The sequence below is a fragment of the Leptothrix discophora genome (genome assembly GCF_030705305.1).
Lineage (GTDB): Bacteria > Pseudomonadota > Gammaproteobacteria > Burkholderiales > Burkholderiaceae_C > Sphaerotilus > Sphaerotilus discophorus.
The window spans coordinates 1-56919 of the sequence record NZ_JAUZEE010000004.1 but is presented as its reverse complement, the minus strand read 5'-3'; the positions used below and the strand labels follow the sequence as shown (position 1 = coordinate 56919).

Annotated in this window: 47 protein-coding genes (1 of these 47 only partly in view); 18 read left to right on the top strand and 29 right to left on the bottom strand. The window is 68.6% G+C overall.

What is annotated here, in order from left to right; genetic code table 11:
- Together Q8X39_RS09095 and Q8X39_RS09090 are read right to left on the bottom strand one after the other, a co-directional pair.
- Positions 1–422, bottom strand: partial view of an NAD(P)H-dependent oxidoreductase gene (locus Q8X39_RS09095; protein ID WP_305749352.1) — the 5' portion only. It extends 190 nt beyond the left edge of the window; 422 of the gene's 612 nt are visible here — the first part of the coding sequence; it begins with the start codon at positions 420–422; its stop codon lies off the left edge, out of view.
- Positions 423–709: 287 nt separating this feature from the next.
- Positions 710–1741, bottom strand: a complete 1032-nt coding sequence (locus Q8X39_RS09090; protein ID WP_305749351.1) for an aromatic ring-hydroxylating dioxygenase subunit alpha — start codon at positions 1739–1741, stop codon at positions 710–712.
- Between the two features lie 353 nt (positions 1742–2094).
- Between Q8X39_RS09090 and Q8X39_RS09085 the strand changes: the two genes are divergently transcribed.
- Together Q8X39_RS09085 and Q8X39_RS09080 are read left to right on the top strand one after the other, a co-directional pair.
- A complete protein-coding gene (locus Q8X39_RS09085; protein ID WP_305749350.1) occupies positions 2095–3939 on the top strand; it encodes a type I secretion system permease/ATPase in 1845 nt (614 codons plus the stop codon).
- A 22-nt stretch (positions 3940–3961) separates the two neighbouring features.
- Positions 3962–5335, top strand: coding sequence for an HlyD family type I secretion periplasmic adaptor subunit (locus tag Q8X39_RS09080; RefSeq protein ID WP_305749349.1), 1374 nt, complete (start codon positions 3962–3964; stop codon positions 5333–5335).
- A 162-nt stretch (positions 5336–5497) separates the two neighbouring features.
- Here Q8X39_RS09080 and Q8X39_RS09075 read toward each other — a convergent pair whose 3' ends face one another.
- Both Q8X39_RS09075 and Q8X39_RS09070 read right to left on the bottom strand, forming a co-directional pair.
- Positions 5498–5713 carry a cold-shock protein gene (locus Q8X39_RS09075; protein WP_305749348.1) on the bottom strand — a complete coding sequence of 72 codons (216 nt, stop codon included), beginning with the start codon at positions 5711–5713 and terminating at the stop codon, positions 5498–5500.
- Between the two features lie 272 nt (positions 5714–5985).
- A complete protein-coding gene (locus Q8X39_RS09070; RefSeq protein WP_305749347.1) occupies positions 5986–6471 on the bottom strand; it encodes a nucleoside deaminase in 486 nt (161 codons plus the stop codon).
- A 56-nt stretch (positions 6472–6527) separates the two neighbouring features.
- Between Q8X39_RS09070 and Q8X39_RS09065 the strand changes: the two genes are divergently transcribed.
- The gene (locus Q8X39_RS09065; protein WP_305749346.1) at positions 6528–7769 is read left to right on the top strand and encodes a glycosyltransferase; all 1242 of its coding nucleotides are present in this window, start codon (positions 6528–6530) and stop codon (positions 7767–7769) included.
- Between the two features lie 20 nt (positions 7770–7789).
- On the opposite strand, the gene Q8X39_RS09060 is transcribed toward Q8X39_RS09065, so the two are convergent.
- The 7 genes from Q8X39_RS09060 to Q8X39_RS09030 form a co-directional block, all read right to left on the bottom strand.
- Positions 7790–8566 carry an ABC transporter permease gene (locus tag Q8X39_RS09060; protein WP_407067998.1) on the bottom strand — a complete coding sequence of 259 codons (777 nt, stop codon included), beginning with the start codon at positions 8564–8566 and terminating at the stop codon, positions 7790–7792.
- A gap of 2 nt (positions 8567–8568) precedes the next feature.
- Complete coding sequence (locus tag Q8X39_RS09055) at positions 8569–9381, bottom strand: ABC transporter ATP-binding protein (RefSeq protein ID WP_305749344.1); 813 nt, start codon at positions 9379–9381, stop codon at positions 8569–8571.
- Positions 9378–10370, bottom strand: coding sequence for an ABC transporter substrate-binding protein (locus Q8X39_RS09050; protein ID WP_305749589.1), 993 nt, complete (start codon positions 10368–10370; stop codon positions 9378–9380). Before Q8X39_RS09050 ends, Q8X39_RS09055 begins: the two co-directional genes overlap by 4 nt.
- Positions 10371–10616: 246 nt before the next feature.
- On the bottom strand, positions 10617–11900 hold the full coding sequence (locus Q8X39_RS09045) for a M20/M25/M40 family metallo-hydrolase (protein ID WP_305749343.1): 1284 nt from the start codon (positions 11898–11900) through the stop codon (positions 10617–10619).
- Between the two features lie 32 nt (positions 11901–11932).
- On the bottom strand, positions 11933–13720 hold the full coding sequence (gene uraD, locus Q8X39_RS09040; RefSeq protein ID WP_305749342.1) for a 2-oxo-4-hydroxy-4-carboxy-5-ureidoimidazoline decarboxylase: 1788 nt from the start codon (positions 13718–13720) through the stop codon (positions 11933–11935).
- A 13-nt stretch (positions 13721–13733) separates the two neighbouring features.
- Positions 13734–14690, bottom strand: coding sequence for an allantoinase PuuE (gene puuE, locus Q8X39_RS09035; protein WP_305749341.1), 957 nt, complete (start codon positions 14688–14690; stop codon positions 13734–13736).
- A gap of 40 nt (positions 14691–14730) precedes the next feature.
- Positions 14731–15570 (bottom strand): GntR family transcriptional regulator, encoded by an 840-nt coding sequence (locus tag Q8X39_RS09030; RefSeq protein ID WP_305749340.1) that lies wholly within the window; start codon positions 15568–15570, stop codon positions 14731–14733.
- 129 nt (positions 15571–15699) lie between these two features.
- Here Q8X39_RS09030 and uraH point away from each other — a divergent pair, with 129 nt between their 5' ends.
- Complete coding sequence (gene uraH, locus Q8X39_RS09025) at positions 15700–16056, top strand: hydroxyisourate hydrolase (RefSeq protein ID WP_305749339.1); 357 nt, start codon at positions 15700–15702, stop codon at positions 16054–16056.
- Between the two features lie 15 nt (positions 16057–16071).
- Here the strand turns inward: uraH and Q8X39_RS09020 are convergent, their stop codons facing one another.
- The gene (locus Q8X39_RS09020; protein WP_305749338.1) at positions 16072–18222 is read right to left on the bottom strand and encodes a putative bifunctional diguanylate cyclase/phosphodiesterase; all 2151 of its coding nucleotides are present in this window, start codon (positions 18220–18222) and stop codon (positions 16072–16074) included.
- A gap of 228 nt (positions 18223–18450) precedes the next feature.
- Between Q8X39_RS09020 and Q8X39_RS09015 the strand changes: the two genes are divergently transcribed.
- Genes Q8X39_RS09015 through Q8X39_RS09005 form a run of 3 tightly spaced genes read left to right on the top strand, consistent with a single transcriptional unit; the run spans position 18451 to position 21537 of the window.
- Positions 18451–20070: a DNA-3-methyladenine glycosylase 2 family protein gene (locus Q8X39_RS09015; RefSeq protein WP_407067993.1), complete on the top strand. Its 1620-nt coding sequence runs from the start codon at positions 18451–18453 to the stop codon at positions 20068–20070.
- Positions 20057–20629 carry a methylated-DNA--[protein]-cysteine S-methyltransferase gene (locus Q8X39_RS09010; RefSeq protein ID WP_305749336.1) on the top strand — a complete coding sequence of 191 codons (573 nt, stop codon included), beginning with the start codon at positions 20057–20059 and terminating at the stop codon, positions 20627–20629. The genes Q8X39_RS09015 and Q8X39_RS09010 overlap by 14 nt, the downstream gene beginning before the upstream one ends.
- Positions 20626–21537: a DMT family transporter gene (locus Q8X39_RS09005; protein WP_369538100.1), complete on the top strand. Its 912-nt coding sequence runs from the start codon at positions 20626–20628 to the stop codon at positions 21535–21537. Before Q8X39_RS09010 ends, Q8X39_RS09005 begins: the two co-directional genes overlap by 4 nt.
- A gap of 29 nt (positions 21538–21566) precedes the next feature.
- Here Q8X39_RS09005 and Q8X39_RS09000 read toward each other — a convergent pair whose 3' ends face one another.
- From Q8X39_RS09000 to Q8X39_RS08965, 8 genes are all read right to left on the bottom strand, one after another.
- Positions 21567–22172: a hypothetical protein gene (locus Q8X39_RS09000; RefSeq protein ID WP_305749335.1), complete on the bottom strand. Its 606-nt coding sequence runs from the start codon at positions 22170–22172 to the stop codon at positions 21567–21569.
- A gap of 243 nt (positions 22173–22415) precedes the next feature.
- Complete coding sequence (locus Q8X39_RS08995; protein WP_305749334.1) at positions 22416–23129, bottom strand: hypothetical protein; 714 nt, start codon at positions 23127–23129, stop codon at positions 22416–22418.
- 279 nt (positions 23130–23408) lie between these two features.
- The gene (gene garD / locus Q8X39_RS08990; RefSeq protein ID WP_305749333.1) at positions 23409–24998 is read right to left on the bottom strand and encodes a galactarate dehydratase; all 1590 of its coding nucleotides are present in this window, start codon (positions 24996–24998) and stop codon (positions 23409–23411) included.
- 22 nt (positions 24999–25020) lie between these two features.
- Positions 25021–25998, bottom strand: a complete 978-nt coding sequence (locus Q8X39_RS08985) for an SMP-30/gluconolactonase/LRE family protein (protein ID WP_305749332.1) — start codon at positions 25996–25998, stop codon at positions 25021–25023.
- Positions 25999–26004: 6 nt separating this feature from the next.
- On the bottom strand, positions 26005–27288 hold the full coding sequence (locus Q8X39_RS08980; protein ID WP_305749331.1) for a TRAP transporter large permease: 1284 nt from the start codon (positions 27286–27288) through the stop codon (positions 26005–26007).
- 54 nt (positions 27289–27342) lie between these two features.
- Positions 27343–27831, bottom strand: coding sequence for a TRAP transporter small permease (locus Q8X39_RS08975; RefSeq protein WP_305749587.1), 489 nt, complete (start codon positions 27829–27831; stop codon positions 27343–27345).
- 25 nt (positions 27832–27856) lie between these two features.
- Positions 27857–28846: a TRAP transporter substrate-binding protein gene (locus Q8X39_RS08970; RefSeq protein WP_305749330.1), complete on the bottom strand. Its 990-nt coding sequence runs from the start codon at positions 28844–28846 to the stop codon at positions 27857–27859.
- A gap of 70 nt (positions 28847–28916) precedes the next feature.
- Positions 28917–29735 (bottom strand): NAD-dependent epimerase/dehydratase family protein, encoded by an 819-nt coding sequence (locus Q8X39_RS08965; protein WP_305749329.1) that lies wholly within the window; start codon positions 29733–29735, stop codon positions 28917–28919.
- A gap of 169 nt (positions 29736–29904) precedes the next feature.
- Here Q8X39_RS08965 and Q8X39_RS08960 point away from each other — a divergent pair, with 169 nt between their 5' ends.
- The 3 genes from Q8X39_RS08960 (at position 29905) to Q8X39_RS08950 (ending at position 33222) form a co-directional block, all read left to right on the top strand.
- Positions 29905–30654, top strand: a complete 750-nt coding sequence (locus tag Q8X39_RS08960) for a FadR/GntR family transcriptional regulator (protein ID WP_305749328.1) — start codon at positions 29905–29907, stop codon at positions 30652–30654.
- A gap of 187 nt (positions 30655–30841) precedes the next feature.
- The gene (gene kdgD / locus Q8X39_RS08955; RefSeq protein ID WP_305749327.1) at positions 30842–31753 is read left to right on the top strand and encodes a 5-dehydro-4-deoxyglucarate dehydratase; all 912 of its coding nucleotides are present in this window, start codon (positions 30842–30844) and stop codon (positions 31751–31753) included.
- A 29-nt stretch (positions 31754–31782) separates the two neighbouring features.
- Positions 31783–33222 carry an aldehyde dehydrogenase family protein gene (locus tag Q8X39_RS08950; RefSeq protein ID WP_305749326.1) on the top strand — a complete coding sequence of 480 codons (1440 nt, stop codon included), beginning with the start codon at positions 31783–31785 and terminating at the stop codon, positions 33220–33222.
- Positions 33223–33263: 41 nt separating this feature from the next.
- Here Q8X39_RS08950 and Q8X39_RS08945 read toward each other — a convergent pair whose 3' ends face one another.
- From Q8X39_RS08945 to Q8X39_RS08935, 3 genes are read right to left on the bottom strand one after another with little or no spacing between them, the layout of a single operon-like run.
- The gene (locus Q8X39_RS08945; RefSeq protein WP_305749325.1) at positions 33264–34430 is read right to left on the bottom strand and encodes a beta-barrel domain-containing protein; all 1167 of its coding nucleotides are present in this window, start codon (positions 34428–34430) and stop codon (positions 33264–33266) included.
- Between the two features lie 36 nt (positions 34431–34466).
- Complete coding sequence (locus Q8X39_RS08940; RefSeq protein WP_305749324.1) at positions 34467–36668, bottom strand: ATP-binding cassette domain-containing protein; 2202 nt, start codon at positions 36666–36668, stop codon at positions 34467–34469.
- Positions 36665–38104, bottom strand: coding sequence for a TolC family protein (locus Q8X39_RS08935; RefSeq protein ID WP_305749323.1), 1440 nt, complete (start codon positions 38102–38104; stop codon positions 36665–36667). The genes Q8X39_RS08940 and Q8X39_RS08935 overlap by 4 nt, the downstream gene beginning before the upstream one ends.
- A gap of 354 nt (positions 38105–38458) precedes the next feature.
- Between Q8X39_RS08935 and Q8X39_RS08930 the strand changes: the two genes are divergently transcribed.
- The 5 genes from Q8X39_RS08930 (at position 38459) to Q8X39_RS08910 (ending at position 45255) form a co-directional block, all read left to right on the top strand.
- Positions 38459–41155, top strand: a complete 2697-nt coding sequence (locus Q8X39_RS08930; RefSeq protein ID WP_305749322.1) for a hypothetical protein — start codon at positions 38459–38461, stop codon at positions 41153–41155.
- Between the two features lie 137 nt (positions 41156–41292).
- Positions 41293–41961 carry a response regulator gene (locus Q8X39_RS08925; RefSeq protein WP_305749321.1) on the top strand — a complete coding sequence of 223 codons (669 nt, stop codon included), beginning with the start codon at positions 41293–41295 and terminating at the stop codon, positions 41959–41961.
- Entirely contained in the window at positions 41954–43936 is a 1983-nt protein-coding gene (locus Q8X39_RS08920; protein ID WP_305749320.1) for a sensor histidine kinase, read from the top strand. Before Q8X39_RS08925 ends, Q8X39_RS08920 begins: the two co-directional genes overlap by 8 nt.
- Complete coding sequence (locus Q8X39_RS08915) at positions 43933–44508, top strand: DUF2147 domain-containing protein (RefSeq protein ID WP_305749319.1); 576 nt, start codon at positions 43933–43935, stop codon at positions 44506–44508. The genes Q8X39_RS08920 and Q8X39_RS08915 overlap by 4 nt, the downstream gene beginning before the upstream one ends.
- A gap of 420 nt (positions 44509–44928) precedes the next feature.
- Positions 44929–45255, top strand: a complete 327-nt coding sequence (locus tag Q8X39_RS08910; RefSeq protein ID WP_305749318.1) for a helix-turn-helix transcriptional regulator — start codon at positions 44929–44931, stop codon at positions 45253–45255.
- 250 nt (positions 45256–45505) lie between these two features.
- Here Q8X39_RS08910 and Q8X39_RS08905 read toward each other — a convergent pair whose 3' ends face one another.
- The gene (locus Q8X39_RS08905; protein ID WP_305749317.1) at positions 45506–45913 is read right to left on the bottom strand and encodes a DUF6573 family protein; all 408 of its coding nucleotides are present in this window, start codon (positions 45911–45913) and stop codon (positions 45506–45508) included.
- A gap of 1596 nt (positions 45914–47509) precedes the next feature.
- Here Q8X39_RS08905 and Q8X39_RS08900 point away from each other — a divergent pair.
- The 3 genes from Q8X39_RS08900 (at position 47510) to Q8X39_RS08890 (ending at position 52717) form a co-directional block, all read left to right on the top strand.
- Positions 47510–48307: a hypothetical protein gene (locus Q8X39_RS08900; RefSeq protein WP_305749316.1), complete on the top strand. Its 798-nt coding sequence runs from the start codon at positions 47510–47512 to the stop codon at positions 48305–48307.
- A gap of 205 nt (positions 48308–48512) precedes the next feature.
- On the top strand, positions 48513–50231 hold the full coding sequence (locus tag Q8X39_RS08895; protein WP_305749315.1) for a site-specific DNA-methyltransferase: 1719 nt from the start codon (positions 48513–48515) through the stop codon (positions 50229–50231).
- Positions 50228–52717: a DEAD/DEAH box helicase gene (locus Q8X39_RS08890; RefSeq protein WP_305749314.1), complete on the top strand. Its 2490-nt coding sequence runs from the start codon at positions 50228–50230 to the stop codon at positions 52715–52717. Before Q8X39_RS08895 ends, Q8X39_RS08890 begins: the two co-directional genes overlap by 4 nt.
- An 18-nt stretch (positions 52718–52735) precedes the next feature.
- Here the strand turns inward: Q8X39_RS08890 and Q8X39_RS08885 are convergent, their stop codons facing one another.
- The 5 genes from Q8X39_RS08885 to Q8X39_RS08865 form a co-directional block, all read right to left on the bottom strand.
- A complete protein-coding gene (locus tag Q8X39_RS08885) occupies positions 52736–53059 on the bottom strand; it encodes a hypothetical protein (protein ID WP_305749313.1) in 324 nt (107 codons plus the stop codon).
- A gap of 322 nt (positions 53060–53381) precedes the next feature.
- Entirely contained in the window at positions 53382–54635 is a 1254-nt protein-coding gene (locus tag Q8X39_RS08880; protein WP_305749312.1) for a DNA primase family protein, read from the bottom strand.
- Positions 54632–54853 carry a helix-turn-helix transcriptional regulator gene (locus tag Q8X39_RS08875; RefSeq protein WP_305749311.1) on the bottom strand — a complete coding sequence of 74 codons (222 nt, stop codon included), beginning with the start codon at positions 54851–54853 and terminating at the stop codon, positions 54632–54634. Before Q8X39_RS08875 ends, Q8X39_RS08880 begins: the two co-directional genes overlap by 4 nt.
- A gap of 94 nt (positions 54854–54947) precedes the next feature.
- On the bottom strand, positions 54948–55313 hold the full coding sequence (locus Q8X39_RS08870) for a hypothetical protein (protein WP_305749310.1): 366 nt from the start codon (positions 55311–55313) through the stop codon (positions 54948–54950).
- A gap of 81 nt (positions 55314–55394) precedes the next feature.
- Positions 55395–56919, bottom strand: a 1525-nt coding sequence (locus Q8X39_RS08865) for a site-specific integrase (protein ID WP_305749309.1), incomplete at its 5' end; no start/stop codon positions are given.

Sequence of the window (56919 nt, the reverse complement as noted above, 5' to 3'; positions counted from 1 at the left end):
GAGCCCGAGGTGGTGATGCCGCAGAACCAGCGGATGTTCTTCAGCGCGCCGACGATGGGCCGGTGCCGCGAGCCGCCCAGGCCGAAGCTCACGCCGGGCAGGAAGACCCGGTCCAGCCAGCCCTTGAGCAAGGCCGGCGGGCCGTACATCCAGGTCGGGTAGACGACCACCCAGCCCTCGGCCCACCGCAGCGCGTCGACATGCGGCTGCACCGCGGCGATGTTGCGGTCGGTGTCGGCCAGGTAGCTGCGCTTCTCGTCCGGGCTCAGCACCGGATCGAAGCCGCCCTGGGCATGCAGCGCGTAGAGATCGATCTCGCGCAGCTCATGACCGGCTTCGCGCAGCGCGTCCGCAGCAGCCTGGCGCAGCGCGGCGCTGTAGCTTTGCGGGTCGGGGTGGCACCAGAGCAGCAGGATCTTCACGGCAGGCGTGCGACGTTTCTTGATCAGGCCGATGCGGCACCGACGGTCCTGCGCGGCCACGGCCGCGACGAGGTCGCCAGGTGCTGCACCACGACGAGGTGTGGCTCATTCGATGAGCCACACCGGCTGGTCAAGAGCAATTTCCTGCCACCGGTACCGGTGGCTGAACGCTTCTACTCTTGCGGTGGATCAATGCACGGGCCGTGCCAGCCGTGCCGCGTGGCAGCCGGACGCCGGATGCACCGCCGGCAGGCACGATGCACCGCGACGTGTCCCGGCGGCCCGCCTCAGCGGTGCACCTCGGCTTCGCCGTGGCGCGCCAGCAGTTCCATCAGGTGCTTGCGGATCAGCATGCCGGGCCGGTCGCTGTCCATCGAGAACTCGACGCCGCGCCGGCGCGTGTCGACCAGCGCGTCCGGGTCGGTCGACTCCAGGATGGCCTTGTCCTCGCGCGTGATCTCGGCATCGAAGTCGATCAGCAGCTGCGCCGGGCAGTCTTGCTCGGTGTCGTTGCGGAACAGCCATTGGCACAGCTGGATGTGGCCGTCGTCGATGGGCGTGAAGCAGTTGATGATCACGTGGCGCACGCCGCCGGGGTACTCGATGTCCAGCCGGCGCGAGAAGGGCAGGTAGTAGGCGTTGCGCATGTGGCGCGTCGTGACCGGCTCGGCGACGCCGCTGATGCGCTGGAAGGCCGGCGGGTTGACGGCCTGGATCACCGTCTCGGCCTGGAAGCCGTGCGCGGTCGGCACCAGCTCGTAGCGGCTGGGCGCGGGCTGCGCGGCCACGCCGAAGGTGGCGCGGTGCACGAAGCTGAAGTGCGAGTTGTCGAAGCTGTTCTCGAGCGCCCGCAGCGGGCTGCAGGCCCAGGTCTCGTGGAACTGGAAGATGGTGCGCCAGCCCGGCGCGCCGAACTCGGGGATCTCGGGGATCGGGGCGAGCGGCTCCTCGTCCGGCCCGACCAGCGCGACCCAGGCATAGCCATGCCGTGCCACGCAGCGCCAGGCCGGCGTGCAGTAGTCGGCCGGGATGGCCCGATCGGCCGGGTACTGCGGGATCTCGATCACGCGGCCGGTCCGGTCGTAGCGCCAGCCGTGGTAGCCGCACTGGATCGAGCCGTCCTTGCACCAGCCCAGCGACAGCTTCGCGGTGCGGTGGCAGCAGCGGTCCTTCAGCGCGGCCGGCTGGCCGTGCGCATCGAGGAACAGCACGATCTGCTCGCCCATCAGCGTGAAGGGCCGGGGGCCGTCGGCCAGGTCGGCGAGCGGCATCACGGCGTGCCAGTAGCGGCGGAAGACGGCTTGTTGCGCGGTCAGCATGGGATCTCCTTCTGGTGCGGCGCACCAGGTCGTGAAGGGGAACCGAGCAATTTCCGGCCGCGCGCACGGGGCTGGTGCGGCGGTGAACGCTTCTACTCGACGTGTGGGTCGGCCTCGCAGGTCGCGTGCCAGCGGACCTCGCGGGAGGCATGCCCGCACGCCCCTGTTGTTGTCGCCGCGAGACCGTTCCCCAGGCTCGCAGGGGCGTTGACCTGCACGAACTCCCGTCCAGCGAGACAAAGTGGCCGACCCGGCCGGGGCCGGGCGATCGGGAACGGTTCCGATGGACGCACACTGACGCCCGTGCGTGCCGGACTGGCGCGCAAGACGTCGAAACGCCCGATCCCACACGCATGAAATCCCTGCTCCGCACCATCGCCGGCTTCTCGGCGGCGATCAACCTGATGTGGCTGTTCCCGGCCATCTTCAGCCTGCAGGTCTTCGACCGGGTGCTCAGCAGCGGCAGCCGCGAGACCCTGCTGATGCTGGTGATCGGCGTGAGCATCGCGCTGGCGCTGGCCGGCGTGCTGGACTACCTGCGTGGCCGCCTGCAGGGCGTGCTGGGCAACATCATCAACGACGCCATGGCGCCGGAGATCGCCCGGCTGTCGCTGGCCGTGGCCGCCAGGCGCCAGGGCGCCTTCACCAACGAGGCGCTGCGCGACGTCGGCCGGCTGCGCGCGCTGTTCTCCTCGCAGGGCCTGGTGGCGATCATGGACGCGCCCTGGGCGGTGGTCTTCATCGGCGTCATCGCGGTGGCCAACGTCTGGCTGGGCGTGGCGGCCTTTTTCAGCGCCGCGCTGATGCTGGGCCTGGCCTGGCTCAACGACCGCATGACGCAGTCGGCGATCGAGAAGCTGCAGAAGGAAGCCGGCGCGAGCCAGCGCTTCCTGGATCAAGCCATGGTCAACGCCGAGGTCGCCCAGGCCATGGGCATGGCCGACGCGCTGGTCGGGCGCTGGAACGGCCTGAGTGCCGAACTGGCCGCCACGCAGGACCCGGTGGCACGCCGCTCGGTCTCGATGGCGGCGATCACCCGCATCTCGCGCCAGGTCACGCAGATCCTGATGACCGCGCTGGGCGCCTGGCTGGTGCTCGACGGCCAGGCCACGCCCGGCGTGATGATCGCCTCGTCGATGCTGCTGGGCCGCGCGCTGCAGCCGGTCGAGCAGATCGTCGGCAGCTGGAAGATCCTGGCCGAAGGCCGGCTCGCCTGGCGTCGCCTCGACCCGCTGATGACCGAGGCGCTGAACCGCCGGCCGCAGATGCCGCTGCCCGCGCCGACCGGCCTGCTGACCGTGGCCGGCCTGGTCTACCGCCCGCCCCACAGCGACCGCGTGCTGATCGGCGGCGTGCAGCTGCGCCTGGAGGCCGGCGAGTCGATGGCCGTCATCGGCCCCAGCGGCGCCGGCAAGAGCACGCTGGTGCGCCTGCTGATCGGCCTGTGGGCGCCGACCCAGGGCCAGGTCCGGCTCGACGGCGTTGACCTGTCGCGCTGGACCCGCGAGCAGATTGGCCCGCACATCGGCTACATGCCGCAGGACGTCGAACTGTTTGCCGGCACCGTCGCCGACAACATCGCCCGCATGGGCCCGGTCGATTCGGCCCAGGTCGTCGCGGCGGCCCAGCGGGCCGGCGTGCACGAGCTGATCCTCGCGCTGCCCGACGGCTACGACACCCGCGTCGACCCGAACGCCGCGCTGCTGTCGCCCGGCCAGCGCCAGCGCATCGCGCTGGCCCGCGCGCTCTACGGCAACCCCAAGCTGATCGTGCTGGACGAGCCCAACGCCAACCTCGACGGCGCCGGCGAACTCGCGCTGGCCGAGACCCTCAAGCGCCTGCAGGGCCAGGCCACCGTGATCGTCGTGACGCACCGCCAGACGCTGACCCAGCACGTCAACAAGATGCTGGTGATCGACGGCGGCCGCCAGCTGCACTTCGGCACCGCCGAGGAGGTCCTCCACGCCATGCGCGGCGGCGCACCCGGCCAGGTCGTGCCGCTGAACCGGCCGATGGCCGCTGCTGCGGCTGGCAGCGCCGCCCATGCGGCGCAACACGCTGCACAGCAGGCGGCACAGCAAGCGGCACAACAGGCGGCACAACAGGCGGCACAGCACGCGGCCGCGCAAGCCAGCCATCCGAACCCCGGCGCGAAGCCGACCCCGAACCTGACGTCGACCGTCTCCATCAAGGCCTGATCCCGCCATGCAACTGCCCGCCATGCAACGGCCCGCCCTGATGCCCGCTCAGATGCCCTCCCCACTGCCGGCCGAGGCCGACCTCGTCACCCGCCACCTCGGCAAGGCCAGGGACCTCGTGCGCATCGGCCGTATCGTCGTGCTGGTCGGCCTGGTGCCGGCGATGGGCTGGCTGGCCTTCGCGCCGCTGTCCTCGGCGGTCGTGGCGAGCGGCTACGTCAAGGTCGACCTCAACCGCAGCGTGATCCAGCACGTCGAGGGCGGCACCGTGCGCGCGGTCTACGTGCGCGACGGCCAGCGGGTCAAGGCCGGCGAGCCGCTGATCGAGCTGGGCGATGTCTCGGTCCATGCCGACCGCACCCGGCTGGCCCAGCGCCTGATGTCCGAGCGGGCCGGCGTGGCCCGGCTGGAGGCCGAGCAGGCCCGCAGCCCGCAGCTGGTCTTCCCGCCTGATCTGGTCGAGGCCGGCCGCGGCGACCCGGTGGTGCGCAACCAGATGGACAAGGAACAGGCCCTGTTCGATGCCCGCCTGACGGCGCTGTCCAGCCAGTCCGCGCTGCTGGCCAGGCAGCGCATCAAGATCCGCCAGGAGATCGACTCGCTGCATGCGCAGATCGCCAGCACCCGCGAGTCGATCGCGGCGCAGGGCCGCGACCATGCGCTCAGCCGCAGCCTGGCCAAGGAAGGCCTGGTGTCGGAGTCGCAGGTCATGCAGCAGGAGGCCTCGATGGCCGACTACAACAGCAAGATCGCCGAGCGCACCGCCGAGCTGGCGCGGGCCGACCAGCGCACCGGCGACATCGAGCTGCGCCTGAGCCAGATCGAGAACGACTACCGCCAGCAGGCCAGCGACCAGCTCAAGGTGGCGCTGGTGCGGGTGCAGGAAATCGAGCAGGAGCTGCGCAAGGCGATCGACGCCTCGCGCCGCCAGGTCATCACCGCGCCGGTCGACGGCGAGGTCATCGGCCTGCGCGTGACCTCGCCCGGCGGCGTGATCGCCCCGCGCGAGCCGATCGCCGAGATCGTGCCGGCCAACCCGCGCCTGGTGGTCGAGGCGCAGATCCGCACCGAGGACATCAGCCGTGTCCAGCGCGGCCAGGAAGCCGACCTGCGCTTCACCGCCTTCAGCTACCGCACCACCGACCTGGTCAAGGGCACCGTAAACTACGTCGGCGGCGACCGCCAGGTCCAGCGCGAGACCGGCATGCCCTTCTACATCGTCAACATCGACGTCACGCCCGAGTCGGTCAGGCGTGCCGCCAAGGGCGAACACGACGCCAAGCTCCAGGCCGGCATGCCCGCCGAGGTCTTCCTGCACGGCGAGACCCGCACGCCGCTGCAGTACCTGATGGACCCGATCACGCATGCGGTGAGCCGCGCCGGGCGCGAGCGCTGAGGACGGCGGTCAGCAGGCCCTGCGTGTCGACATCCGTCGCGCGCAGGGCGGCCGCCAATCGCCCACAAAAAAGCCGCCCCAGAGGGCGGCTTTTCCAGCAGGTCGTGCATCAGGCTCATCGACCGAGCCACCCGCAGGGCGGGCGGCACGGTCGCGGGCTGATTACAGCGGCTTGATGTTCGCGGCTTGCAGACCCTTCGGGCCTTGCTTGACTTCGAACTCGACCTTCTGGTTTTCCTGCAGGCTGCGGAAGCCGCCGCCGTTGCGGATTTCGCTGTGGTGGGCGAACAGGTCCTTGGAACCGTCAGCCGGCGTGATGAAGCCGAAGCCCTTGCCGTCGTCGAACCACTTGACCGTGCCTTGTTGAGTCGTGCTCATGGGAGTTTCCTTCGTGTGTGTCGGATCAAAACAAAAACACCCGCCGGCGAAAACCTGCGGGGACAGCAACACTCAAGAAACGTCAAACCGGGAGTTGGAAGACTTGGCCGGCGGTGATCGGTGCAACCTGCGAGAGGTCGTCAACCACTGCGGAAGAGGAGCAAGACCTTGAAGAAACGGCCTTGGTGCATGTCTGTGGGCGCAGCATAGCCGGTTTATGCCCGTCGGCCCTCATTTATTTCAGGTCCGCAACGAACGGGCCGGTCTGCGGTTCAGCGAAGTCGCCAGAAGTCACGGTGCAGCGCGGCGATCTCCTCCTCGACCTCGGCCACCGGCCCGTGGACCTCGATGTCCTTCTGGCCGCGCGCGAACACCTCGCGGCAGGGCAGGTCCAGCGTCGGGTTCTCGGCATGGTTGCCGGTCAGCGCGAGCAGGCGGGCTTCGCTCATGCCGTAGACGACGCGGCCGATGTGGGCCCAGTACTGCGTGCCGGCGCACATGCAGCAGGGCTCGACGGTGGTCACCAGGGTGCTGTGCCACAGCGTGTGGGCATCGAAGCGGCGGGCCGCCTCGCGGGCCAGCACCGCCTCGGCATGGTTGACGGCATCGACGTTGCCCTGCGTCATCAGCACGGTCTGGCCGTCCGGTCCGACCAGCAGGGCCCCGAACGGGTGATGGCCCTGGGCCAGCGCCTCGGCGGCGATGCGGTTGGCGGCTCGCAGCCATGTGACGAGTTCAACGGGGGTGGGCGCGTTCATCGGCATCTCCGGTGGGGGCTTGCGTCGGGACCTGTGGCGATGGGGACAATCCCCGCATGCGGATTCTCTTCGTGCACCAGAACTTCCCCGGCCAGTACCGCCATCTCGCGCCGGCGCTGGCCGCGCGAGGCCATGAGGTCCGCTCGCTCGGCATGAGCCCGCTGGCCGCGCCGCTGGCGGGCGTGCAGGCGATGCGCTACGGGCTTGCGCGCGGCAACACGCCGGGTATCCACCCGTGGGTGCAGGACATCGAGACCAAGGTGCTGCGTGGCGAGGCATGCGTGGCCGCAGCCGCGAGGCTGGATGCGGCCGACTTCCGGCCCGACCTGATCTGCGTGCATCCCGGCTGGGGCGAGGCGCTGTTCCTGCGCGAGCTGTGGCCGCAGGCGCGCCAGCTGCACTTTGTCGAGTTCTTCTATGCGGCCGAAGGTCAGGACGTCGGCTTTGACCCCGAGTTCGGCACCGTCGACCTGGCCATGCGCTGCCGACTGGCCACCAAGAACCTGGCCCTGATGCAGGCGCTGGTCGGCATGGATGCCGGCATCAGCCCGACCCGCTGGCAGGCCGGCACGGTGCCGCAGCCCTGGCGTGACCGCATCGAGGTGATCCACGACGGCATCGACACGGCCTACGCCAGCCCCGACAACACCGCGCGCTTCAGGACCACCAGCCAGGCCGGCACCGTGCTGGACCTGGGCGCGGACGACGAGGTGCTGAGCTTCGTCAACCGCAACCTCGAGCCCAGCCGCGGCTACCACCGCTTCATGCGCGCGCTGCCCGAACTGCTGCGGCGCCGGCCGCGGGCGCAGGCCGTGATCGTCGGTGGCAACGACGTCAGCTATGGCGCCCGGCCGGCCGCCGGCAGCCACCAGCAGATCTACCTCGACGAGGTGCGCGAGGCGCTCGGCGCGGACGGGCTGGCCCGCGTCCACTTCGTCGGCAAGGTGCCGCACCGCTCGCTGATCGACCTGTTCCGCATCGCCCGTGCCCACGTCTACCTGAGCTACCCCTTCGTGCTGAGCTGGTCGCTGCTGGAGGCCATGGCCTGCGGCATGCGCGTGATCGGCAGCGACACCGCGCCGGTGCGCGAGGTGATCGACCACGGCGAGACCGGCTGGCTGGTCGACTTCTTCGACACCGCCGCGCTGGTCGAGGCCAGCGCCGATGCGCTGGCCAGGCCGCGCGATGCCGATGGCATCGGCGTCCGGGCCCGTGCGCGCGTGCTCGAACGCTACGACCTGCAGCGTGTCTGCCTGCCGCGCCAGATCGCACTGGCCGAGCGGGTCGGGGCGGGCTGAGCGGCTCGCCACGCCGGGCCTCAGTGCCCCTGCGAACCCCGGTGCGCCCAGCCGGTCGTGCGCCGCTCGACCACCGAGAACAGCTCGTACATCGCCATCGCCATCGCCCCGACCACCACCAGGCCGGCGAAGGCCAGGCCCATCTGCATCGAGCTGCCGGCGCTGATGAGCAGGTAGCCGATGCCCTCGTTGGCAGCGGTCATCTCCGAAACCGTGGTGCCGACGAAGGCCAGCGTGATCGCGACCTTGAGCGAGCCGTAGAAGTAGGGCATCGAACGCGGCAGGCCGACCTTGACCAGCACGTCCCAGCGCCGCGCGCCGAGCACGCGCAGCACGTCCTCCAGCTCGGGCTCCAGCGTCGCCAGGCCGGTGGCGATGTTGACCATGATGGGGAAGAAGCTGATCAGGAAGGCGGTCAGCACCGCCGGGCCGACGCCGATGCCGAACCACACCACCAGGATGGGCACGAAGGCCGCCTTGGGCAGGGCGTTGAAGGCCGTCATCAGCGGGTAGACGGCGGTGTAGGCGACCCGCGAGCTGCCGATCAGGAAGCCCAGCAGCACGCCCACGACGATGGACAGGCCGAAGCCCGCCATCGTCACCCAGAAGGTGCGCCAGGCATGGCCGGCGATGGTCCTGCCGTGCTCGCCCAGCGCCTGCGCGATCGACCAGGGGCTGGGGAAGATGAACTCGGAGACGCCCAGCCCGCTGCACAGCAGCTGCCAGATCAGCACGGTGGCCACGAGCAGGATCCAGGGCGAGGCCTGTTCGAGCCGGCGGGCGCGCGACGTGGACATCGTCATGACGCCAGCTCCACGCCGGTCTTGCGGATCGCGCCGATGTGGCCGCGCAACTCGTGGACGATGGCGGTGAACGCGCTCGTGTAGGTCACCTCCAGGTCACGCGGGCGCGGCAGGTCGATCTCGCGCCGGACCACGAAGCGGCCGGGGCTGCGGCTCATCACGTAGACGGTGTCGGCCAGGAAGACGCTCTCGCGCAGGTCGTGCGTGACCAGGATGACGTTGAACTTCTGCGCCGCCTGCAGGTCGCGCAGCGTGCACCAGAGTTCCTCGCGGGTGAAGGCGTCGAGCGCGCCGAAGGGCTCGTCGAGCAGCAGCATCTTGGGCTCGTGGATCAGCGCGCGGCAGATCGATGCCCGTTGCTGCATGCCGCCGGAGAGCTGCCACGGGTACTTGTCCTCGTAGCCGCCCAGGCCGACGCTGCGCAACAGCTGGCGCGCCTTCTGCTCGTATTCATCGCGCTTCTGGCGAAACGAGCTGCGGTAGGGCTCGACGATCTCCAGCGGCAGCATGACGTTGGCCACCGTCGTGCGCCAGGGCAGCAGGCTGGGTGCCTGGAAGGCCATGCCGGTGATCTTCAGCGGGCCGGTGACCTCGCGGCCATCGATGACGACGGTGCCTCGGCTGGGCCGTTTCAGCCCGGTCGCCAGCTTCATGAAGGTGGACTTGCCGCAGCCCGAGGGACCGACGATGGCAATGAACTCGCCCTCGCCGATCTTGAGGTTGATGTCCTCGACCGCATAGCGGCCCTCGGCGAGCAGCTCGTCGTCATACGCGAGCCAGACCTGATCGAAATCCACAAAGGAGGTCACTTCTTCTTCGCCCCGAAGATGTCCCGCTCCGCCGCGCTGGGCAGGAAGCCGCCGTTCCAGATCGCGGCGACGTTGACGCGTTCCTTGGTCGCGAAGGCGTCGGAGACCTGGCTGGCCATCAGCGCCAGGCGCGGGGCCTTGACCTCGCCGAAGCCTTCGGCCTTCGCATCGGGCGTCAGCACGGTGGCGTCGAGCGCGAGCTTGAGGCGGCGCGTCTCCAGCTCGGCATTGACGATGCCGTCGCGTTCCTTGACCGTGGCGACCGCGGCGGCCGGGTCGGCGATGACGTCCTTCAGGCCCTTGGTGAAGGCACGCAGGAAGGCTTTCACCGCTTCCGGGTTCTTCTTGAGGAAGTCCTCGCCGACGATGATGGCGTTGCCGTAGAGCTTCACGCCGAACTGCGGGTAGGGCAGCACGACGATGTCCTCGGTCTTGACGCCGCGTGCCTCCAGGTTGAGCAGCGAGGTGAAGGAGAAGCCGGTGATCGCGTCGATGTCGCCGCGCACCAGCATGGTCTCGCGCAGCGGCGGGTCCATCGCGGTCCAGGTCACGTTGCTGACCTTGTTCTCCTTGGCGAAGATCGGCCAGGCCTTGCGGCCGGCGTCGAAGACCGGCGCGCCGAGCTTCTTGCCGCTGAGGTCCGAGGGCTTGCCGATGCCGCTCTTTTTCAGGGCCAGCACCGCCGCCGGCGTGTTGTTGTAGACCATCATGACGGCCACCGGCTTGTTGGGCACCGTCGGGTTGTTGGCGTGGAACTCCATCAACGCGGCCAGGTCCGCGAAGCCCATGTCGTAGGCGCCCGAGGCCACCCGCGTGACGGTGCCGCCCGAGCCGTTGCCGGCATCGACGCTGACGGCGAGCTTCTCGGCCTTGTAGTAGCCCTTGCTCGCGGGCACGAGGAAGAGCGCGGCCGGACCTTCAAAGCGCCAGTCGAGCTGGAACTTCACGGCGGTCTCCTGCGCCAGCGCCGGCAAGGCGGTCAGGGCCATGCTCGCGCCGGTCGCCAGGCAGCAGATCAGGCGGATCGACAGGTCCAGTGCGCGGCGGCGGGACGCTCGGGGCGAATGCGGCGTCGGCGGCAGGAGGTCAGGGCGGTCGTTCGGGGCCGTGGGCATCGTGGGGTCCTTGCAGGAGGGTCGGAGCGATCCGACCGACGGCTGCAAGAACCATGCACACGGCGCAAGCGCCAGCCTGGTGCATCTGCGGGCGCACCGGGCGGTGCGCCGTGCGCCGGATCAGCGCAGCAGGTCCAGCAAGGTGCGCGCGACGACCTTCGTGGCGCGCCGCAGGTCGTCCAGCACGATGTGCTCGTCGGCCCTCTTGGCGTTGGACTCGCGCACGGTGCGCGGTCCGGCGCCGTAGATCACCGCCGGGATGCCGCGTTCGCAGTACAGCCGCACATCGGTGTAGAGCGGCGTGCCGGATTCGGGGATGGGCTCGTCGAAGACGTCCTCGCCATGGCGCTGCAGGGCCTCGACCAGCGGCCGGTTGCCCGCCAGGGGCTGGAGCGCGTGGGCCATCAGCATGCGCTTGATGTCCACCGTCACGCCCGGCACGGTGGCGGCGGCCGCACGGATGACCTCGTGCAGCGTGGCCTCGACCTCGTGCGGGTTCTCCTCGGGAATCATGCGGCGATCAAGCTTGAGCACGACCTTGCCGGGGATCACGTTGGTGTTGGTGCCGCCCTGGATCAGGCCGACGTTGAGGTAGGGATGCGTGATGCCGGTGACCGACGAACGGACCTGCTTGTAGAGCACGTTCTGCGCGTAGAGCGCGTTCAGCACGGCGGTTGCGCCCTGCAGCGCGTCGACGCCGCTGTCGGGTATTGCGGCATGGGCCATCACGCCGTTGACCGTCACCTCCATCTGCAGGCAGCCGTTGTGGGCGGTCACGACCTGGTAGCTGAAGCCGGCGGCGATCTCGAAGTCGGGCTTCGTCAGTCCCTGGTCCAGCAGCCAGCCGGGGCCCAGCTCGCCGCCGAATTCCTCGTCGTAGGTGAAGTGCAGCTCGACGCCGCCCTTCAGCGTCGGTGCCCCCGGCTGGCTCAGCGACTGAGCCAGCGCCTCGACCGCGCGCACCGCGTAGGTGTAGGTCGAGAAGTCGCACTTGCTGACCGCCGCCGCGCGGCCGTAGAGCTTGCCGTCGACGACCTCGCCGCTGTAGGGGCCGTGGGTCCAGCCCTCGCCGGGCGGGACCACGTCGCCGTGGGCGTTCAACGCGATCACCGGGCCGCCGTCGGCATAGCGACGGCGCACGATCAGGTTGGTGATGGATTCGAGCCCGGCGGCCCGCACCGCGTCGGCCGGCACGGCATGCCGCTCGGCCTGCAGGCCCATCGTGGCCAGCAGCTCGGCGGTGCGCTCGGCATGCGGCGCGTTGTTGCCGGGCGGCGTGTCGGTCGGCACGCGCACGAGTTCCTGCAGGAAGCGCACCTGCTCGTCGAAGTGATCGTCGATCCAGCGGTCGAGGGCGGCGTAGGTGTCGGCTGCGTGGATGTCGGCTGCTTGGCGGTCGCTCATGTCGGGCTTTCCGGGCGGAGGGAGGTTGGGGTTCAGGCGAGCTGGTCCAGCAGGTGCTGGAAGGCGCGCACGCTCAGCTCGATGTCGTCGTTGGTGCTCGATTCGAGCGGGTTGTGGCTGATGCCGGCGTTCAGGCCGCGCACGAACAGCATGGCCTGGGGCATCACCTCGTGCAGCTTCATCGCGTCATGGCCGGCCCCGCTGGGCATGCGGTGCAGCGGCAGGCCGAGCGGGGCGACGGCGGCCTCCCAGCGGGCCTGCCATTCGGGTGCGCTCGGGGCGGCCGCCGCACGCAGGGTCTCCTCGAGCGTGAACTGCAGGCCGCGCCGTTCGCAGATGCGGGCCAGCTCGGCGCGCACATCGTCGGCCAGCGCGTCGCGGGCGGCGTTGGTGGTGGCGCGCAGGTCCAGGCTGAAGGCGCAGCGGCCGGGCACGACGTTGATCGAGCCGGACGGCACGTTGAGCATGCCGATGGTGCCGACCACGTCGGGCACCGCCGCCGCGCGTCGCTCGACGTGCAGCGCCAGTTCGGCGACCGCGACGGCGGCGTCGCGGCGGCGGTCCATCGGCGTCGTGCCGGCATGGCTGGCCATGCCGATGACCTCGCCGGTGTAGCGCACGCTGCCGTTGATCGAGCGCACGATGCCCAGCGGCAGGTCCAGCTCGTTGAGCACCGGGCCCTGCTCGATGTGGACCTCGACGAAGCCGAGGTAGCGCGACGGGTCGCGCGCCAGCCTCGGGATGTCGTCGATGCACAGGCCGGCATGCTGCATGGCCGCGCGCATCGGGATGCCGTCGGCGTCGGCCTGGTCCAGCCAGCCCGGGTCGAAGTGGCCGGTGACGGCGCTGGAGCCCAGGAAGGTGGCCTTGTAGCGCTGGCCTTCCTCCTCGGCGAAGCCGATCACCTCGACGCCGAAGGGCAGGCGGCGACCGGCGCGGTGCAGCTCGCGCACGCAGGCCATCGGCACGAGGATGCCGAGCCGGCCGTCGTACTTGCCGCCGTTGCGCACGGTGTCGTAGTGGCTACCGGTCAGCAGGCGCTTCGCGGCCGGATCGCTGCCGGGATCGCTGCCGTGATTGCTGCCGTGATTGCTGCCGTGATAGACCCCGACGACGTTGCCGACCGCATCGATCGAGACCTCGTCGAAGCCGCAGTCCTCGCGCATCCAGTGCGACAGGCGCTGGGCGCAGGCCCGGTGCGCGTCGGTCAGGTAGGTGACGGTCAGCGCGCCCTCGACGTCGCTGTGCTGCGCCAGCTTCTCGGCCCAGTCCCACACGAGGTTGCCCAGCACCGGCTCGACGCCGAACTTGTCGTTCAGGCGGATCTCGGCGATGCGGTGGATGTTGCGCAGCGCCTCGGCCCGCTCCACGTCGACCGGGTGGCGCAGCCGGCGCTCGAAGGTCGCGATGATCTCGTGCCGGTTCAGGCCCAGCCCGCGCGGGCCGCGCACCGCCAGGATGAAGGGGAAGCCGAACGTCGCGTTGTAGTCGGCGTTGAGCTGCTGGATGTGCGCGAACTCGGCCGGCGTGCAGTCGGTCAGGCCGGCCTTGCCCTGTTCGTTCGTGGACTCGGCCGTCAGGCTCTGGCTGACCATGGCCTTGCCGGCCAGCTCCGGGTGGGCCCGGATCAGCCGCAGCTGGGCGTCGACGCCGGCCTGCGCCAGCACCGTCACCATCGCATGCTTGAGCGCGGCCAGCGTCGCGAACGGGCGCTGCGCCCAGGCCGCCTCGGCGATCCAGGGCGAGTGCTCGTAGGTGCCGTCCAGCGCCTGCGTGAAGTCGGCCTGCGACAGGCCGTTGAGGTGGTCGAGGGTCAGCATGACGGGTCGGGTCTCATTCCCAGGTGAAGGCGGTGGCCGCGTCGAAGGGATGGGCCTGGCGCCAGTGGTTCGCGATGTCGATGCGGCGCGTGACCCAGACGCAGTCGTGCGACTGCACGTGGTCCAGGAAGCGCTGCAGCGCCTTCATGCGGCCGGGCCGGCCGAGCAGGCGGCAGTGCATGCCGATGGACATCATCGACGGCCGTTCGTCGCCCTCGGCGTAGTGGACGTCGAAGGCGTCCTTGAGGTACTCGAAGAACTCGTCGCCATGCGAATAGCCCTGCGGCAGCGCGAAGCGCATGTCGTTGCAGTCGAGCGTGTAGGGCACGACCAGGTGGGGTGCGAGCGTGCCGTCGGTCTTGCGCACCTGCAGCCAGAACGGCAGGTCGTCGCCGTAGTAGTCGCTGTCGTAGGCGATGCCGCCGTGGTCGGCCACCAGCCGGCGCGTGTTGGGGCTGTCGCGGCCGGTGTACCAGCCTTGCGGCTTCTGGCCGGTCAGGCGCTCGATGATGTCCATGCCGATGCGCAGGTGCTCGCGCTCGGTCGCCTCGTCGATGTTCTGGTAGTGGATCCAGCGCCAGCCGTGGCAGGCGATCTCGTGGCCCAGCTCGACGAAGGCCTGGGTGACCTCGGGGCAGCGTTCCAGCGCCATCGACACGCCGAAGACGGTCAGCGGCAGGCCGCGCTTCTCGAACTCCCGCAGGATGCGCCAGACACCCACGCGCGAGCCGTATTCGTAGATGCCCTCCATCGACAGGTGGCGGGCCGGGAAGGCCGGCGGGCTGAACATCTCCGACAGGAACTGCTCGCTGCCCGCATCGCCGTGCAGCACGCTGTTCTCGCCGCCTTCCTCGTAGTTCAGGACGAACTGGACGGCCACGCGGGCCTGTCCCGGCCATTGCGCATGGGGCGGGTTGCGGCCGTGGCCGCGCAGGTCGCGCGGGTAGCGTGCGGGGATGAGGTCGGTCATGGTGGCGTGGGGTCGCGGGGATGAGGGGGTGCCGTGGCGATCAGGCGCGGCGACGGGCGCGCACGGTGGGCGCTTCGATGGGCGTGTCGACGGGCCTGTCGGCGGGCGGGGACAGGTCCTCGCCGAGTCCGGCCGGCCGCAGCGCGCTGGCCAGGTCGGGCACGCGCGGGTTCAGGCGCAGGTTACGCTCGACGTTGCCCAGGTGCTGCTGCATCAGGCGCACGGCGGCGCGGACGTCGCGCTGCTCCAGCGCATCGACGATCTCGACATGCTCGGCCTGCGAGTGCTCGGCCGAATGGGCGCTCTGGTACATCAGCGAGATCAGCGACGAGCGCGACAGCAGGTCGGCCAGCAGCTGGGCCAGCACCTCGTTGCCGAGCAGGCGGGCGAGCTTGACGTGGAAGTCGGCCAGCAAGCGGGTGCGGCCGGAGACATCGGTGCGCACGACCGCGTTCGATTCGTCACGCAGGTGCTGGCGCAGCTCGGCGATCTGGGCGTCGGTGATGACCGCGCACAGCTCGCGCACCATCGCCGCTTCCAGCATGCCGCGCACCGCGAAGACCTGCTGCGCCTCCTCGACGCTGGGCTGAGCGACATGCGCGCCGCGGGCCGGTTCGAGCGTCACCAGGTGGTCCCGGCTGAGCTGGTTCAGGGCCTGCCGCACGAGGGTGCGCGAGACCTGGAAGATGTCGGCGATCTGCTGCTCGGCGAGCTTGGTGCCGGGCATCAGCCGGCGCTCGATGATGGCGGTGGTGATGGCCTCGACGATGCGGTCGGTGATGCTGGCCGGCGCCGGCCCGTCGGCGTTCGCGGCGCCGTCGACCAGCCCCTCGTCGACCTGGGCGGCGCGGCTGTTGCGGGGCTTGCGGACGGCGGGCATCGGGCGGCTTCCGGGGTCTCGTGGTTGACGTGTGTGCTCAAGTGTATACACTTTTGTTCACCGCGCAAGCGTGCCGACCCGGCCCTCCAACCGACCGTCCAACCGACCGTCCAACCGACAGGAACCTCGATGGGAAAGCTCACCACCCACGTGCTCGACACCGCCCACGGCTGCCCGGCCGCCGGCATGGCCGTGACGCTCTATGCGCTGGCCGATGACGGCGTCGCGCAGCGCCTGAAGTCGATCACCCTGAACCACGACGGCCGTGCCGACGGCCCGCTGCTGGAGGGCGAGGCGCTCCAGGCCGGCCGCTACCGCCTGGTCTTTGCCGTCTCGGCCTACTTCGCCGCACGCGGCACGCTGCAGGCCGATCCGCCCTTCCTGGGCGAGGTGCCGCTGGACTTCGGCATCGCCGACACCGCCGCCCATTACCACGTGCCGCTGCTGGCGAGCCCGTGGAGCTACAGCACGTACCGGGGCAGCTGACCGGCGCAGGCCGGCTCAGGCTGGCTGGGTCAGCCGCGCGGCGCTGTCGCGATGCTGCCGCAGCCAGTCCATGAAGTCCGCCGCCGGCAGCGGCCGGCTGTAGAGGTAGCCCTGGGCCTGGTCGCAGCCGAAGGCACGCAGGCGCTGGCCGACGGCTTCGGTCTCGATGCCTTCGGCGACCACGCTCAGGCCCATGTGGTGGGCCATGTCGATGGTCGAGCGCACGATGGTCACGTCGGCCTCGTCGCGGTCCAGGCCGCTGATGAAGGAGCGGTCGATCTTCAGCTCCTGCACCGGCAGCCTCTTCAGGTAGGCCAGCGACGAGTAGCCGGTGCCGAAGTCGTCGATCGCCAGCCGCACGCCCATGCGGTTCAGGGCCTGCAGGCAGTCCATCGCCAGCAGCGGGTCGTCCATGATGGCGCTCTCGGTCACCTCCAGGCAGAGGTGGCGGGCGCTCACGCCGGCCTGGCGCAGCGCGCGTTCGACCTGGGCCGGAAAGTCCGGCTGCATCAGGTCGCGGGTCGACACGTTGACGTTCAGCGACAGCTCGGGCTGGCCTTCGCGCTGCCAGCGCGCCAGCTGCCGCAGCGACTGCTGCAGCACCCAGCGGGTGATGGCCTTGATCGCGCCGGTCTGCTCGGCGAACGGGATGAAGCGATCCGGCGGCACCACGCCGCGCTGCGGGTGACGCCAGCGCACCAGCACCTCGGCGGCGTCGCAGTGGCCGTCGCGCAGCCGCAGCTTGGGCTGGAACAGCAGGAAGAACTCGTCGGCCTCGGCGGCGCGGCGCAGGTCGCTCAGCAGCGTCAGGCCGTGCTCGACGTGGCGCTCCATGCCGGGCTCGAACACGCGCACGCCGTGGTTGGCGGACTTGGCCTCGTTCATGGCCAGGTCGGCTCGCGCCATCAGCTGGGCCGGATCCAGGCCCTCGGCGCTGGCATCGGCACAGGCGATGCCGATGCTGGCGCTGACGTCCACGCGCTGGTCCTGCACCGGCACCGGCGACTCCAGCGCGGCCAGCAGCCGGCGGCCCAGCGCCAGCGCGGCCTGCGGGTCGCGGGTCGGCAGCAGCACGCCGAACTCGTCGCCGCCGAGGCGGGCGACCGCGTCGGTGGTGCGCGCCAGCGTGTCGCGCAGCCGGGCGGCCACTTCCTTGAGCACCTCGTCGCCCAGGCGGTGGCCCAGCACCTCGTTGACCTGCTTGAAGCGGTCCAGGTTGAGCACCAGCACCGACAGCGCATTGCCCTGCTGCGCGGCCTGCGCCAGCGCGGTTTCCAGCCGGTTGCCGAACAGCGTGCGGTTGGCCAGGCCGGTCAGCTCGTCGCGGAAGGCCAGCTCGGCGATGCGGGCCTCGCGGCGCGCCAGGCTGTGGCGCATCTGGTCCATCGCGGTGGTCAGGCGGCCGACCTCGTCGTCGGCGGCCGGTGGCAGGGCGGTGTCGAGGCGGCCGGCCGAGATCGCGTCGGCCAGCCGGACGACGTCGCGCAGCGGCCGCGCGATCGAACGCGTGATCAGCACCGCCGACAGCAGCGCCAGCAGCACGGCGGCCGCGCCGATGGCCAGCAGGCGCAGCCGGACCTGCTCGTGCAGCGCATGCAGCCGGGCGATGTCGTCGCCGGCCTGGCGGGCGCGCTGCTCGACCAGCGCCTCCAGCGCGCGCTGCAGCTCATGCAGGGCCGGCATGGTGCGCTCGACCATCACCGGACGCGCCTGGGCGGTGCCGAGCGCGACCTGCGCCAGCGCCTCGTCGAAGGTCTCCAGGTAGTGGCTGCGCGCCTGCGTGACCCGCGCCAGCGCGGCGTCCTGCCGGGCGGTGCCCAGGCTGCTGTCGACCAGCGCGTCGTGGGCGACCTGCTGGTCGCGCGCGGTGGCATCGATCTGGGCCTGCAGGGCCGCGCGGGCGCCCGGTTGCTCGACCACGAACAGCGCGAACAGCTGCTCCGCGCCGGCCTGCGCGGTGTTCTGGGTGCGCTGGGCCAGCATGACCTGGTGCAGCGTGTCCTGGGTGATGGTGTCGACCGCGCGCTGCGTCGCGGTGGTCTGCTGCAGCGCCTGCGCCAGCACGAGACCCAGCACCAGCAGCACGAGCGCGAAGGCCGCGCCCAGGCGCGCCGCGATGGGGATGCGCCGGATCAGGCGGGTGGGGGCGGATTCGGCGAACGACACGGTGGCAGGCGCTGCAGGGACGGTGGTTGACGCCCGGTTATCGACCCGCTGTCCGGTGGCCTGAACCTTGACGCAGGTCCAGCCACCCCCGCATTCGCGGGGTCCGCGAGATCGGTCACGCACCGCGTCGGCCGGCCCGTGCGGCGGCATCGACCTGCCCGCGCGTGGCCGAACTCCAGGTCCGAAAACGGCGAGCCTTCGGCGGGGTGCTGCGTATGATCGACCGGCATGGAACCCGTGCCTGCCACCGCCCCTGCCGCTACCGCTCCCGGAAAGAGTCCGGGCGTGGCCGGACCGCGCCTCGACCCGCAGGCCTGCTATGCCGCCCTGCTGGCCCGCGATGCCCGCTTCGACGGCCAGTTCTTCGTCGCGGTGCGCTCGACCGGCATCTACTGCCGGCCGGTCTGCCGGGTCCGCACGCCACGGGCCGACAACTGCCGCTACTACCCGCATGCGGCGGCGGCCGAGGCGGCCGGCTTCCGGCCCTGCCTGCGCTGCCGGCCCGAGCTGGCGCCCGGCCTGGCGGCGCTGGACATGCCCTCGCAGCTGGCCTGGGCGGCGGCCCGGCGCATCGAGGCCGGCGAACTCGACGACGACGGCGGCCTGCCGCAACTGGCCGCCCGGCTGGGCATCACCGACCGCCACCTGCGCCGCGTCTTCCAGGCCACCTGGGGCGTCAGCCCGATCGACTACGCCCAGACCCAGCGCCTGCTGCATGCCAAGCGCCTGCTGGCCGACACCGACCTGCCGATCGGCGAGGTCGCGCTGGCCGCCGGCTTCGGCAGCCTGCGGCGCTTCAACGACCTGTTCCAGCGCCGCTACCGGCTCGCGCCGCAGGCGCTGCGCAAATCTCGTACCGATCGCCCCCGGGGCGATGTCGGTGCGTGGCGCTTCGAGCTGGCCTGGCGACCGCCGTGCGACTGGTCCGGCTGGCTGGACGACCAGGCGCTGCGTGCGGTGCCGGGCGTCGAGGTGCTGGACGGCGCGGGCGAGGCGCGGGTCTACGCCCGCACGCTGCGGCTGGCCTCACGCGGGCGCGAGCACCTCGGCTGGGTCAGCCTCAGCCGGGCCGCGCCGGATCGTGAGGCGGTGCGCCTGACGCTCGCGCCCAGCCTGGCCGGCGCGCTGCCGCAGGCGCTGGCGGCGGCGCGTCGGCTGGCCGACCTGGGCTGCGATCCGCGCGCGGTGGCCGCCACGCTCGGTCCGCTGGCCGATGCCGCGCCCGGCCTGCGCCTGCCCGGTGCGGCCGATCCCTTCGAGATGGCGGTGCGCGCGGTGCTGGGCCAGCAGGTCAGCGTGGCGGCGGCGCGCACCGTGGCGGCGCGGCTGGCGCGCGTCTTCGGTGATGCGATCGAGACGCCCTGGCCGGGGCTGGACCGGGTCTTTCCGTCGGCCGAGCGGCTCGCGGCCTGCACGGTCGACGACATCGCGGGGCAGGGCATCGTGGCGCAGCGCGCGCGGGCGGTGATCGCGCTGGCGCAGGCGGTGGCCGAGGGCAGGATCAGCCTCGCGCCGAGCGCCGACATCGCGGCGACACTCGCCGCCCTGCAGGCGCTGCCCGGCATCGGCGCCTGGACCGCGCAGACCATCGCGCTGCAGGCGCTGGGCTGGCCCGATGCCTGGCCCAGCGGCGACCGCGTGCTGCTGGAGGCGATGTCGCCGGCGGGCGCGACCGGCCCCGGCCGGCTCGATGCCCGCGCCGCCGATGCGCTGGCCGAGGCCTGGCGACCCTGGCGCGGCTATGCCGTGCTGCACCTCTGGCGGCAGGCGCTGGCCGCCCGTTCGCGCCTGCCTCGCGCTGAACCCGGATCGACCCGGACCGACTGGAACCCCGATGAACACGCTTGAATTCGCACGCGACCTGCCCCAGGGCAAGGCCACCGGCGTGTGGCGCTGGACCCGCCACGCGATCGCGCTCGGTCCGCTGGTGCTGGCCGTGCGCGACGCCGGCCTGGCCGGCATCTGGTTCGACGGCCAGCGCCATTTCGACGGCCCCGAGCCGGGCTGGACGCGCGACGACGACGACCCGCTGCTGCGCGAGACCGTCCAGCAGCTCGACGACTGGTGCGCCGGCCGGCGGCGCGACTTCGCGCTGCGCCTGGCCCCCGTCGGCACGCCCTTCCAGCTCACGGTCTGGCGCGGCCTGTGCGACATCGGCCATGGCGAGCGCCTGAGCTACGGTGCGCTGGCCGGCCGGCTGGGCAAGCCGCTGGCCTCGCGGGCGGTCGGCGCGGCGACCGGGCGCAACCCGATCTCGCTGGTGATCCCCTGCCATCGCCTGGTCGGCGACAAGGGCGCGCTGACCGGCTATGCCGGCGGGCTGGCGCGCAAGGCCGCGTTGCTGGATTTCGAGTCCGGCCAGCGCGCGCTGACCTGGGACGACGCGGCGGTGGAGGCGCTGGCGTGAGCGGCGTCGACCCGAATGCCCGCATGACTGGCCGCGACATCGCCGAGATGGTCGCGCTGGGCGCCTTGTGGGGCGCGTCCTACCTGTTCATGCGCCATGCCGCGCCCGCCTTCGGCGCGGTGCCGCTGATCTGGCTGCGGGTCACGCTGGCCTCGCTGGTGCTGGTGCCGCTGCTGCTGTGGCATGGCGAGGGGCCCGAGCTGCGGCGCGAGATCCGGCCGCTGGCGCTGGTCGGCGTGCTGAACTCCGGCGTGCCCTTCGTGCTGATCGCCTGGGCGACGCTGTCGGTGACGGCGGGCTTCGCGGCCATCGTCAACGCGTCGACGCCGATCTTCACCGCGCTGGTCGGGGCGCTGTGGCTGGGCGATCGCCTGGACCGCAGCCGCAGCGTCGGGCTGGCGATCGGCTTCGCCGGCGTGCTGCTGCTGTCGATCGACAAGGCCGACTTCCGCCCCGGCGGCAGTGGCTGGGCGGTGCTGGCGCTGCTGGGCGCGGCGCTGTGCTACGGCTTCGCGGCCAACACCGCCAAGCGCCACCTGGCCGGCGTCGGCGCGCGGGTCGGTGCCGGCGGCACGCAGGCCGTCTCCAGCCTGCTGCTGGCGCCGCTGGCCTGGTGGCTCTGGCCGGAGCAGATGCCCGGCCCCAGCCAGTGGGGCGCGGCCGCGCTGCTGGCGCTGGTCAGCACGGCGCTGGCCAACCTGCTGTTCTTCCGCCTGCTGGGCCGGCTGGGTGCCTCGCGCACGGTCACGGTCACGTTCCTGATCCCGGTCTTCGGCAGCCTGTGGGGCGCGCTGTTCCTGGGTGAGGCGGTGACCGGCGCGATGTGGCGCGGCGGCGCGGTGATCCTGCTGGGCACCGCGCTGGCGACCGGGGTGCTGCGGCCGGCCTGGCTGACCCGCCGGGGCTGAGGCCCGGTCAGCGCATCAGAGCGGACGCATCAGAGCGGGCGCATCCGGACGTTGTCCATCGCCAGCTGGTCCCAGTCGCCGCCGCGTCCGGGCTTGTCGAAGGCGATCGCGACGTAGTCGACCGGGCCGGTGTAGCTCGGGCGCAGCAGCGTGGCCGTGCTGGTGAAACGCATCTTGCCGCGCTTGTCGCTGCGGCCGTCGTAGACCACCTTGCCCTTGTGCTGTAGCACGAAGTAGAAGTTGCCGGTGGCGTCCAGGCCGCGTCGGCTCCAGAAGTCGGCACCGTCGAAGTAGAAGCCGCTGCCATCGGCCTTGCGCAGGAAGGACGCGTTGCCCGACAGCGCCAGGAAGACCTGGGTCGGCGCGCTGGCCAGCGTCATCGAATGCCAGTTCGTGTTGGCGAAGGCCAGGCCCTGGTAGGGCGACGGCATCGGCGAGCCGGGGACCGAGGCACCGAGGTCGTTGAAGCTCATCACCGTCTGCGCCGAGGCGAGGCCGCTCCAGCCCGTCAGCGCCAGGCCCATCGCGAGCGCCACTTGCGCGGTGCGGGCCCGGAAGGTGCCGGCCATCGGCGCGGCAGTCGGCGCGGCAGTCGGCTCGACGGTCGTGGACCGGGATGGGGTGTGACGGGTCATGTGCGGGTTCCTGGCTCGGTTCGTTGTCATGGTTGAGCGGTTCGGACGGCGCCCGAATCGTGAAACGAGTCTAAGGATCGACCTGCTCTTGACACCGTGCAGACGGCACACATCAGGATCGGCAAAGGTGACAAATGGGTAATTTCCCCCATGTTTGAGGGGTAGAAGGAAAAAGGCCCGGCCAGACGGTGACCTTCCCGCAGGAAGTCACCGCCCGGCCGGGCCGGTCAGGCGTGGGCTGGATCAGCCGCGCTGGACGTCGTCGGCGCCACGGCTGCGGTTGCGGCGCAGCAGGTCGTCGTCGGTGCCCGACGGCTTGTCGTCGCTGGCGCCCGGCGCGCGCAGGCCGCCCTTGTCGTCGCCTGCGGCGTCGTCGGTGCCGCGGCCCTGGCGGACGTGACCCGGTGCGTCGTCGGTGCCACGGCCCTGGCGGACGTGGCCCGGTGCGTCGTCGGTGCCACGGCCCTGACGGACGTGGCCGGCTGCGTCGTCGGAGCCACGGCCCTGGCGGACGTGGCCGGCTGCGTCGTCAGAGCCACGGCCTTTGCTGGTGCGGCCGCTGCTGTCGTCGCTCGACGAGGACGAGCTGCCCGACGAGGAGCCGCTGCCCGACGACGAGGACGAGCTGCCCGACGACGAGCTGCCGCCCGAGGCGGAGCTGCTGCCGGACGACGAGCTGCTGCCGGACGAGCTCTTCGACGAACCGCTGTTCGACGAGCCGCTGTTCGAGGAGGAACCGCTGTTGGACGAACCCTTCGAGGAGCCACCCGACGATGAGGTGCCGCTCTTGCTGGCCAGCAGCATCACCGGCGCGTCGGCGGCGGCCGAGATGGCCTGCGGCGCCGCGCTGAAGGTGATCGCGGCGGCCGGCAGCTGGGCGGCCTGGCTGGTGAAGCTCGCGAAGCCGAGGGCGGCCAGGGCGAGGGCAAGGGGCAGGCGGCGGGTCGTGGTGGTCATGGTGTCTCTCCGGTAAAGATGGGAACGTTTCCCATGTGTTGAAGTATAGGGAGGTCCTCTGGTTTGTGAAGGGAGCTGAAGGAATCTTTTTTCTGACCCTGAACTTGGCTTGAATGGCGCATGAGGCGTTTCTTCAGGCTTCCAGGTGCGACCTGAAAAGGGAAACGTGAGCACCGACCCGCCCCGTTCGCCCCGTCGGGCCGGTGGCGTGGGCATGAAAAAAGGCCGCATCGGCGGCCTGTCGGGGGTGGGGGAGGCGATCAGCCGGTCTGACCGGCCTCAGGTCACCGGCGCCGGGTTGAACAGCACCAGCGCGTTGTGCAGCTTCCAGCGCTCGGCCCAGGTCGGGCGGCCGCTGGCGGTGGCGAGGATCTGCTCGAACAGCGCCTCGCCGGTCGACTCGACGGTGGCCTCGCCGCTGGCGACGAGGCCGGCGTCCAGGTCCATCAGGTCATGCCAGCGCCGCGCCAGCTCGGTGCGGGTGGCCACCTTGATGACCGGGCAGGCGGCCAGGCCGTAGGGCGTGCCGCGGCCGGTGGTGAAGACGTGCACGTTCATGCCGGCGGCCAGCTGCAGCGTGCCGCAGATGAAGTCGCTGGCTGGCGTGGCGGCGTAGACCAGGCCGCGCTGGCCGGGCGCGAGCTTGTCGCCCGGCGCCAGCACCGACGAGATCGGTGCGCGGCCGCTCTTGATGACCGAGCCCATCGCCTTCTCGACGATGTTGGACAGCCCGCCGGCCTTGTTGCCCGGCGTGGTGTTGGCGCTGCGGTCGACCCGGCCGCGGTCCAGGTAGCGGTCATACCAGGACAGCTCGCGCACGATGGCCTCGGCCACCTCGGGCGTGGCGGCGCGGGCGGTGAGCTGCTCGACGGCGTCGCGCACCTCGGTGTTCTCGCTGAACATCACCGTCGCGCCGGCCCGCACCAGCAGGTCCGCGGCGTGGCCGACGGCCGGGTTGGCGGTGACGCCGGAGAAGGCATCGCTGCCGCCGCATTGCACGCCGACCACCAGTGCGCTGGCCGGCACGGTCTGGCGGCGTCGCTGGTCCAGCCGCGCCAGGTGCGGCCGGGCGCGCGCCACGATGGCGTCGACCATGCTCATGAAGCCGACGTGTGCGGCGTCCTGCAGGCAGACGGTGTCGGGGCCGCTGGCCGGGCCGGCGGCCCCGTCCTCGGGCTGGATGCCGAAGGAGCCCGGCGGCAGCAGGCGTTCGGGTTGCAGCTTCTCGCAGCCCAGGCTGACGACCAGCACCTCGCCACCGAAGTTCGGGTTCAGGCTGATGTGGCGCAGCGTGCGGATCGGGATGACCGCATCGGGCGCGTCGATCGCGACGCCGCAGCCGTAGCTGTGTTCGAGCCCGACCACGCCGTCGACGTTCGGGTAGAGCGGCAGCAGCTCGGCCTCGATGCGCCGCACCGCCTGCGCGACCACGCCGGCGACGCACTGCACCGTCGTCGTCACCGCCAGCAGGTTGCGGGTGCCGACGCTGCCGTCGGCGTTGACATAGCCCTCGAAGGTGCGGCCGGCCAGTGGCGGCAGCTCGGGACGGGGCGCGCTGGCCATCGGCAGGCCGTCGAAGCCGCGCGCCTCGGGCATGCGCAGCAACCGCTCATGCACCCAGCTGCCGGCGGCGATCGGGCGCAGCGCGTAGCCGATCGCCACGCCGTAGCGCCGCACCGGTGCGCCTTCGGCCAGGTCGACCAGCGCGACCTTGTGGCCTTGCGGCACGGCGTCGCGCAGCGTCAGCCCGGCACCGGGCACGCCCTCGGGCAGCACGGTGCCGGCACGCAGCCCGCCGTCGTTGGCGACGATGGCGACGTCGTCGTCCGGGTGGATGCGCAGGGTCAGCGGGGCGCGCGGTGCGGTCATGTCGGGACTTCCAGGAACGGCGTCAGACCGCGCCGGACGTGTTGACGTGCAGCGCGTACAGCGAGTGGCTGGCGGCCATGAACAGCCGGTTGTGGCGCGCGCCGCCGAAGCAGACGTTGGCGCAACGTTCGGGCAGGTGGATGTGGCCGATGGCGGTGCCGTCCGGCGCGTGGACGCGCACGCCGTCCAGCTTGGCGGCATCCGAATCCGGCGCGCCGGTGCTGCCGTAGCCGCACCAGAGGTTGCCGTCGCGGTCGACCGCCATGCCGTCGAGCGCGCCGTGGTCGACGGCCTCGACCAGCAGGCGGCGCTCGCCGAGCGTGCCGTCGGCATGGTGCGGATAGGACCAGATGCGGCGCGGCGTCGCGCGGCTCTCGATCACGTGCAGCAGCGAGCCGTCCGGCGAGAAGGCCAGGCCGTTGGGCGCGGCCAGGTCGTCGATCACGCAGCGCAGCGCGCCGGTCTGCGCATCGATGCGGTAGACCGCATGCGGGCGTTCGGGCTCGGCCCGTTCGCCTTCCCAGTCGCTCTCGATGCCGAAGCTCGGATCGGTGAACCAGATGCTGCCGTCGCGGGCGACGGTGATGTCATTGGGCGAGTTCAGCCGTGCGCCCTCGAACCGGTCGGCCAGCACGGTGATGCGGCCATCGTGTTCGGTGCGGGTGATGCGCCGGCCGTGGTGCTCGCAGCTGACCAGCCGGCCGAGCCGGTCGCGGGCATGGCCGTTGGCATGGCCGGCCGGCTGGCGGAACACGCTGGTCGCGCCGCTGGTGTCGTCCCAGCGCAGGATGCGGTCGTTGGGGATGTCGCTGAGCAGCAGGTAGCGGCCGTCGCCGAACCACACCGGGCCTTCGGCCCAGCGCAGGCCGCTGGCGAGCTGCTCGACGCCGGCATTGAACAGCCGCAGCGCACGCATGCGCGGATCGAGGATCTCGATGGCCGGATCCGGGTAGCGCGCGCTCGGCTGGAAGGGCATCAGGGGGCCGGTGGTCGAAGGCATGTCAGGTCACTTCAGCAGCAGGTTGGGCAGCCACATCGCGAAGCCGGGCACGTAGGTGACCAGCATCAGCGCGGCGATCAGCGCGCCGTAGAAGGGCCAGATGGTCTTCATGACCTCGCCGACCGAGATCTCGCCGATGGTGCAGCCGACGAACTGGGTCGTGCCCACCGGCGGCGTGTTCAGGCCCAGCGCGCAGTTGATCAGCATGACGATGCCGAACTGCTCGGTGGTCATGCCGTACTGCTGGCAGATCGGCAGGAAGATCGGCGTGCAGATCAGGATGGTCGCGGCCATGTCCAGGAAGGTGCCCAGCACGAACAGGATGATGTTGACCCACAGGAAGATCACCCACGGCTGGCTGCTCAGGCCCGACAGCATCTTGCCGGTCAGCTCGGCCACGCCGTACAGGCCGATCAGGTAGCCGAACATCGAGCTGATGCCGATCAGCAGCAGCACCGTGCCGGTCGTCTTGACCGCCTTGGCCGCGGCCTTGAGGAACTGCTCGCGGGTCAGCCGGCGGTAGACCACGGCCGACAGGAACAGCGCCCAGAGCACCGCCACCGAGGCCGATTCGGTCGCCGTGAACGCGCCCGACAGGATGCCCACGATGATGATCGCCACGATCGCCAGCCCCGGCAGCGACTGCACGAAGCTCTGGCCGACGATGGCCCAGCCCGGGAAGGTGCCGGCCGGGTAGCCGCGCTTGACGGCCACGCCGTAGGCGGCGGCCAGGTTGCACACGGTCAGGATCGCGGCGGGCACCAGGCCGGCCAGGATCAGCGCGGCGATGCTGACCTTGCCGCTGGCCGCCAGCGTGAAGATGATCAGGTTGTGCGAGGTCGGCATCAGCGCACCGACCAGCGAGGCATGGGTCGTCACGTTGACCGCGTAGTCGGCGTGATAGCCCTCCTTCTTCATCTGCGGGATCAGCACCGCGCCCATCGCCGAGACGTCGGCCACCGGCGAGCCGGAGACACCGCCGAACAGCGTGCAGGCCAGCACGTTGCTCATGCCCAGGCCGCCGCGCACGTGGCCGGCCAGGGCCTTGGCGAAGGCGACGATGCGGTCGGCGATGCCGCCGTACATCATGATCTCGCCGGCGAAGATGAAGAACGGGATCGCCAGGAACGAGAACGGGTTCATGCCGGAGATCATCTGCTGGAAGCCGACCGCCAGCGGCAGGCCCTCGTACAGCAGCGTGGCCAGCGAGGACAGGCCGATCGAGAAGGCCACCGGGACGCCCAGCAGCAGGAGGAGCGTGAAGCTCACGCAGAGGATGGTCAATGCCATGGGAGGTCCGGTTCTTCTTCGTGTTCTTCGCGTTCTTTGGGGTCCCGCCTGGACTCAGTGCCAGGCCGGCTCGACCTCGGTGCCGTTCAGCAGGGCCAGGATGTGCTCGAACGAGAACAGCGCGACCAGCACGCCGGCCACCGCGGGCGGCATGTACTTGAAGGCCTCGGACAGGCCCAGCGTGGGGATCTTGTAGTCCCACACGCTCTGCGCCAGCAGCGCGCAGTTCCAGGCCATCACCAGGCCGAACAGCAGCACCAGCGCATGGATCAGCAGTTCCATGCGCAGGCGCACCCGTTCGGGCACCAGCACCAGCATCGATTCCAGCCCGATGTGGCCGGCATCGCGCACGCCCACGGCCATGCCCAGCATGGTCACGTAGAGCACCAGCAGCACCGCGCCGCTCTCGGCCCAGGTCGGCGTGTCGTTGAAGACGTAGCGGCCGATCACCTGGTAGAGCACGGCGGCGATCAGCAGCACCAGCCCGGCGACGCCGAAGCCCATGCACAGCCGCGCAATGGCGGCACAGAAGCGCGTGTACATCGTGGGCATGGTGCGGGCCGCTCGCTTACTTGACCTCGCCGATGCGGCGGACCATGTCCTGCAGCTTCGGGTCCTTCAGGAACTTGTCGTAGACCGGCCGGGCGGCAGTCTGGAAGCTGGACTTGTCGACGTCGACGACCTGCGCGCCGCCGGCCTTGACGGTCGCCAGCGACTTCTCCTCGCGCTCGTCCCACAGCTTGCGCATGTAGACCACGCTTTCCTTGGCGGCGGCGCGGATCTGCTTGTGCTCGTCGGCCGACAGCGTGTCCCAGACGCGCTTGGAGAACAGCAGGATCTCCGGTGCCATCGAGTGGTCCGTCTTGTTGTAGTACTTGGCGACCTCGAAGTGGCGTGAGCTCTCATAGCTCGGGTAGTTGTTCTCGGCGGCATCGACCAGGCCGGTCTTCAGCGCGGTGTAGACCTCGCCGAAAGGCATGGGCGTGGCATTCGCGCCCATCGCCTCCATCAGCGCGACCCACAGGTCCGACTGCTGCACGCGGATCTTCATGCCCTTGGTGTCGGCCACGGTCCTGACCGGCTTCTTGACCGAGTAGATCGAGCGTGCGCCCGAGTCGTAGAAGGCCAGGCCGATGAAGCCCTGGGCCTCGCAGTCCTTGAGGATCTCGTCGCCGATCGCGCCGTCCAGCACCTTGCGCATGTGCTCGGTCGAGCGGAACAGGAAGGGCATGGTCGGCACCATGGTGGCCGGGCAGATGTTGTTCATCGGCGCGACGTTCACGCGGGTCATCGCCAGCGCGCCGAGCTTGGTCTGCTCGATGGTGTCCTTCTCGCCGCCCAGCGCCGACTTCGAGAACACCTTGATGCTGTGCTTGCCGCCGCTGCTCTTGGCCAGCAGCTCGCCCATGTGGCGCACGGCCAGCACGGTCGGGTAGTCGTCGGGGTGGATGTCCGAGGAACGGAACTCGGTCGCCTGGACGGACAGGCCGGTGACGGCGAGCACGGTGGCGGCGGCCAGCCGGGAAAGGCTGAGGACGGGTGTCTGGAAGCGGCTCATGTCGATGTCTCCTGCGGCGCCTGGACGCCTGTTGTCTGCGGTGGAACGGAACGTGGGTGGTGAACGGTGTTCAGTCGAACGGGCCGGTGCGCACGAAGGGCCCGCCCTGGTAGATCACGGCCGGGTCGTTGCGGTCGAGCACCGGTTCGGCCGCCTCGACGGCGGGGCGGAAGGGCTCGGAGCTTTCCTGCGGCCGCCAACCGAGGTGGCGCGCGCTGGTGTTGTCCCACCAGGTCGTGGCGTTGTCGCCCATGCCGTAGACGATGGTGTGGCCGACCACCGGCGCGGTCAGGCTGGCCATGACCAGGCGTTCGAGGTCGTCGAAGCTCATCCAGGTGGCCAGCATGCGGCGGTTCTTCGGTGCCGGGAAGGACGAGCCGATGCGCACGCTGACCGTCTCGATGCCGTGGCGATCGAAGTACAGCTGGGCCAGGTTCTCGCCGAAGGCCTTGGACAGGCCATAGAGGCCGTCCGGGCGGACCGGGTCCTGCGGCGAGATCACCTCGTCCTGGCGATAGAAGCCGGTGACGTGGTTGGAACTGGCGAAGACGATGCGGCGCACGCCGTGGCGGCGCGCGGCCTCGTAGAGGTGGTAGGTGCCGATGATGTTGGCCTGCAGGATCGGCTGCCAGGCTTGCTCGGTGGAGACGCCGCCGAGGTGGACCACCGCGTCGACGCCGGCCAGCAGCGCCTGCACGGCGGCGGCGTCCTCCAGCGGCGCGCGGACCAGTTCCTCGCCGTCGGCCGGCGTGCCGAGATCGGCCACGTCCGACAGCCGCAACGTGTCGCAGTAGGCCTTCAGGCGCGGTCTCAAGGCCTGCCCGAGTCCGCCGGCGGCACCGGTCAGCAGCAGTCGGCCAAAACGCAGGGGGGTCGGGTGAGCGGGCATGGGCAGGTCCGGTACGGCTGGGCCGGGATGGCCGGGGTGGGCTCTGGAGGCGGCGGGAAAGACTTGCTACAGTCCGCCACATCCTGTTGTTCGTCATCAGTTGTCGTACAACGTGGAGCGGAATGTAGCCCCCGCATCGCCGCACCGATCTAGGGAAAGTACCAAGAACATGTCCACCGAACCCACCCCGACCGGCAGCGATCCGGTGCGGCGCCGCAAGCCCCGCACGCTGGCGCTGGAACTGGTCGAGTCGCTCGGCGACCGCATCCGCGAAGGCCGCCTCGCGACCGGCGACAAGCTGCCCACCGAGGCGGCCATCATGGCCGAGTTTCAGGTCAGCCGGACCGTCGTGCGCGAGGCCATCTCCAAGCTGCAGGCGGCCGGACTGGTCGAGACCCGCCACGGCATCGGCACCTTCGTGACCGGCGTCGGCGAGGCGCCGGGCTTTCGCATCGCGCCCGAGCAGTTCAACACCCTGCGCGACGTGATCGCCGTGCTGGAACTGCGCATCGGCGTCGAGACCGAGGCCGCCGCGCTCGCCGCGATGCGCCGCAGCGACGCGAACCTGGTCCAGATGCGCGCGGCGCTGGATGCGGTGGCGCAGGCGGTCGAGCAGGGGCGTGACGCGGTCGCCGCCGACTTCCAGTTCCACGTCGAGATCGCCCGCGCGACCCAGAACAGCCACTACGTCGAGCTGATGGGCACGCTGGGCAGCGGCATCATCCCGCGCGCCCGGCTGGAGCCGGTCGACGGCCTGGACGAGGAGCGCCGGCAGTACCTGCGGCGCGTCAACGGCGAGCACGAGAGCATCTACGACGCGATCGCCAACCAGGACGCCGACGGCGCCCGCGCGGCGATGCGCACGCACCTGGCCAACAGCCGTGAACGTCGCCGGCGCTCCCAGGTCGAGGCTGGCTGAGGCGGCCGGCGGGACGCGTTCGGAGGCATTCGGACGCATTCGGACGGGACGGGCTCCGGCGGTCGGGTGCCGGTCATTGCACGACCGGCATGTTTAGTTGTACGATGACCTACAACATGCCGGACCGTTCTTCCGCCTTCGGCACCGCCCTGACCGCTCCCCACCCACCCGACAGGAGACCGCCACCATGTCCCCCCAAGAGCTCAAGCATGTCCTGCAATCCGGCCTGCTGTCCTTCCCGCTGACCGACTTCGACGCCCAGCTGCGCTTTGCGCCACGGTCCTATGCCGAGCGGCTGGAATGGCTGCAGCCGTATGGCGCGTCGGTGCTGTTCGCGGCGGGTGGGACGGGCGAGTTCTTCTCGCTGGAACCGGGCGAATACCGCGAGGTGATGAAGGTCGCGCTCGACACCTGCCGCGGCCGCACGCCCATCGTGGCCGGCGCGGGCGGAGGCACGACGCTGGCGATCCAGTACGCGCAGGAGGCCGAGCGGCTGGGTGCGCAGGGCGTGCTGCTGCTGCCGCACTACCTGACCGAGGCCAGCCAGGAGGGCCTGGTCGAGCACGTCGCGGCGGTCTGCGCGAGCGTGAGGATCGGCGTGATCGTCTACAACCGCGGCGCCTGCCGCCTGACGCCCGACAGCCTGCTGCAACTGGCCGAGCGCTGCCCCAACCTGATCGGTTTCAAGGACGGCCTGGGCGACATCGAGCGCTTCGTGGCGATCCGCCAGACGCTGGGCGATCGGTTCGCCTACCTGGGCGGCCTGCCGACCGCCGAGGTCTACGCCGGGGCCTACAAGGCGATGGGCTGCCCGGTCTATTCGTCGGCGGTCTTCAACTTCATCCCGCGCACGGCGATGGACTTCTACCGCGCCCATGCGGCCGGGGACGAGGCAAGCTGCAACGCGCTGATCCGCGACTTCTTCCTGCCCTACATCGCGCTGCGCAACCAGGGCGAGGGCTACGCGGTGTCGATCGTGAAGGCCGGTGCGACGCTGGCCGGCCACGGCGCCGGGCCGGTGCGCCCGCCGCTGTCGGACCTCAAGCCGGCCCAGGTCGACCAGCTCGCTGCGCTGATGACGCGGCTCGGCCCGCAGTGACACCGCACGACACGAACAGGACGGTCCCGATGATCAAGAACCTCATTGCCGGCGAGTGGGTCGAAGGCCTGCGCGCCAGCCGCAACATCAACCCGTCGGACACGCGCGACCTGATCGGCGAATACGCCCAGGCCGACGCAGCCCAGGCCCGCGACGCGGTGGCCGCCGCCCGTGCCGCCTTTCCGGCCTGGTCGCAGAGCACGCCGCAGCAGCGTTTCGACCTGCTCGATGCGGCCGGCAGCGAGATCCTGGCGCGACGCGCCGAGCTGGGCGACCTGCTGGCGCGCGAGGAAGGCAAGACGCTGCCCGAGGCGATCGGCGAGGTGGCCCGTGCCGGCAACATCTTCAAGTTCTTTGCGGGCGAGGCGCTGCGCGTCGGCGGCGAGTCCATCGCCTCGGTCCGTCCGGGCATCGGCGTGGAGGTCACGCGCGAGCCGCTGGGCGTGGTCGGCCTGATCACGCCGTGGAACTTCCCCATCGCGATCCCGGCCTGGAAGCTCGCGCCGGCGCTGGCCTTCGGCAACACGGTGGTGATGAAGCCGGCCGACCTGGTGCCGGCCTCGGCCTGGGCACTGGCCGACATCCTGCATCGCCACGGTTGCCCGAAGGGCGTGTTCAACCTGGTGATGGGGCGCGGTTCGGAGGTTGGCACCGTGCTGCTGGAAGACCGGCGTGTCGATGCCATCAGCTTCACCGGCAGCGTCGCGACCGGGCAGAAGATCGCCCAGGCCTGCGTCGCCCGCATGGCGAAGTTCCAGCTCGAGATGGGTGGCAAGAACCCGATGGTGGTGCTCGACGATGCCGACCTGGACGTGGCCGTCGCGGCCGCGATCAACTCGGGCTGGTTCAGCACCGGCCAGCGCTGCACCGCCTCGAGCCGGCTGATCGTCACGCGCGGCATCCACGATCGCTTCGTCGCGGCCCTGACCGAGCGGCTGCGCACGATCAAGGTCGACGATGCCCGCAAGGCTGGCACGGAGATCGGCCCGGTGGTCGACGCCAGCCAGCTCGAACAGGACCTTGCCTACATCGCCATCGGCGAGGCCGAGGGTGCGCGGCGGGTCTTCGGCGGCGAGGCCCTCGGCCGCAGCAGCGACGGCGCGCCCGGCCACTACCTGCGCCCGGCGCTGTTCGTGGACACGACGCCGGACATGCGCATCAACCGCGAGGAGATCTTCGGCCCGGTCGTCAGCGTGATCGCCGCACGCGACTACGACGAGGCCCTGGCGCTGGCCAACGACACGCCCTTCGGCCTGGCCGCCGGCATCGCCACGACCAGCCTGAAGCACGCCACCCACTTCAAGCGCCACGCCCAGGCCGGCATGGTGATGGTCAACCTGCCGACCGCCGGCGTGGACTACCACGTGCCCTTCGGCGGCCGCAAGGGCAGCAGCCACGGTCCGCGTGAGCAGGGCCGCTACGCGGCGGAGTTCTACACGACGGTCAAGACGGCGTACACGCAGGCCTGAAGGCCGACCGGCGCGCAGGCCCGAAGGCCCGAAGGCGGCGCTCAGCGTTCGACCAGCGATTCCGACAAGGTCTTGAACACCGGCTTGACGATGTAGCCGAGCACGGTGTTCGAGCCGGTGATCACCTCGACGGTGGTGGTCATGCCGGGCTGCACCTCGACCTTCTTGGCCTGGTCGCCCTTGAAGCGCCGGGACGTGATCTGGATGTGGGCACGGTAGTAGGCCTGCTCGCCCTGCGGGGTCTTCTCGATCAGGGCGTCCGGGCTGATGTAGGTGACCTTGCCCTCCATCGAGCCGTAGATGCTGTAGTCGTAGGCATCGAGCTTGATCGACGCATGCAGGCCGGTGCGCACGAAGCCGATGTCGGCGCTGCGGACCTTGGCCTCGACGATCAGGTCGTCGCCGGTCGGCAGCACCTGCATGATCTCGTCGCCTGGACGCAGCACCGCGCCGATGGTGGTCTGGTTGATGAGGTTGACGACGCCGTCGGTCGGCGCACGCAGCTCGGCATGTTCGAACTGCGCGCTGCGGTCGGCCAGCACCTGCTCGACCGAGGTCAGGTCTTCCTCGGCCTTGGCCATGTCGGCCTGGGCATCCTGGAAGAACTTGTTGCGCAGCTTGGTCACCATGGCCTCGGCCTCGTTGACGGTGCGGCGCAGGCGCAGCACCTCGGAGGCGCTGATGTCGCCGGTCTGCTCCAGCGGCAGGATCAGGCGCAGTTCCTCGCTGGCCAGGCGCTGGCTCTCGGTCAGTGCGCGGATCTCGGTCTCCAGCGCCTCGCGGCGGCGGTTGTAGAGCTGCTGCTGGTTGGTCGTGAAGGCGGTGTAGCTGCGCAGCTCGGGCGGGAAGCTCAGGGGCGTGCCGTAGACCTCTGCCCGCAGCCGCGCCAGCGCGGCCTTCAGCGCCGCGGCGCGGCCCTGGGTCTCGGCCAGCGCGGCGCGGGACTTGGTGTCGTCCAGTCGCACCAGCAGCTGGTCGCGCCTCACGGTCTCGCCCTCGCGCACGAGGATCTCGCGCACCACGCCGCCGTCGGGCGACTGCACGCTCTGGGTGCGCGACAGCGCGATCACCTTGCCGGGCGCGCGGGTCACCTGGTCGAGGTGCGCCACGGAGGCCCAGCCGATGAACAGCGCGCCGAACAGCGCGGTGCCGAGGAGGGCATAGCGCGAGCGCAGCACGCCCTCGCCGAGTCGTTTGCTCTTGGCCATGTGGAAGGCTCGATCCTGGAAAGGGGTGGGCGTCGATCAGGCTGGCACGGGGCCGGACTGCGAGGCGGGATGGGACGGTTGGGCGGCGGCTGCCGTGGCGGCCACGGAGGCTGGCTGGGGCTGGCCCGCCGCAGGCGTCGCCTGGCGGGCCCGGCTGAGCTGCTGCAGCACCTGGTCGCGCGGGCCGTCCAGCACGACACCGCCGGCGGCGTCGATCACGACCACGCGTTCGACCAGGGCCAGCAGCGCCGGGCGGTGCGTCACGAGCAGCAGCGTGCGGCCGCCGTCGACGCTCCTGAGCGCCTCGCCCAGCACCGCGACGCAGTGCTGCTCCATGCCTTCGTCCATGCCCGAGGTCGGCTCGTCGAGCAGCCAGATGCGCTTGTCGGCCACCAGGTGACGCGTCAGCGCGACCAGCTGGCGCTGGCCACCCGACAGGCCGCGGCCGCCTTCGGAGATCGGCATGTCCAGGCCCTTGGCGTTCTGGCCGATCAGGCGCCACAGCCCGGTCTTGCGGCAGGCCTCGATGACGGCCTCGTCACCCAGGTCGGGCTGGCCCAGCAGCAGGTTGTCGCGCAGGGTGCCCGAGCCGAGCCACGAGGTCTGCGGCATGTAGGCGATGTTGGCGGTGACCCAGCCGGCGTGGATCTGCGCGATGTCCATGCCGTCGAGGAAGACCGTGCCCTTCTGCGGCTTGAACTGGCCGCAGGCCAGGCCCAGCATCGTGCTCTTGCCCGCGCCGATGGCGCCGATCAACGCGACCCGTTCACCGGGCTGGATCTGCAGGTGCTTGACCGACAGGGCCGCGCCACGGCCGGGGTAGCCGAACTCGACCGCATCGAAGCGCAGTTCGCCGCGCACCACGCCGGGCACGATCGGGCGCTCGACGCCCTCGTTGTCGCGCTTGAGCGAGAAGACATGCTCCAGGCCCTTGAGCGCTGCTGCCGCGTGGGCCAGCTGCACGATCAGGCCGGGGATCATGGCCGAGGGCCCCATCACGCGGCCCGACAGGATCGAGCAGGCGATCAGCGCGCCCTGCGTGATCTGGCCCTGGATGGTCAGCGTGGCGCCCAGCGCGACCATCAGCACATAGCCGATCTGCTGGAAGGCGGCGGCCATGTAGCCGGTGGCATCGGTCAGGTGCTTGATCTGCAGCGTCTGGCTGGCGTTGGTCTCGACCAGGCCGGCCCAGCGGCCCTCGAAGCGCCAGCCCGCGCCCAGGCCCTTGATGGTCTCGGCGCCCTCGATCGACTCGACCAGCAGGCCGGTCTTGCGGTTGCCCGTGTCGACGCTGGCGGCGACCAGGCGCTGCATGCGCTGGCGCTGCACCAGGCCGGCAAAGGTCGCGATCGGGAACAGCACCAGCGGCACCGTCGCCATCCAGGGACCGCCGACCAGCGCGATCACCAGCACGAACACCAGCGCCATCGGCAGGTCGAACGCCAGGAACAGCGTCGAGGCTGACAGCACGCCGCGGATCATCTCGTAGCCTTGCAGCTGCGAGGCCAGCGTGCCAACCATCGGCGGGCGCTGGTCCATGCGCACGGCGGTCATGCGCGCGAAGATGGCCTTGGACAGGTTGAGGTCCATCTCCTTCAGGCGCGGCTCGATCAGGTGGGCACGGGCGACCTTGACGAACCACTCCAGCACGATGCTGAAGACCACGCCGATGCTCAGCACCCAGAGCGTCTGGTAGCCCTGCGACGGGATCACGCGGTCGTAGACCTGCATGCTGTAGAACGACACCAGCAGGCCGACGACGGTCAGCAGCAGCGAGGTCAGGCCGGCCTCGACGAACACGCCGCGGTTGACCTTGAACTGATCCTTGATCAGTTGGCGCGCGGTCAGCGGGCCATCGCGGTTCTCGTCGATGGCGATGCGGTGCAGGCAGGGCTGGCTGTCCAGCGGCAGGCTGCGGCGCAGGCCGTTGGCGTCCTCGGCCAGCCAGAGGCCCTGGGCGTCGCGTGACTGCACCACCAGCCAGCCGTGCTCGTCGTGGCGGCACAGCAGCGGCAGCGCGGCGATGTCGGGGCTGTCCAGGCGCACGAAGCGGGCGCCGGGGTCCAGTTCGGCCGCCGCCTCGGCGACCACCTCGGTCCAGTCGTCGGCATCCGGCCCGGGCAGCGGAATGGCCAGCTTGCCCAGCACGGTGCGGATCTGGCCGCGAGGCAGGGCCTGGCCCCTGAGCTGGAGCCAGCGGCCCAGCGTGGCGCCGAGCGCCGCGTGTTCTGTCGTCATGGCTGGGATTCCTGGCCGAAAGCGAAGTCGTTGTTGAGATCCGGGGCCTGCACCAGCAGCAGCAGGCGGAAGGCGGCGATGCGCTGGTCGATCAGTGCATTGGCGGCGTCGAGCTCGGCCTGATGGACCTCGCGAACCATGTTCAGCAGCTCCAGCCAGCCACGCTTGCCGGCGTCGAACTGGCGCTGGTAGGAGGCCAGCACCGAGGCGCTGGTCTGCGCATAGGCACGCGTCAGGCGCACCCGCTGGTCGTAGGACCGGTAGCGGGTGTGCTCCTGCGTGTACTGGTCGCGCAGCTCGGTGCGCAGCGACTGCACCGCCAGCCGGGCCGACTCGATGCGGGCCTCCTGCGCGTCCAGTGCGGCGATGCCGCCCAGACCGGCGCCTGTCGAGCCCTGCACGGCCACGGAGAGGCGTTCGTCCTTGACCGCGCCCCACTGCTTGTCGAGTCGGAGGTGGACCTGCGGGTGCAGGCCGGCGCGGCGCGAGACCAGCTCCAGCCGGGCGATGTCGATGTCGACGGCGGCGCGGTTGAGGGCCGGCGCGGACTCGATCGCGTCCAGCACCTCGTCCAGGCCGGGCACGACGGGCGGCGTGCCGTCCAGGTCGGCCAGCAGCGCCGGGTCGACCTCGCCGACGCTGTTGCGTTCGAGCTGGCTGCGGGCATGGGCCTGATCGAGGCGGGCCTGCGCCAGCTCGCCGAGCGCGCTTTCGAGGCGGGCCCGCGCCAGCGACTGGTCCGACACCGTGGCCGAGCCCTGCGCATAGCGCCGGCCGATCATTTCCAGCAGCGCGGTCTGCTGGTCGACCAGCTCGCCCAGTCGGCGAACCCGCAGGTCGGCATGGGCCCAGTCGGACCAGTTCGCGGTGATCTTCAGGGCCAGGCTGCGCTGCGCCTCGCGCACCGCGTGCTGGGCCTTGAGGGTCTGGGCCTGGGCGATGTCGATGCCGGCGGTCAGCTGGCCTCCGGTCCACAGGGGTTGCTGGATGCGCAGCAGGTTCGAGTAGGTCTGGGTCGCGTTCGGCCCGGCATATTCACGCGAGTAGGTGGCCGACGGCGCGAGCTGCCAGCGCGCCGCCACCTTGCTGGCGCGGGCGCCGGTCAGCGCGCTGCGGGCTTCCAGGATGGTGGCGTGCTGGGTGGCGGCCCGACCGATGTGCCGGCCCAGCGCCTCGCCCCAGGGGCCACCGGTGCGGACCGCGTCGTCAACGGACTGGGGCAGGGCGCCGATCACGTCCGACAGGCGCAGCACCGTGCGCTCGCCGGCGGCGGGCACGTCGCCGCCGTCACCCGGCCGGGCAGCGGCGGTCGCTGCCCATGCGGCGGGCGCGGCAGGTGCGATCAGGCCGATGCAGCACGCCAGCAGGCACAGCGGGAACAGCGCGCCGGTGGGCCGCAGGGGAGACGACCCCGAAATGACGGATGGACATGGCATGTACACGTGGCCTTGTTGGATGGAACGGTGGGAGGCCACGCAGTCTTCCCGTCCACCCAACAACCGGCAATTACATGAATATGTTGGTTTCCCACCTTGATATGTCGGATTGGCCCCGTAGGTCAGCATATCTGGGTTGTTTTCAGTCGTTTTTAGTCCTTGAATAGTCGATATAGGTTGGTTGACCACTTCTTTAGGTAGTGGTTGAAATGGTCCTGATTCCTATACTTTCCAGGGTCGCCTCAAACTCTGCTGACTTTCAAACGAGATTCATGCGGGATGTTTGACATGAAATCCGCGTCGTCCACCCACCTACGTGATGACGCACGGCCCCACCCACAGGAGTCAGGCTCGATGAGCACCCAGGCATACATGATTCGAGTCATCAAGGCCGGCATGACCGTCGCCCGCCAGGCGGTGCCAGCACAGGCTGGCCTGCGCGGCGAGGCCGTGGTGGTCCAGGCCCAGGAAGGGGTGGTGTTGCAGCTCTCCCAGGCCGCCAGCAACCAGGGACCGGCGCGCATCCGCACCCGCCGCGCAGGTCCTGATCTCTGGGTCAACGTCAACGGCGACTCGCCCGACCAGCCCGACGTGATCATCAAGGGCTATTTCGACCTGACCCAGCCGCCGGTGCTGCAGGGGCTGGACGCGGCCGGCGAGGTCCAGTCCTACCGCGCCGCCGACGTTTCGCCGCTGGCCTCCCTGCACCAGCCGGCCGGCGCGCCGGTCGTGCGCGACGAGGGCCTCTACCTTGGCGGCAAGGCCGCCACCTCGCTGATCGGTGGTGTCTCCGACGACGTGCTGTTGTGGGGGGCGGGTGCGCTCGGCGCGTATGGCGTCTACCGGGCGGTCAGCGGTGGCAGCGATCCGGTGTCGACGCTCGACCCGATCAAGGCCTATGCCGACAACTCGCAGGCCACCGTGCCGACCGTGGCCACCTATGAGAAGGCCGGCGTCAAGGGCGTCAGCCGCGCCAACCTGGAGGCCGTGAACAGCGCCGTCGCGGCGCTCGAGGGCAGCGACGTCGACAGCGTTGCGAAGGTGCAGAAGATGGTCGACGCCTACGTCCGCATCCTGGCCAAGGCCAATGGCCACATGGTGGCCGACGCGAGCCCCGAACAGCCGCTGACCCAGGCCGAATTCCAGGCCCTCGGCGTGAACCTGAAGTCGCTCGAGACCGCCGATCCGACGCTCAAGCTGTTCGACGACGTCATCGGCGATCGGCCGGCCAGTGCCGTCGACAGCGTGGCCAAGCTCAACGCGCTGGTGGTGGTGGTCGAGAAACTGCTCGACACCGTGGGCGGCTCCACGCTGTCGACCCCGCTGACCAGCGCCGACTTCGTGACGATCGGGGTCGACAAGGTGACGACCGCCAACCTGGATGCGGTCAAGAGTGCGCTGGTCGAGGCCGGCAAGACGGGCGTCAAGGTCGATCGGCTCCAGCAGGTCAGCGACCTGGTGGCCGGCTACGACAAGGTCATCACCTACGCCAACGGCACGGCGGCCAACGACCCGGCCAGCGCACCGGGTGCTGCGACCTATGCCGCCGTGAACGCCGTCATCGGGCTGGCCGCCGACGCGACCGACGGCGGCCAGGCGCTCGCCGATCGGGCGCTGCGGCTGCTCAACGAGGTGGTCGGCAGCAAGGCGGCGGCGGGCGTCGACACGGTCAGGGAACTCAACGACATCGCGGCTGCCGTTGACCACGTGATGAAGCTTGCGGCCGGCGACACCACCGCCAAGGTGACCAGCGCCGACCTGGGGCAGCTGGGCATCAGCGCCGTCACCAACGAGCTCACGTCCGAGGCGCGTTTCCAGGACCTGTGGACCGCCATCGCGGCCACCGACGACCAGGGCAGCGGTGTGGACACGCTCGACGAGATCCGCGCCCTGGTCACCACCCGGCTCGGCACGATCGGCCCTTCCGAGGCCCTGGCCACGCTGCGCAGCTATGCCGACGGCTCGGGCTCGGCGCCGCTGCCTGCGGTCTACGACGCGGCCGGCGTGAAGAACGTCGGCACCGTCAACGTCGACGCGGTGAACTCGGCGGTTGCCGCGCGGACCGCCAGTGACCTGTCCACCGTCGCGGCGGTCCAGCACCTGGTCGATGTCTACGAGCAGATCCGCGTGGCGGCCAACGGGCCGGGCGGCGCCGACGCCGCCGACCTGACGGCCCCGGACTTCCGCGACATCGGCGTCAACCTCGGCGTGCTGGAACAGGGCACGGCCGAGCATGTGGCACGCGCGATCGGCCTGTACAACGAGGTGATCGAGCAGCAGGTGTTCGACGGCGTGAACGCGGTCTCTGACCTGAACGGGCTGGCGGTCCAGGTTGGCAAGGTGTTCAACACCATCTCCGGCACCGCAGCCGCGAACCCGCTGACGTACCCGGACCTGGTGGCGATGGGCGTGCTGGACGCGAACTACGCCGTCAAGTCCAACTTCTCGCAGGCCAACCTGGTCGACGCGATGAAGTCCGCGCTGGCGGCCACGCCGGTGGGCGCGAACGACGCGCCGAACCTCCAGCTGGCCGATCTGCAGGCCATGGCGACCAGCTACGACCGCATCCTCAGCTATGCCAACGGCGCCGCTGCGAGCTACCCGATCGCTTCGCCCGCAGCGGCCGAATACGCCAACGTCCATGCCCACATCGGCCTGGCGGCTGGCGGCACGCTCGAGAGCCTCTCGGCCGGCGGTTCGCTCGACGGCCTCACGGCGCTGGCCGACAACGCGCTGGCGCTGTTCAACGACGTGATCGGCGCGAAGTCGGCCAGCAGCGATGCACTGACGGTCGACAAGCTCGATGCGATCGGGCGTGCCGTCGATCACGTGATGCAGCTGGCGGTGCTCCCGGACCTGGGTTCGGCGGTGCCATTGCTGACCGACAGCGACCTGGGCCTGCTGCTGGGAACCGATGTGGTGATCAGCGAACAGGCCGATCCGGCCAAGTTCCAGCATGTTCTGGCCTCGATCGCCGGCTCGGCGAACACCGGTGTCGGCCTGAATTCCTACACCGAACTGAAGTCCCTCTACCAGAACCCGCTGCTGTAGGTCCTTGCGGCCGCTCAAGAAGATCTCAAGTCATGTCCGACCGCTCCGATAACGGACGAATCGCCCTGCAAGACGGTGGAGGTCCCGTACGCAGAGTTCCCCATCGGATCGACCTTCAACACTGATCGAGCCCCGCGATGTCCATCTCTGTCGCCATCATCGAAGACGATCCGATGGTCAGCCAGCATGTGGCAGACCTGATCATCCGTTCGAACCATTGCGTGCTGGCCGGCACGGCCCGCAACAAGTCCGAGGCCATGGCCCTGATCGCCGACGACCAGGCCGATGTCTACCTCGTCGACCTCGGCCTGCCCGATGTCGACGGCGTCGACGTCATCGCCAACATCAAGGCCAACTGCCCGCAAGCCCAGAGCATGGTGCTGAGCACCTTCGGCGATGCCAAGCACATCAGCCGCAGCCTCAAGGCCGGCGCCACCGGCTACCTGCTCAAGGACGAACGCGGGCCGGCGCTGATCGACAAGATCGTGGCCCTGCACAACGGCTATTCGCCGGTCAGTCCGCAGGTCGCCAAGGTGCTCGTGATGGGCATGGCGGGCCAGACCATCGACCCGCGCCAGGAGGTCGATCGGGCCGAGGTGGTCGCGCGCTACCGCCTGGTGCCGCGCGAGATGGAGGTGCTGGGCCTGCTGGCCGAGGGCCTGCCCATCGTGACCATCGCCGATCGGCTGTCGATCTCGACCCACACGGTGAACCAGCACCTGCGCGGCGTCTACCGCAAGCTGTCGGTGCGCTCGCGCTCGATGGCCGTTCACGTCGCGCGCACCAACGGCCTGCTCGATGACTAGGCACCTGCGCGCGGCCCTGCCAGCATGGCTCGTGGCGGTGTCACTGGTCGCGATGCTGGCGTGGCTGTGGACCGCGCTCGGTCCGGACATGGTGACGCTGAAGTCGGCCCAGCTGACGACCGATGTGGCCGGCGCGGCCGCCTACGGTCGGCCGGGCGAGCGGGTCGACCTGCCGCATTTCACCGTGCGCGCCGAGCGCCGCAAGGCCGCCACCATCGCCTATCGCGTGGTGCTCGACGGCGCGGTGGCCACACGCCTGCAGGCTGGCCGCAGGCCGGTCCGGCGGGAGGCCGCCGATGCGCCGCCGCAGCACGCGCTGCTGTTTCCGCAGGTCATCAACGGCGGCGACTTCTACCTCAATGGCCATTGGGTCGCCGGCCTGCCGCGCTCGGATGCGAACGACCGTTATGTCTGGTATCGACCGCTGCTGATCCCCTTGCCAACGCGGCTGCTGCGCCAGGATGGCCAGCCCGACGAGCTGTGGGTCGAGCAGTCGACGCATGAGCCTTATGTGCTGATCTCGCCGCCGCTGTTCGGCCGCATCGACGACCTCAGCCACGTCGAGGGCGTGGTGGCCTTCCTGAGCGGCACGCTGGCGCACGCGTCCAACCTGTTCTGCCTGGTGGCCGGCCTGTTCATGATCGGCGCCTGGATGGCCTCGCCGCGCCAGCGCATCTTCGCGCTGGCCGGCGCGGCGATGGTGCTGTGGGGGCTGCTCTTCACGCTGGCGCTGTGGTCGCACGTGTCGATGCCCTGGTACCGGCTGTGGCGCGGCATGCTGTATGCCGCCGAGGCCGGCCTGATCACGCTGATGTCGATGTTCGTGCTGTCCTTCGCCGGCCAGCCGATGGGACGGCGCGCCACGCGGGCCTTCATCGGGTTCGCCTCGATCGCCCCACTGGTCTACGCGGTTGGTGGCAGCGCGGTCGAGAACGCGGTCGACCGGCTGTGGACCGGGCCCATGCTGATGGTCTACGTCTACGCCAGCTTCCGGCTCGCACGCGTCGCGCTGCGGCCGGGGCAAGGGGCTGCCCGTGCGCTGCTGCTGCAGTCGATCTTCTGCATCGTTCTGGCCTTCCATGACTATGGCGTGCTGACGGGCCTTCTGGTCAGCCTGGTGCCGCCCTTGCCGGCCTGGCACTGGTATTCGCTTGCCTTCGAGCCCTTCTACCTTTGCCACCTGGGCCTGCCGCTGCTGCTGCTGGTGGTCGGATACATCCTGCTGGTCCAGCACCAGGGCAGTGTCGAAGGCGTGATGAATGCCAACGAGCACCTGACCCGCACGCTGCGCGAGCGCGAGGCCGAGCTGGCCCGCAGCTACGATGAACAACGTCGACTGGCGCAGATCGATGCGGCCAGGCTCGAGCGAGACCGCATCTACCAGGACGTGCACGACGGCATCGGCTCGCGCCTGATCACGACGCTGTTCAGCGTGCGCGAAGCCCGCCAGGGTCCCGAGGAGGTCGAGCAGCAGCTGCAGGCCTGCATCGACGACATGCGGCTGGTGCTCTATTCGCACCAGGACGAGGACAGCGACATCCAGTCCTGCGTGTTCGACTACTGCCTCAAGCTCGAAAGCCAGCTCGACGGCAGCGGCCTGCAGATCAGCTACGACATCGCCGATGGCGAGCCGCTGCACCTGCCGCCCGAGGTGCGCGTCAACGTGCTGCGCATCCTGCAGGAGGCGGTCACCAACTGCATCAAGCATGCGGGTGCGAGCGAGCTCAACGTGACGTTGAGCTGCGATGCGGACGAACTGGTGCTGGAGGTGGTCGACAACGGCCGCGGGCTGATCGAACGGCCGGAAGGCGGCCGTCGCCGCACTGACGCGCGAGGCAACGGCAAGGGTCTTCCGGGCCTGAGCCAACGTGCCGCGGCGATCGGCGGCCGCTGCAGCGTCAGCGATGCGTCGCCTGGTGCGTGCGTGCAGCTGCGGTTGCCGGTGGCGAGCTGGGTGGCGACGAGCACGCCATGAAGCCGGTGCATCGAGCTCCGAACCGGCGAGGTCTTGCGCGACTGCGCCGCAGCTGGCGGGCGCTGGCGCTTACCTTGTCGGCAGCGGCGATGGCATGGCTCGCCGGCGCCTTGCTCGGCAACGAGGCGAGCGCCCAGGACATCGACCGCTTGCGCGCCTTGTCGACGCGGCTGGCGCCGGATCCGCTCGAAGGCCAGTGGCTGGCCGTTGACCCGGATGCCGAGACGCCGACCCGATCGATCATCCAGATCTACCGCCGCAATGGCCGCCTGTTCGGTCGCATCGTGAAGACGATGGATGCACAGGGCCATGAACTGGAGCCGGTGTGCGAGCGCTGCGTCGGAGACCTGAGGGGCAAGCGCTACACGGAGATCGAATTCATCCGCGATCTCAAGCCGTCTGGCAGCGGCTGGGTCGGAGGTGCCGTCGTGGACCTGCGTCCCGGTCCCTTGCAGGGCGCGCTGGCCAGCTGTGACCTGACGCTGCAAGGCGAGCGTGCCGTGCTGCACGGCTACATGGGTCTGCGCTGGCTCGGCAAGTCGAGCATCTGGGTTCGCCACATCGGACCCTGAATGCGGAAGGGCCGTCGGAAGAACGATGCGGAATGACGATTCAGATGCGCGCGAGAAACACGTCGCGCAAAAGAGAAGAGCCGCAACATGTGCGGCTCTTGTTTGTCTCTCGGGATACCAGATCCCTGAATCCTGGTCGGGGTGAGAGGATTCGAACCTCCGGCCTCTACGTCCCGAAAATTGTGTCCCTGCCTAAATCGCTGTTCCATGGGTAGGGGTGTCTATTGTAAATCAACGACTTACGCTTTCCTTCGCGTAGCTGCGCGCAGCTAAACGCAGTGGCAAACCAGCCCAATTGCCACTGATTTGCCACTGGAAATCGGCCACTTGGCGCGCGTTGTGTGTAGCGTCGTGCGGTCGGCTGCGCGCCATGCCTGTGTGTTCTGCCTATACATAAGACCTCAACTACAAGGTCTTGTGATGACCACTTCTTTCGCCTTCACCCCGCTGACCAAGCAGGCCGTCGCCGACTCGCTGGGCATCTCTATCCGCTCGGTCGAGAACTGGATAAATGATGGCATCCTTCCCGCACCTGCCAAGCTGGGCAACCGGATTTACTGGCATCCGGACGTCTACTTCGGGTGGCTGTCGCAGCGGCTCAAGGCTGATTCCTCCGCCGAGCCTCAGTCGGCCCCCGCCCAAGTTCCCGAGCCCATCCGCCGCGCACCGGCAAGCGCTGACAAGACCGTAGTCAGTCTGCGTGCCAGCACTGAACGGAAGCTCGCCCGGCTGCAAGGCTTGAACTGACCGGCTCTTCACCATGGGTCCCCACCGCCAGCAGGGGGCCAGTAGGGGTCACAGGCCGGCTGCGGTACGTAGGCTGGCTGGTGGATATCTGTCCCAAACGGGCTACCGCCAACATCGAGCCAGGTGTCATCCAACATTGGCAGGCCAGTCGCCGGGTTGATGTCCGGGCCGAAATCTTCGGGTTCGTTGTGCATTTGTTTTTCCTCGATGGGTGGTGTCAGCCCGCCCGGATCGGGCGGGCGTGTGGCGCTCAGTCTTCGTTGGGGTTCATGAGGGTGATAACCGGCTCGCCTTCGTCACCGGGGCCGATGACCATGTGCAACGTAGTCAAGCGTGGGCGCCTCCCTGCTCCGCCCCTCGGTACGACATAGAGCTGAACCGGCACGCGGCATCCGCCACTCGCGCGCCGTGCCGCGACGTAGCTCATCCACACCACATCCCACAACCGGCCCGATTCGTCTTGGAGCGTCTGACGGGCCGAGTCCTCATCGGTCCACGCGACAGTCTTGGCCCATGCCGCTGAGGTAATGGCAACCGGCAACCGGAACCCCGCCTCGCGCGCTGTTTCCGTGATGTCTACCAACACACCATCGGTGATGGCCTGTGCGCGCGTGTACCCATGAATGAAGGCCAGTGCCTCGCCAAAGATGGCGTCCAAGTCCGCAGTCTCGTCTTGCATTTCGTATTCCCACTGATGCCGGGGTCTAGATTTAGAGCCTGATTCCATGCATTTCCCGGGGTGTTGCATGGGGCCCGCTGGCATTGCTGCCGCCGTTGTCTGAGTTCGTCGCCTGCGTTGATGCGCCGCAAGGCAGACGGACGGAATAGGCGCAGTCAAAGCCGCAGCCCCGCAGGGGAACGGGTGCAGAGGCGCGCGAAGTGCCCGCAGGGCCTGTGAAGGCGGGATGAATTGAGGTCACATCGCAGATTGCGCGACGGACCTCGACAGCGGTAGCGATGCCCGGGGGCCTGGTAACAACCCGGAGGCGGCTCAAGCCGCCTTGCGCTTCCAAGGTGGAAGCGCTGTCAGGTCAATGACGTTCGAGCTGACTGGCTTGCTCTCGTCTTGCAAGTCTGCGAGGCGAGCTTTCTTGCGAGCGCGATAGCGCCGGGCGCGCTCTGCGTCGCTGAGTGCATCTGGTTTCCTCGGGCGACCAAGCGTAGGCTTGGTGGCGCAGGAGGGCTGGGGTGCTGGTACGTCAAGCAGCAGGTCAAGGGTGACGTGGTCGTGTTTATCTCGCATCCTTGGTATAGCGCGCGTGACGGGGCATGACAGTGTTGACGTGACGAAATGTCACGAAAACGCGCCGTGGCGGTGTGACACCGTCACGTAAACGACCCTGTCACCGGCATCCCTGTGGTTCTCGTGACGCCATCACGGAAAAGGTCCGCGCTCGCTGCCATCGGCTGTCAGCGCGGGCGGCTCTTAGAGCGAGCCTCTGGCGCGCAGTCACGCTGCCATGGGCTGGGTGACGAGGCATACCAGTGTTGACGTCACGAGAACATGGCGTGGCGGTGTGACGCCGTCACGGGAACGGCCACGCCACCGGCATTCCTACGGTTCTCGTGGCGATCGCCACGAGAACCTCTCTGTGTTTCTGTGACGGCGTCACGGAAACGAGCCTGCACTGTCTGCCGCAGGCTGTCTGTGCAGGTCGGCTTTTGAGGCAAGCCAACGGGCGCGCAGCCCTGGTGCCGAAGGCACGGGGGCGGAGTCAGGGGCCGCTCGGCAGCGGAGCGAAGCGCAGTGGCACAGCGGGGCCAGGCGTCCAGCCGCAGCCCGACAGCCCGCACCCTGCCCACAGGGTCGGCACGTCGCCGGGGGGGCCGCCTCGGAAGGCGCAGGCAGGGCGCAGCCCGTCGCCGTCGCGGCAGCCGCGCCCCAGCGCGGCGGTTCCGTGGTGGGGGCACAGCCCCGCCCCGCCGTACGCGCGGGCTAGAGATTTAAGTCAGGCGAAGCACTGACCGCAGCCCAACCGCGTCCAGCGGGCCGGGTTGAAGCTCTAGCCCGCGCGTGGAGTGGCCCGCTGAAGGCGGGGCACGGAAGGCGTGGGGGCGCCGGTATTCATGAGCGCATGGCCGGGCGTCCAGCCTGGACAAGCCCCCGCCCGGCGTCCAGCCGGGAAGAAGGGGGCGGTGTGCTCCAGCCGCAGCGCGGCTGTTCGTTCCCCCTGTTCGGCCCCCGTCGCACGGGGGCATGAACGGGTCGCCGCGCTATACGAATCATGACAACGACGACTCCAGGAGGGTCATGATGAGTAAAAAGGACGGGCGGCTGATTGCCCGCGAAAACGAAGCGCGGGTCTTGCGGGCGTTGCACCGCTTTGGCTGGTTGCGAACGCGCGACTTGGCCGCACTGTGCTGGACACGCTGGGCGTTCAGGCCAAGCGGCCCGCCTGGCATGGAGCCAGCGCAGCCGACCGGCTCGGCGGTGCGGATGGCACAGCGCACGATGCGCCGCCTCCGTGAAGACCGCTTGGTCATCGCTGGACAGGGGCCTGACGGCAGCGTCATCTATGCGCTGTCCGAAGGGGGAGTGCGGGCGCTCAAAGTTGCGGGCGTGGCAGCTATCAGCGGCAAGGACTTGGTGCGCGGCTTCAGCTCGGCTTACTACCGCCATAGGCTGATAAGCAGTCAGGTTGCCATTGCTGGCATCGTCCGGGGGTTTCGGGTGTCCACCGAGCGCGAAATCTCGCAGGGCCTTTGGCTCGGTAGTGAAGCAGGAATCGCAGGCAAGCGGCCTGATGTCTTGCTACGGAGCGGCACTCAAGTGTGGTGGGTTGAGGTGGAGCGCTCGCGCAAGAACGCCAAGGACTACAAGGCGTTTTTGGCCTGGATGGGCAAGGTCTTGCAGGACAAGGGGCGGCGTGACGGCTCGCGGCTGCTCGGGCCGGGGCAAGTGTGGGGACGCTTGATCTTCATCTGCACCCCGGCATTTGAAGCCAAGCTGCGTCGTGACCTGGAAGGCCTGGGGTGGACACAGCAGCAGGTCGATGCGCTGTCATCCTTCCAATCCGCGCTATACAGATTCGAGGACACACTGTTTTCCTAAAAAAGGAGGCAATGGGGCGCGGCTCAGGCTGGTACCGCGCCGCACGAAACCTTCTCGTTGAAGCCCCAAATCCAGGCTTTGACCTTGCGGCTCGCGAACCGGCCGTCGCTCGTACTGGTTGCTGTCCCCGGCTGCGTCACTGCGGCCGGGGGCAGTTTTCATGGTGGTCATCGCTGACAATGGCGGGCAGAGGAAAAACGCCCGAATGTCAACAGAATACGAACACCTGAGCCGAGAAGCGCTCATCGAGCTGCTGAAGCGACGAGACAGCCAGACCCCTTACGGCCTGGTGTGGGAGAGGCGCGACATCGCGCCAGACAAGGCCCTGAACCGCGACTTCGTCGGCCTGGAACTGGACCCCGACCTGTCCTGCGGACCCGCGCCCTGGCGCAATCTCATCATTGAAGGTGACAACTACGACGCGCTGCGGCATCTGGTTAGCACGCACGCCGAACAAGTGCAGGTCATCTACATCGACCCTCCGTACAACACCGGACGCAAGGACTTCGTCTACAACGACAGCTACTTCGAGGCCACCGACCGCTACCGGCACTCGACGTGGTTGGAGTTCATGCACCAGCGGTTGAGTTTGGCGAAAGACCTGTTGGCCGAAGACGGAGTCATCCTCGTTTCGATTGACGACAACGAGTTGTTCAATCTTGGCCTACTGATGAACAGGGTCTTTGGCGCGCATAACTTCATCGGCAATGTCATCTGGAAGAACGTCACCGACAACAACCCGACGCGAGTTGCCATTGAGCACGAGTACATCTTGGTCTACGCCAAGAGGAAAGAGCTGAACCCACCGGTATGGAAGTCACCGGAGTCGGCCATCAAGGACGAACTGTTGCGCATTGGGTCGCGTCTGACTGAGGAACATGCTGACCCAGCGGCGTTGCAGGCCGCGTACACCGAATGGTATCGAGAGAACAAGCCGTTCCTGGGGCCGCTCGCCGACTACAAGTTCATCGACCACAACGGTGTGTACGCCGGAAGTCGAAGCGTGCACAACCCGGGCAAAGAGGGGTACCGATACGACGTACCCCACCCCGTCACCAGAAGGGCCTGCAAACAGCCCCTCATGGGCTACCGGTTTCCGTGGAAGACCATGCAGGCGCTCATTGCTGACGACGCGATTTTGTACGGCGAAGACGAGAACAAGATTGTTGAACTGAAGGTCTACGCCCGTGACTTCATGGTCAAGTTGCCGAGCGTTATTGAACTTGACGGGCGCAAGGGGCCGAACGAGTTGAAGCGCATCTTCGGGGGGGCAGCGCCGTTCAACAACCCGAAGCCTGTAGAACTCATCACGCACCTGCTTTCGTTCGTTGCTGCGCGTGATGCAATCGTGCTCGACTTCTTTGCCGGCTCGGGGACGCTCGCTGATGCAGTCATGCAACTGAACGAAGAGGACGGGGGCGAACGCCGTTTCATCCTTGTGTCCAGCACCGAAGCAACGAACGATGAGCCGAACAAGAACCTTTGTCGTGACGTTTGCGCAACTCGCGTACGCCGTATCGCAGAGGGCTATACGTTAGCCAAGGGTGAACAGGTCGAAGGCCTGGGCGGCAGCTTTGCTTACGCGCGGGCCAAGCACGTCCCCACCCACCGTTTGGAAGAGCGCTTGGATGACGGCATGGTCTGGTCCTACATCCAGATGAAGCACCATCATCCGCTCACACCGACCGGCAAGCTGGCATCGGTGTCGGTCTGGAACGGGCAGGCACTCGTCTACCTACCCTCGACCAAGCCCAAGATGAAGGCCGCTTTGCGTGAGGCGCTGGAACAGCACCCGCAGGCGATCATTTACACATGGACCCCCGCCGCTTTGGTGGGCTTGGTCAACGAGAACAATCTGCGAGAGGTGCCCGCAGACCTGACGCGCGGCTTCAGGTTCGGCAAGCTGGGAGGGAACCAAGCATGAGCCGCATCGACCCACTGCTATTCCAAGAGCGTCACATCGGCGCGCTCGTGACGCGCTTTCAGAACGTGCGTGACGACTACAACCGCCTGACCAATCCGAAAGAGTTGGGCAAGCTGCGCAAGCAGTCGGCGGCGGTCATGCTGCAAGCGCCGACCGGCATCGGCAAGACGCTGATTGCGACTGAGGTCGTGGCCCGGTTCTCGGCGCTGGACGACGTGGTGTGGTTTTGGTTTGCGCCCTACGCCACGCTGATTGACCAAGCGGCGGCCAGCCTGCAACGACAGGCCCCGCAACTGAAAATTCTGAACATCGAGCACCAGCGCACCCCGGATGAGCTGGCCTCCGGTGCGATGTTCGTCATCACCTGGCAGACGGTGGCGGCCAAGTCCAAGGAATCGCGCCTGGCACGCACCACAGGCGACGCTGGCCTGTCGGTCGATGACCTCATTGCACAAGCCCGCGCCCTGGGTCTGCGTGTGGGTGTGGTCGTGGACGAGGCCCATCACGGCTTCGTCAAGGCGAAGGAGGCTTACCGCTTCTTCGCTGAGGTACTGGAGCCCGACTACGCCTTGATGATGACCGCCACGCCTCGGGATACCGACGTTGCCAGCTTCGCTGAGAAAACGGGCTACCAGGTGGGCGACTCGGCAGACTGGGCCAGCATCACGCGCCACGAGGGCTATCAGGCCGGGCTGCTCAAGCTGGGCGTCAAGACAGCTCAATTCCTGACTGGCAACAACGACGATGCCGCCTTGGTCGACTTCGAGGAAGTTGCCATGTCCGAGTGCGCGGCGATGCATCGTCACATCAAAGGCGTGCTCGCCAGTGACGGCGTCACGCTAACTCCGCTGATGCTCGTGCAGGTGCCCAACGGTGGCGCGGCGCTGGAGAAGGCCCGCGACTACCTGACCGGGCCGCTCAAGTTCCCTGCGTCGGCCGTGAAGGTCCACGTCTCCGACGAACCGGACCCGAACTTGCAAGCCCTCGCGAATGACCCGGCCGTCGAGGTGTTGGTGTTCAAGATGGCGATTGCCATGGGCTTCGATGCCCCGCGCGCGTTCACCCTGGCAGCCCTGCGCGGCACTCGTGACGCGAACTTTGGCATCCAGGTGGTCGGCCGCATCATGCGCGTGCATTCCCTCCTGCAGCGCCGACCTGGCACCCCGCAGGTCTTGAACTACGGCTATGTTTTCCTCGCCAACCGTGAGGCCCAAGAGGGTCTGACGGGTGCGGCGGCGGTCATCAACAAGCTGCAAGAGCACACCGCCAACACCATGCCCGAAACGGTCGTGACGTTCACGGTGGACTCATCGTTTGTGCAGGTTGTGAAAACAGGCCAGACGGCGGCGATATTTCCGCCTTCCGATCAAACTCCATCAGCCGCCTTCGTCACGCCCGACAGCACCGATTCCGTGACGCCGACCGAAAATTCAGGTCATGGCGTGGTGCCGATGCCGCAGCACACTTCCGCCCTGTTCCCTGAGCTGGCGAAGACCGAACTGACCCACGGCGCGCACGATGGGCCGACAGCGTTGGTCAACGCGTTCAAGCTGGACGCGGAGGAACAGTACGACTACCCGCTGAAGGTTCAAGGCCTGCCGCCGTTCGTCACGGAAATGCTGCCCAGCAACCCCGACGACTTCGAGGCGCAGTTGGTGTCCTTCGTGGACTTCTCGGCTGTGCTGGCTGACCGTGAGCGCAGCCGGACCAAGCTGGTCAAGCGGACCGTGGATATCTTCGAGACGGCCGACACCCCCGACGACGCGGATGTCTGGGCCAAGATGTCGGCGGCCAGCATCGCGCAGCGTGCGCGGCAGGTTGCTTTCGAGTATCCCGACGTGGACAACCGCCAGTTCCTCCAGGCGCTGCGCAAGCGGTTCCGCGATGCGATAGAGGCCGGGGGCTTCGACTTACCGGGGTCCGATGAGGAACTGACCCAGCAACTGGAGCTGGTGTTGGTCCGCAACCCGACGCTGATTCGGCAGGCGCACAAGCGCTGCCGCGCGATCCAGATTCAAGCCGTATCCGTGACGCTGCCCCTGGTTCAACGGTCCAAGTTCCGGCTTGAGCCGTCGAAGCGCAACGTCTACGGCATCTTCCCGGCCGACCTGTCGCCGGAAGAGCTTCGCTTTGCCGAGATGCTGGACATCGCGCCTGAGGTGGAGTGGTGGCATCGCAACCCTGTGCGGCAACCCGAGTCGGTGGCGCTGTACCGCTGGTCCAGCGGCGTCGGCTTCTTCCCGGACTTCCTGGTGGCGGTGAAGGACCGCAAGACGGGCGGCGGCGTGGCGCTGGTCGAGTTCAAGGGGCCACAGCTCCAGCAGTACGACAAAGAGAAGGCGGGGGCCGTGCATGTGCAGTACGGCCGGGCGTTCATGGTCGGTGTCGGTGCCAAAGACAAGAAGGAGCTACGCCTGTTCCGCCTGGTCGATGGCGACTTGGTCGATGACGGGCTGTTCGAGGTCGGTCGGCTAAGGTACGAATAGCTTTCCCCTGGCGACGCGCTACAGCGCGCCTGGGAAGCGTTTCCTGTCCCGTGCCTCCAGATATGCTTCGTAGTCGAATGGGGGGAATGCTCGCAAGTAGGCGGCTATCTCCAGCGCGTCGTGGCTGGAAGACGGGTCGAGGAGTGTGCGCCAGTGATTGAGCCGCCAGACTGCTTCAACGCAGTAGTCGTGCCGCCAGGCGCTTGGGTCTGCAGCCTTGGCATAGCAGCGGTCGATGTAGTCGCAGGCAACGTCGACGGGCAACGCAATGCAGTTCTCGACGAAGTCACGCGGGTGACAGTTGGTCATCGCCGTGAAGCTCTTGGGTTTGGGTGGACGCATCTGTTTTGTGTTCTATTGATTGAGGCTGCGACGATGCCGTTGGCATCGGCCCTGGTTGCCCTTGATTCTTACTGGGAGGGTGTGCAGCTTGGTCACGAAAAAGCGCCGCGATCGGGCGGATTTTTCGAGTGACCGAGCTTGACCGGGGTTCCGGCAAAACTTTTCCTGAGTGTCCTATCTTGTTCGCGGGCGAAAGAAGAAGGACGTCTAGGGTGAGCGGCGCAGCGGACGAGGTTTTCAGAAAAGGCCGGTCAGTCTGGTCATGATGGAGAACAGCCGTGTTCAGCGGCTGTTCTTGTGACCGAAGCCTACGCCCAGATGGTCAGGGCAAGCGGACGTTGCAGGTGCGAATGCGCCCGGCCTTCGTGACTGCGCGGTCTTCCAGCACTTCGCCAAGGGAGTCGGGCAAGCGCTTCCAGAACTTCGGGGATGCAACCACTCCCATGTTGTTCTCCCGGCACCACGCGGCATAGGCCGTGTAGACCTCTGCCTTGGATGTGTCCGTGGTCAGGGTGCGTTCGACGCCGACTGTGTTCACCCACGCGTGAACCGAGTTCGTCTCGGTTCGTGCGGTCTGGGCGGCCGCCCTCATGGCTGCAGGGGCGGTGTCGAACCGACCCCGCGCCAGCAAGCGTTGCAGCCCTTCCAGCGCCCAATTGAGCACCCCGGTCAGTTCATGTTTGACGATGTGGTCAGCCAACAAGGGGTCGCGCTCGCTGGCCGGAATTTCAACGCTGAAGGGGACGATATCGAACCGTCGCCAGAAGCCGTTGGACTGGTCCTTCACGGCCGGGATATGGTTGGCAAGAATGAGCCACTTGCCACAGACGCGGGTCGTAATCGGCGACAGGTACTTTCGGTCAATGAGTACCGATTCACCCGCAATCATGGACTTGATGGTCTGCTCGCACCATTCGTTCGCCGGGGCTTCGTCGCAGAAGAGGAGCGAGGCCCCCAGCACGACGGCGGCCTGGAAGCCGTTCAGCGTGCTTGGAGAGACAGCCGCCTTTCGCTCGTGAAGGGCCTGCACGATGTTCGCCAGCGTTCCTTTGCCGTTCGCTCCGGAGCCTAGCCAGATTTGTGCGAGCTGAAAGCGGGCGTCAGGCAGCAGCGTGTAGCCGATGTACTCTTGCACGCGGCCCCTTACCGCAGGGTCGGGAAGAATCCGGCCCAACAGCTTCTCGAAAGCCACAGGGGCCGATGCGCCGGGGTCGTAGTCGCAGCGAAGCACGTGACGTAGCCCGAGCGCCTTGTCTGCGGGGAGCAGGCTTGGCGAGCCGTCAAGGTGCAGGTAGCCGTTCTGCACTGGAATCACGGCGGCAGGCGTGGGCTCCGGCAAGGCAGGAAGCCAGAGCAGTGCCGTTTGGTGGGTGGCTTTGGCGTTGGCTGCGTTGACGATGCCGTGATGGCCGTCAGCAATCCACCGGAGCGCCATGCGCATGCCTGCTTCGTCGTCAATCATGCCCCAGTGGGTTCCGGTCCACTGGTGAAGGAGCTGGTCTGCGGCAGCGTAGTTGCCGGACTTCTCAAGCTTGTGCGCGTAGCCGATGGGCTCGAAAGGAGGGCGGCGGCTCATGCCCGGTCTCCTTCATCGGGACCATTGCCAGTGTGCTCGCCCCGGTTTTCTCGGTGGCGCTCCATCCATTGATGGACATCGGCAGCCTTGAACCGAACGCGTCGTCCAAGGACGATGGCGGGCGGTAGGTCACCGCCGGTCGCGCGGCGGTTGTAGATGGTTCGTTGTGCGAGCGCGATGATGGCGCTCAGTTCGCGGGGCGTCAGAAGACGGTCCATGTGCAGTTCCCAAAGGTAAGCAGTCACATGACTGCCTCCCGTATAGCGCGAACATCACTGCATGAACCGTTCGTTACCTCGCTTCGTCGAGTGACTATTGCGTCACGTCTTGAACCCAGTCGGCATCAAGCCAGTCATCCCCGCGCAGGAAGGCAATGAAGCCGCCCCGGTCCGTGTGAGTCATGCCGTCATTGTGGTCAATGTCCGCTCCGAACATCGTCTCCCCATTGATTCGCACGGTGTGGACACTGAATCTTGAAGTCCCGCTGTCTTCCCAATCAACGAGCGCGCTCAGGGCTGCCGCCTCAGGACTTGCGTAAAGGTCGATGTACAGCGAGTCGTCTTGGTAGCCGGTGTTCTTTGTTGCGCCAACACGTTGCGATTGAACCCAATCGGCGCCTTCGTCACTGTTGGCGAAGGAGAGGCTTTCTTCAAAGCTGGTGTAGGTGAAAGTTGTCATGGATGGGTGTGAATGATGGAAAACGGCTGACGGAGCCAGCGCATTGATGTTGGTGAGACAGGTATCGCGCCCGGTGCGCGTTCAGGCTGCCTTGTAGGAGATTGTTCCCCAGGTCAGGCATGCTGATGGCAGCTTGAAAGTGAGCGGGGTCGTAGACGGCTTTGGCGCGGGTGGGGTCGGCGGCACCGATCCACACAGGTCGGCAATGCTCACCGCCGCCCCCTTCTTCAATCGGCGTACGCCGTGGTGCATCGTGACTTGGTTCGAGTCCGCGAAGGCTTCGTCCAACCGCTTCGCCAGACTTTGGGCGCATAGGTGCGAGTACCGCAGGAGCATGCGTGTGTCGCGGTGGCCGCTGAAGGCTTGCAGGTCAACCAGCGTGAACCCGCCTGGGGTGTTGCTGCCTGCCTCGGCGACACGGGAAATCGCTTCGTGGCGCAGGTCGTGAACCCGCAACTCGTCGCCGCAGGTCAACTTCGCTGCCTGGCAAATGCGCGCCCACGCCTTGCGAAGTCCGTCAACGGAGATGGGGAACACATGTTCGGAGGTGCGCGGGAGGACGCGGAGCATGCCGACCAGGTCCATGCGGATAGACAGCTTGCGCGCTCGCCCGTTCTTCGTTTCGGGGAGTAGCGCGGTCTGGGTATCCAAGTCCAAACGCGACCACGTCAAGTTCAGGGCTTCGCTACGACGTGCCCCGGTCATCAACAGGAACTGGATGAGCGTTTCTACAAGTGCGACGTGGGTGTAGGTCTGCGCCGCATCGTCCTGGTACTGCTCGCGGGCAGCCTTGACAATCTTCTTGCGTCGGTAGGTGGTGGCAGCTTCGTCGGCTTCCGACCGCTCCTCTTGCATCAACTGTTCTAGTCTCCGCTCGATGGACTTCGTGCGGTCTTCCATGCGCGCAGCTTCCAGCAATCGCGCTTCTTCGTCGCTTTTCAGGCGGCGGTCACGCTCGTTGAAGTACTGCTGGCGTCGAACCCCGTCCATAGGGCTCTTGATGCACGGAATCCGCCACCTGTCGATTGCCACGTTGCAGATGGCGACGAACATGTCAAGTTCCCTGTCAACGGTGCCAGCCTCCACGACTTGGGCTCGCTCGTCGGCGTAGTCCTCGAAGTCCTCGGGCCCGACATCGGCAAAGGACTTGCGCACGAACCTGCTGGCTTCCGAGGGTTCACTCATCCGCGCGCCGGTCGGCTTGCGCATCTCCTTGCCTTTCCACACCGGGTGAGGATTGGGGTGTGCGGCCAAAATGGCGGCCATGTCTTCACGCGGCAACCCGGCGTCCTGCAGGACGGCATTGATTTTGTAGCCCTGGACTTCGAAGCTCTTGTGGCGAGGGGCTTCTTCGCGCAGGTATCGAATCATCAGGTCAGCGAACGTCGTCCGCCGTGCAAGGCCGTAGTCGATGACGATGCCACGACGGCGCTCGCTCTCTATACGCTGCTGGACTTCAATGGCCTCGTCTTCGCTCGACGCGTACAAGGTCAGGGTAGGGTAGCCGACCTGACGGGCGCGGATGATGTAGTGATTGTTGAGGCTTGCCAGCCGTAAGCGTCCAGCCAACTCATCTTGAACCGCATCGAAGCGAAAGCAAGGATCG

Excerpts from the sequence above, each read along its gene's own strand:
- Q8X39_RS09090 (WP_305749351.1), bottom strand. The coding sequence starts at position 1,741 with ATGCTGACCGCGCAACAAGCCGTCTTCCGCCGCTACTGGCACGCCGTG.
- Q8X39_RS09085 (WP_305749350.1), top strand. The coding sequence starts at position 2,095 with ATGAAATCCCTGCTCCGCACCATCGCCGGCTTCTCGGCGGCGATCAAC.
- Q8X39_RS09080 (WP_305749349.1), top strand. The coding sequence starts at position 3,962 with ATGCAACGGCCCGCCCTGATGCCCGCTCAGATGCCCTCCCCACTGCCG.
- Q8X39_RS09075 (WP_305749348.1), bottom strand. The coding sequence starts at position 5,713 with ATGAGCACGACTCAACAAGGCACGGTCAAGTGGTTCGACGACGGCAAG.
- Q8X39_RS09070 (WP_305749347.1), bottom strand. The coding sequence starts at position 6,471 with ATGAACGCGCCCACCCCCGTTGAACTCGTCACATGGCTGCGAGCCGCC.
- Q8X39_RS09065 (WP_305749346.1), top strand. The coding sequence starts at position 6,528 with ATGCGGATTCTCTTCGTGCACCAGAACTTCCCCGGCCAGTACCGCCAT.
- Q8X39_RS09060 (WP_407067998.1), bottom strand. The coding sequence starts at position 8,566 with ATGTCCACGTCGCGCGCCCGCCGGCTCGAACAGGCCTCGCCCTGGATC.
- Q8X39_RS09050 (WP_305749589.1), bottom strand. The coding sequence starts at position 10,370 with ATGGCCCTGACCGCCTTGCCGGCGCTGGCGCAGGAGACCGCCGTGAAG.
- Q8X39_RS09045 (WP_305749343.1), bottom strand. The coding sequence starts at position 11,900 with ATGAGCGACCGCCAAGCAGCCGACATCCACGCAGCCGACACCTACGCC.
- uraD (WP_305749342.1), bottom strand. The coding sequence starts at position 13,720 with ATGCTGACCCTCGACCACCTCAACGGCCTGTCGCAGGCCGACTTCACG.
- puuE (WP_305749341.1), bottom strand. The coding sequence starts at position 14,690 with ATGACCGACCTCATCCCCGCACGCTACCCGCGCGACCTGCGCGGCCAC.
- Q8X39_RS09030 (WP_305749340.1), bottom strand. The coding sequence starts at position 15,570 with ATGCCCGCCGTCCGCAAGCCCCGCAACAGCCGCGCCGCCCAGGTCGAC.
- uraH (WP_305749339.1), top strand. The coding sequence starts at position 15,700 with ATGGGAAAGCTCACCACCCACGTGCTCGACACCGCCCACGGCTGCCCG.
- Q8X39_RS09015 (WP_407067993.1), top strand. The coding sequence starts at position 18,451 with ATGGAACCCGTGCCTGCCACCGCCCCTGCCGCTACCGCTCCCGGAAAG.
- Q8X39_RS09010 (WP_305749336.1), top strand. The coding sequence starts at position 20,057 with ATGAACACGCTTGAATTCGCACGCGACCTGCCCCAGGGCAAGGCCACC.
- Q8X39_RS09000 (WP_305749335.1), bottom strand. The coding sequence starts at position 22,172 with ATGACCCGTCACACCCCATCCCGGTCCACGACCGTCGAGCCGACTGCC.
- Q8X39_RS08995 (WP_305749334.1), bottom strand. The coding sequence starts at position 23,129 with ATGACCACCACGACCCGCCGCCTGCCCCTTGCCCTCGCCCTGGCCGCC.
- garD (WP_305749333.1), bottom strand. The coding sequence starts at position 24,998 with ATGACCGCACCGCGCGCCCCGCTGACCCTGCGCATCCACCCGGACGAC.
- Q8X39_RS08985 (WP_305749332.1), bottom strand. The coding sequence starts at position 25,998 with ATGCCTTCGACCACCGGCCCCCTGATGCCCTTCCAGCCGAGCGCGCGC.
- Q8X39_RS08980 (WP_305749331.1), bottom strand. The coding sequence starts at position 27,288 with ATGGCATTGACCATCCTCTGCGTGAGCTTCACGCTCCTCCTGCTGCTG.
- Q8X39_RS08975 (WP_305749587.1), bottom strand. The coding sequence starts at position 27,831 with ATGTACACGCGCTTCTGTGCCGCCATTGCGCGGCTGTGCATGGGCTTC.
- Q8X39_RS08970 (WP_305749330.1), bottom strand. The coding sequence starts at position 28,846 with ATGAGCCGCTTCCAGACACCCGTCCTCAGCCTTTCCCGGCTGGCCGCC.
- Q8X39_RS08965 (WP_305749329.1), bottom strand. The coding sequence starts at position 29,735 with ATGCCCGCTCACCCGACCCCCCTGCGTTTTGGCCGACTGCTGCTGACC.
- Q8X39_RS08960 (WP_305749328.1), top strand. The coding sequence starts at position 29,905 with ATGTCCACCGAACCCACCCCGACCGGCAGCGATCCGGTGCGGCGCCGC.
- kdgD (WP_305749327.1), top strand. The coding sequence starts at position 30,842 with ATGTCCCCCCAAGAGCTCAAGCATGTCCTGCAATCCGGCCTGCTGTCC.
- Q8X39_RS08950 (WP_305749326.1), top strand. The coding sequence starts at position 31,783 with ATGATCAAGAACCTCATTGCCGGCGAGTGGGTCGAAGGCCTGCGCGCC.
- Q8X39_RS08945 (WP_305749325.1), bottom strand. The coding sequence starts at position 34,430 with ATGGCCAAGAGCAAACGACTCGGCGAGGGCGTGCTGCGCTCGCGCTAT.
- Q8X39_RS08940 (WP_305749324.1), bottom strand. The coding sequence starts at position 36,668 with ATGACGACAGAACACGCGGCGCTCGGCGCCACGCTGGGCCGCTGGCTC.
- Q8X39_RS08935 (WP_305749323.1), bottom strand. The coding sequence starts at position 38,104 with ATGCCATGTCCATCCGTCATTTCGGGGTCGTCTCCCCTGCGGCCCACC.
- Q8X39_RS08930 (WP_305749322.1), top strand. The coding sequence starts at position 38,459 with ATGAGCACCCAGGCATACATGATTCGAGTCATCAAGGCCGGCATGACC.
- Q8X39_RS08925 (WP_305749321.1), top strand. The coding sequence starts at position 41,293 with ATGTCCATCTCTGTCGCCATCATCGAAGACGATCCGATGGTCAGCCAG.
- Q8X39_RS08920 (WP_305749320.1), top strand. The coding sequence starts at position 41,954 with ATGACTAGGCACCTGCGCGCGGCCCTGCCAGCATGGCTCGTGGCGGTG.
- Q8X39_RS08915 (WP_305749319.1), top strand. The coding sequence starts at position 43,933 with ATGAAGCCGGTGCATCGAGCTCCGAACCGGCGAGGTCTTGCGCGACTG.
- Q8X39_RS08910 (WP_305749318.1), top strand. The coding sequence starts at position 44,929 with ATGACCACTTCTTTCGCCTTCACCCCGCTGACCAAGCAGGCCGTCGCC.
- Q8X39_RS08900 (WP_305749316.1), top strand. The coding sequence starts at position 47,510 with ATGAGTAAAAAGGACGGGCGGCTGATTGCCCGCGAAAACGAAGCGCGG.
- Q8X39_RS08895 (WP_305749315.1), top strand. The coding sequence starts at position 48,513 with ATGTCAACAGAATACGAACACCTGAGCCGAGAAGCGCTCATCGAGCTG.
- Q8X39_RS08890 (WP_305749314.1), top strand. The coding sequence starts at position 50,228 with ATGAGCCGCATCGACCCACTGCTATTCCAAGAGCGTCACATCGGCGCG.
- Q8X39_RS08885 (WP_305749313.1), bottom strand. The coding sequence starts at position 53,059 with ATGCGTCCACCCAAACCCAAGAGCTTCACGGCGATGACCAACTGTCAC.
- Q8X39_RS08880 (WP_305749312.1), bottom strand. The coding sequence starts at position 54,635 with ATGAGCCGCCGCCCTCCTTTCGAGCCCATCGGCTACGCGCACAAGCTT.
- Q8X39_RS08875 (WP_305749311.1), bottom strand. The coding sequence starts at position 54,853 with ATGGACCGTCTTCTGACGCCCCGCGAACTGAGCGCCATCATCGCGCTC.
- Q8X39_RS08870 (WP_305749310.1), bottom strand. The coding sequence starts at position 55,313 with ATGACAACTTTCACCTACACCAGCTTTGAAGAAAGCCTCTCCTTCGCC.